The organism is Tolypothrix campylonemoides VB511288_2, from assembly GCF_045999855.1.
Classification (GTDB): Bacteria; Cyanobacteriota; Cyanobacteriia; order Cyanobacteriales; family Nostocaceae; genus Scytonema; species Scytonema bouteillei_A.
The window spans coordinates 173,014-230,684 of sequence record NZ_JBFPMW010000011.1 but is presented as its reverse complement, the minus strand read 5'-3'; the positions used below and the strand labels follow the sequence as shown (position 1 = coordinate 230,684).

Genomic DNA, 57,671 nt, shown 5'->3' with positions numbered 1-57,671 from the left:
AAAGCTCGCAATACTCGGTAAAGTGAATTGCTGTGGGTTTCTGTTGCAACCGCCAAGGTATCGCAGTGCTGAGAGCCATCTTTGAGCAAATCTGCAATCCCCAGTTTAGCGACTACATAGATACAACGTGAAACCCAGTATGCGTATACCCATTCAATTGCAGATAATTGGAATTGTGTATTGCGAGGTGTTAATGTAGATTCTGAGAGAGTCATGTCTTGGTACTTATTTAGTAGGACTTACACAATGAAAAGAAAAAGCAACACTTCTTACGGGGTGTTTTGGCTTTCTTAATACACCCTATAACCAGTCTTAATTCTCATGTTTTAACTCTAGTTCTTTCAGCTTGATAGCATCACAAACTCTGTCTGGAAGGAACTTTGACGCAGTCAAAACAAAATGCAAAAAAGCTTGTTCTTTTGACACAAAGTAGCGAGTTTTAGGTTTCCTTGCTTCCAAAGCTTTCTGGATAATACTTGCAACTTGTTCACATAGCATTCCTTTACGATTAGATTCTATTAACTGCTCTATACAAAATTTGTAAATATCACCATACATAGTCTTGGCTTCAGGCGGCATAGTAGTTAATTTTTTACTAAGGCTTTCTTCCACTTTATCTGGTGCTGCTGAGGCGATCGCTCCTGGTTCAACTAAAATTACTTCAATTCCCCAAGGATTTAATTCCATTCTCAACGCATCAGTAAAAGCCTCCATTGCAAACTTTGAAGCACACAAAGCCGAGAAAAATGGCGAAGAAACTTTGCCAGATACGGAACCAATATTTATGATTCGACCTTTGGCTTTTCGGATCGCGGGTAAGAATGCTTGTGTAACTGCAATTTGCCCGATAACATTGACTTCAAATTGCCATCTCAATTCATCAAGCTCAATATACTCCACCGGTCCGTCTATTAATATACCTGCATTATTAACTAATCCAATCAGTCCTTCATTACCGATGGTTTGAGAAACAAGTTTTGCAGCATTTCTAATCTGTTCTGATTGTGTAACATCGATAATAATCGGTGTTAAATTACCAGATGCAACTAGCTTTAGTGATTCAGCATCTTTTTCTTTACGAACGCCAGCAAAGACGCGGTACCCTTCTTTATCTAATAACAGTGCTGTTGCTCGACCAACACCCGTAGATGCTCCTGTAATGACTACCGCACCTTTTGTTCTTTGAAGCATTTCTCTTTCCTTTTTTAATAAAAGATCAGATTTTTATATTGACTTAATTTAATTGGTTTGAATTCTGATTTTTTTAAATTCTACCCATGTTAGTAAATATGCAATAAGCATGACTAAAGTATCTGCCACCACTATTCCATAGTACACACCTCTTGTACCTAAAAATGAACTGAAAGTTAGTACAAAAGGTATTAAAAAAAATAAACTCTTGAGAAGAATTAACAAAACTGCTATTTTTCCATTTCCTAGTGATTGAAACAAAGTGATACTACAAATTCCAAATGGCAGTATTGGTAGTAAAAGATTGAGAAGTCGGAAATTGAGTAAATCATTAGCAGAAAACGTAACAGATGGTAGTAATAAGCCAACAAATGTTGTTGGTGATAATTGAAGATATAGCCAAATTAGGGTTAAGAAGATAGTACTACCAATTCCAAAAGTAAAATAAGCTTTCTTGAGCCTGTCATAATTTTGTGCTCCATAATTCATTCCAAGCACTGGCTGTAAAGCTTGCACAAATCCCATAATAGGAATAAGTGCTAATGCATATACTCTAAAGCTTGCTCCAGCAAAGGCGATATCATTATCTGTACCATAATGAGCTATTGATTTAAAAATTACAACTTGTTCAATTAAAGTGATGGTTTCCATCAGCAATGCTGACGATCCAACTGATAAAACTACAGGAAGTAAATTTATTGATAAAACAAGCTTTTTGGGATGAATAGGAAGAGAACTTTTTCCAAAAATAAAATAGGTAATATTCACAACACTATAAATTAACATAGCGATAACAGTGGCGAATGCCACTCCCTCAATTCCCCAATGAAAGACAATGATAAATATAGGATTTAAGATAGCATTAATCATGACAAAAATACTAGCAAAAATCATGGCTAATCTAATTTTACCTTCTGCTTTAATCAGCTGGCTGGAAGATACTGCTAGTATATAAAATACCGAGCCTAGTGAATAAATTTTAAAATATTTGCCTCCATAGGAGGCAACTTCACCAGAAGCTCCCATGAAGGAAATTAACTCTTCACTAAATTTATAGCCTAAAATTGTGATAAAAAAAGATATAATCAAACTCATCATTATTAAATTGCCAAATATTTTTGATTGAGTTTTGTTATCTCCTGAACCAATAGCTCGACTCAGTACCGAGGCACAACCAACTCCTATTAAGTGAGCACAACCGACAATAATAGAAGTCAGTGGTAGTGCAAGAGATATAGCTGCTAAGGCCGTTTCACCAATAAATTGACCTGCAAATAAAGCATCAAGAAACGTGTTTAAGCCTATCAATAGCATTCCCAGAATACCAGGAATGGTTAATTTCAACATGAGTTGAATTAGATTGCTATTAAGGATTTGATCTGTCACTTTTGATTGCTGATGGAGAGCCATACAAGGTGCTGTGTTCCAAATTTTAAGTCTCAAATATTGTAAATTACTATAGAATCAAACTAAACCGAACTAGAAATAAACTGCTGCGATTTTTCTAGACTCTTACGCTGACCAAGCATGACCATTTTTAAGCCACTAGCAGGGGGATAATTGGCACCCTGTGCTTTGGGTTGTTCTGGTTGTTTCTTAGCTAGTGCTAATTGATAGTGGGAAAGAATAGTTGCCAAAACTAGCTTCATTTCAAATAAAGCTAAAGCTTCCCCAGGACAGCGACGAGCACCACCACCAAAGGGCAAAAACTCATAGGGGGAGAATTGTCTTTCAAGAAAGCGCTCTGGTTGAAATAGCTTTGGTTGTGGGTATAAGTCGGAATTTTGATGTGTTAGATAAATACAGCCAAAAAGCAGTGTTCCTGGACTCAATTCATAGCCCATCAGTTCCACTGGAGATTCTACCCTTCGTGGAAATGTGACTATTTGCGTCGGGTAAATTCGCAGGGCTTCATGACAAACAGCACTGAGATAAGGAAGCTCGACAATCCTTAGCGGATCTGAGGATTCACCAAGGCTATCAAGTTCTTTAAGCAAGCGATCGCGAACTGTAGGTAGACTGTGAATCCAATACAATGCCCAAGTGATTGCAGTTGCTGACGCATCTCGACCTCCAAATAGCAATGAGGGTAAAAGGTCACGCACATCTTCATTCGTCATTCGTTGACCTGTTTCATCGCAGGCAAAGATTAATTCGGAAAGAACATCAGTGCTTTCAGTATATAAAGATGTACTATTGCTTGCCTGTAGATGGCGGCGTTCGTTGATTTCAGCATAAAGCAGTTGGTCAAATTGCCGCCATAAGTAAAGAAAGTATCCCCACGGACTCCAGCGACCTAAATCCTGTTGTAGGAAGCGGAAAGATAGAGATGTTTCAACTAAAGCAGACCTAGCATAATTCATTAAAGTTGGAAGCAGTTGCCTGAATTGTTCGTAACGCTCTCCCGTTTGCAAACCAAGTAAAGTGTCTAATATGACCTGTACGGTAATTGTTTGCATAGTAGGGTAGCTTAAAAAGGCTTTACCAGCTTGATACTGGCTCATAACTGTGTCTGTAATGGCACAGATTCGCTGACCGTAGACTTGTATCCGGTTACCATGAAGGGGAGGCATTAAGAGTTTGCGCCGATGTCTGTGGCGCAAGCCATCAAGTAAAAGTAACCCGTTATTCCCTACCAGTGGAGCGGCTCCCTGGTTTAACTCTCCAGCTGCTACGATCTCTGTACTTGTAAAAATCTGCTTCATTCCTTGCGAATTGCCAACAAACACTATAGGTGTAGAACCAGACACGATGGTGAAAATGTCACCGTAGCGTTTACTAAGAGTATCCATCCAGGCAAGGGGGTTAGCTGCAAATTGCATTCTTAGCAACCAAGCGGGAGTTTTTGGTCCTTGAGGTAGTTTCATCATATTTTGAGTGGATGATTCTTGAGTAGTTAATTTGTTAGTATTTTTAATTTAATGCATTACATTTTTGACCTTCTTGTGGAATGGTCGTTGTACCTATTCTTTTTTCTTGATATTGAAGTTGACTTAGCACCTTCATCTTTACTCCACTAGCGGGATAACACATCAAACCTTCAAATCTTGGTTGTTCTGGTCGTTTATTAACGAGTGCTAAATGGTATCGTGAAAGAATTGTTGCCAAGACTAGCTTCATTTCAAATAGAGCAAAAGTTGCACCAATACAACTACGAACACCTCCACCAAACGGCAAAAACTCATATGTCGAAAATTGTCTTTCAAGAAAGCGTTCTGGCTGAAATTGTTTTGGCTGCGGGTATAACTCCTCACGCTGATGCGTCAGATAAATACAGCCAAAGAGTAGAGTTCCTGGACTTAACTCATAGCCCATCAACTCAACTGGTGATTCTACTCTTCGTGGAAATGTAAACAACTGAGTTGGGTAAATTCGTAGAGCTTCTTGACAGACAGCACTCAGGTAAGGCAGTTCAATTATGCTCATTGGATCTGGGCATTCACCAAGGCTATCAAGTTCTTTAAGCAATTGGTCGCGGACTTTAGGTAAACGATGAATCCAGTACAGTAACCAAGCGATCGCTACTCCTGATGCATCTTGAGCAGCAAATAGCGGCGAGAGCAATAAATCTCGCACCTCTTCATTTGCGATTGGCTCACCCGCTTCATTATGGGCGGAGATTAATTCAGATAATATGTCAGTCTCCTCTTGTTGTAGAGATGCGTCACAGCGGCGTTCTTTAACTTCAGCGTCGAGATGTTGGTAAATTTCTTGCCGTAGGTAAAGAAGGTATCCCCACGGGCTCCAATGACCTAAATCTTTTTGCAAGAAGGGCAACCCAAAGCAGATTTGCATCAAAGGCGAACGCATGTGGTGGAGTACAGCAGGAAGAAAGTGCTGAAGTTTGGTAAAGCGTTCACCCTTATGTAAACCCAGTACCACCTGCATACTTATTTGTAGGGTAATAGATTCGATAGTTGGGTAGGCTAAGAAAGATTTACCTATAGGATACTGAGCGATCGCTTTTTCTGTAAGGTCACAAATTTGCTGTGCGTAGGCTTGCATGCGAGCACCATGGAAAGCTGGCATCAACAGCTTACGTCGATGTTTGTGGCGGGAGCCATCAAGCTGAAGTATTCCTTGTTGCCCTGTCATCAAAACCATATCTCGATTTAACTCACCAGGGGCTTTAATATCTTTTGTATTAGTAAAAATTTGCTTAATTCCTTCTGGATGACTCACGAATACTGCGGGTGTAGAACCAAACATTATCGTGAAAATGTCCCCATAGCGCTTACTAAGAGCATCGAGATGGTTAAGGGGATCGAGCGCCATTCTAATAAGGTGAAACGAGAGGGGATGTTTTTCTACTTCTGGTATTTGCATCAGTCTTTTTTAACGATAAAGCGGAGAGAATACAAAGAGAGGACAAGGAATAATTTTTTTATGCTTTTTGTTTTGCCTTATCAAGACAAATTTTTAATTGATTAGCTAATTCTTGAACGTGCGGTTCATTAAACATTGAAAAATGATTGCCTGGAACTTCTATCATGTTGATAGGTTGAGTAGAGTATCTGCCCCAACCTAACAAAGGATCGTTAGTATGAAACTCTAGACTTTGAAAATCGTGAACAATTTCCTCCCGAGCTTTTAATAAAGTAATCTCTTGAGGGTAAACCTGAGGAACATAATTCCTCATTGCTTGGATATGAGCTTTGAAAAGTTTATAACTACGAAAATGTTGTTCAATTTCTGTATTGCTTATATCAAGATTAGTCTTTCTCATTAAGAGATGGAATTGCTTCTCCAACGGCCATTGAACAAGTTCATCATAGGAAATTGAAAAATCTATACCAAACCAGTTTTTTACAGATTCAGCAAGCCGGAGTAACAATTTAGCATCATCATCTGTTGTTGGCTGAATGGCGCTTTCTGGCAGAATAGTATCAATCACAACAAGTAAATTGACCGTTTCTCCTTGCTTTTGTAGTTGTTGTGCCATTTCAAAAGCTATCATACCTCCGTAACACCAACCTCCTAAAAGATAGGGAGAATGCGGTTGTACAGCACGAATTTCATTGAGATAGTAAGCTGCTATTTCCTCTACGGAAATAATTTCAGGATCTTGTTGGCTTGGTCTTTGTTCTAAAGCATAGAATGGCTGCTCTATACCGAGTTTTTTTGCTAAATTTAGGTAGTTATTGATTTCTCCCCCTGCAGCATGTACGCAAAATAAAGGAAGATTGGAGCCGCAAGGTTGAATGGCTACCATTGGAGAACTTGAAATTACATGGGTTTCTTGGTTAATAATTTTCGCTAGCTTCTCAATTGTCGTATTTTCAAAAAGAGCAGACAGTGCTAGGTTTTTCCCAAAACGCTCATTAATTTGAGCGATTAAGCGTATAGCTAAAAAAGAGTGCCCTCCTAAATCAAAAAAGTTATTCGTAACTCCAATTGGGCTAATGCTCAGAAGATTTTCCCAAATTTTTGCAAGAGCTAATTCGGTAAAATTTCGAGGAGCTACAAAAGATTGAGTAGAGGTCAATGAAATGGCATTATCTGTTGGTAGAGCTTGCTTGTCTACTTTCCCATTTGGCGTTAGCGGTATCGCATCTAATACCACAAAGCTAGATGGTATCATATGCTTTGGCAGTCTCTGTTGTAAATATGGCAAGAGATCTGACGCTAAGTTTTCTTTCTTTTGCACCAAATAAGCAATGAGATGTCGATCGCCTTGAGCATCATTGCGGACAATAACAACAGCTTCTCGAACGTCAGGATGCTGCGCGATCGCTATTGCAATTTCTCCCAATTCTACCCGGAAACCACGAATTTTGACTTGGTCGTCATAGCGACCTAAATACTCAAGCTCGCCATTGTTAAGGTAGCGTACTAAATCACCAGTTTTATAAAGCTTAGTTCCTAGTACGAAGGGGTTATCAATAAACTTTTCTTGGGTTAGTTTAGCACGGTTCAAATAACTCTTTGCTAAACCATCTCCGCCAATGTACAATTCTCCAACAGCACCTTTTGGTACAAGCTGTAAATAGCGATTTAGTACATAAGCTTGTGTATTATCAATAGGATGACCAATGGGAACGCTTGTCGAGCGCTCTGGCAACAATGTTGTATCGTAGTAAGTGACATTAGCAGAAACCTCAGATGAACCATAAAGGTTAATCAGTTTTGCGTGTGGCATTAACTTACGAAAAGTTTGCGCCAAACTAAGAGAAAGCGCCTCACCACTTGTTATCCAAAGTCTTAAATGTGATAAATTCTTCGTAAGATGACCGTAAGTATCTAAAAAGATTTGCAGCAAAGAAGGAACAAGTATGACTCGTGTAATATTATGATTAGCAAGAGTTTCTAGGAAAAGTTGAGGATCTTTGACAACCCCATCAGGAATAATCACAGTCGGAATTCCCCGTAGTAAAGGAGCAAAAATCTCCCATACCGAGTCTACAAAACTAATGGCTGTTTTTTGACAGCAAACTTCCGCGTCCATAAAAGGATAGGTTTTCCACAGCCAGTGTAACCCATTCACTGTACCTTTATGAGTACCGAGAACACCTTTAGGAGTTCCGGTAGAGCCAGAAGTGTAAATCACATAGGCGAGGTTCTCCCCAGTCGATGTATGTTTGGGATTTTCCTGGCTTTCTTGTTTGATTGTTTCCCAATCAGTGTCTAAACAAATAATAGATATTTGTTCTTTGTCATTGGTCATTTGTTCAAAGCGATTAACGAATGATTTCTGACTAATGACCAATGAGACTTGAGAATCACTCAGCATAAAGCTAAGACGCTCAAGCGGATAATTGATATCAAGCGGTAGGTAAGCACCGCCAGCTTTAAGAATGGCTAAAAGCGCCACAACCATTTCTATTGAGCGTTCCAGACAAATGGCAACAAGGGTTCCTGTCGTAACTCCCAAATTTTTTAAATAATGAGCCAGTTGATTAGCTTTATAATTAAGCCGATCGTAAGTAATTGTTTCTGACAGACTCATGAAAGCCAAAGCATCAGGAGAGCAGCTGACTTGCTCCTCAAATAATTGATGTAAAGAAACATGGCGAGGATAGTCTGCGCGAGTATTGTTCCACTCTACTAATAATTGTTCCTGCTCTTGAACAGTGAGTAGTGGTAACTCGGAAATTTGCTGATTGGGGTTAGCAACAATGCTTTCTAGTAAAGTTTGGAAATGGCTGATAAAGAGGTTAATTGTTGTGGCATCAAACAAGTGAGTGCTGTATTCTAAAAACCCTGTTAATCCTTTTTGGGATTCAGACATTGATACAAAAATATCAAATTGAGATGTACCGCTATCAACTTCCAAAGCACGTAAGGTTAAACCAGGAACTTCATGAACGGGCATTGGTGTATTATGCAGGACAAACATAACTTGAAACAGAGGGTTCCGGCTTAAGTCACGCTCGGGTTGCAATTGTTCTACCAATTTCTCGAAAGGCAAATCCTGATGTGCATAAGCATTAAGAGTCACCTCTCGCACTCGGCTCAGAAGCTCTCGAAAGCTGGGATTACCGCTCAGGTCATTACGCAGTACTAAAGTATTGACAAATAAGCCAACTAGTCCTTCTAATTCAGCTCGGTTACGGTTGGCAATTGAAGAACCTACCAAAATATCTTCTCGATCGGTGTAGCGGTAAAGCAATATATTAAAAGCCGCTAGCAAAGTCATAAATAAAGTCGCTTCTTCCCGCTGGCTTAACTTATTCAGTGCCGCAGTTAAGGTTTGGGAGAACGTAAAATATTGCTTTGCACCTATAAAAGTCGCTACAGTGGGCCGCGGACGATCTACAGGTAACTGTAATACAGGCAATTCACCGCTGAGTTGTTGTTTCCAGTAATTAAGTTGGGTTTGGAGCAATTTACCTTGTAGGCGATGGCGCTGCCAAACGGTAAAATCTCGGTACTGGATAGGAAGTTCAGACAGAGGAGAAGACTGACCTGTCGAGAAAGCAGCATACAACGTTGCTAACTCACGTGCAAATACACCCATAGACCATCCATCTGTAATAATATGATGCATGGTTAAAAGCAAAACGTGCTCTGTCTCCCTTAAACGAACCAAAGTTGCTCTGACTAAAACTTCAGTGGCTAAATTAAAGGGCTTTTTTGCTTCCTCAGTTGCAAGTTGCTGAATTATGGGTTCCCAATCTTTGTTCGATAAATGCTCAAGGTTGATGAGCGGTAGCTCCCAGGTTAATTTGGATGTAACCACTTGCATTGGTTGTTCATCCACTATGATAAAAATTGTGCGCCAAGCTTCATGTCGCCTGAGAATTTCGTTGAGACTTTGCTGAAGTGCCTCCACATTAAGCGAGCCTTCTAAATGAAGGACGCTCGGAATATTATAGAAGGGGCTTCCCTGATAAAGTTGGTCAATAAACCACAACCGTTGCTGAGAAAAAGATAAGGGAACAGGGTTGGAATGCAGACACTTAGGAATAGCGTCTGTTTTGAAATTCCCTGCTTTCCACTTGTCTAAAAGAGCTTTTTTAGTAGGTGATAAATTAGAGTATTGCTTATCCATTTCTAATGACTAATAGCGAATGGCTAATGGCTAATGGCTAATTGTTAATTTATACTAGCTAAAATAACAGCAACTTCCTCTTCAGATAATTCATCAATCTTTTTCAAAAGAAGTTGTTCAATCATTTCTGCTTGCTTAGCTACAGTCAATCCTTCCAGTAAAAGGTCACGGAGTGGTAATTCCACAGGAAATATTGCTTGTAACCGTGAAGCTAATTGAGTGGCAATGAGAGAATTTCCTCCTAATTCAAAGAAGTTGTCATAAAGACTAACTTGCTCAATTCCTAAAACCTGTTGCCACATATGGGTAATTTGTTTTTCTAAGTTGCTTGTTGGAGGAGCATAAGAATTACTATAGTTTGGACTTAAATAATGTGAGGATATTTTTTTTTGATGGGAATCTTTTATATCATCTGATAAAGGTTCTATTTGAAAGCTATGGTTGCTCTTCGCATTTAAATTTATTTTAGAATCAACAACCAATTTTTCCTTATTATATGATGGCAACTTCCCGTCAATCCAATAACGCTGGCGTTCAAAGGGGTAAGTAGGTAAGGGAAGACGATGGCGTCTTTCATAATTGTAAAATCCTGACCAATCTATCTGTATACCTGCCATGCTAAGACGACCTAATGTATTCAGCATAAAAGCAACATCTGATTGTTGTTCTTTAGGATGGCGTAAAGAATTAAGTACTAATTGTTTAGCATCTATTTCTAAGTGCTGTTTAGCAAATGTGCTTAATGTTCGCCCTGGACCAACTTCTAGTAAAATTCCTTCTGGTTGTTTTAACAACTCAAGAATTCCAGAAGAAAATCTTACCGTCTGATGTAGATGTTGGCTCCAATAACTTGGGTTGGTTGCTTCATCTTTCTTAATCCAAGTACCAGTCACGTTAGAAATGAAGGGAATTTGAGGTGGTTTTAAGCTAACTTGTTTAACTGCAAGAGTGAAGGATTCCAACACGTCTGACATCATGTGAGAATGGAAGGCATGAGAGGTGTGTAAACGACGACAATCTACGCCTTTGGAAGTTAAATAGTTCTGTAACACCTCTATAGCTTCTGTTCTTCCTGAAACTACACATGAGGAAGGACTGTTAATTGCTGCTAGTTGTAGAGATGTTGTATGTAACATCTCTACACCTAACAAAGATTGCACATCTTTTTCAGACAGTGCAACAGCAAGCATACTTCCTGAAGGCAGTTCCTGCATCATTTGACCTCTCGCTGTCACCAGAGTTAACGCATCTTCTAAAGAAAACACTCCAGCTAAAGTAGCGGCTACATATTCACCAATGCTATGACCAATCATTGCTGTAGGAGACACACCCCACTCCATCCATAACTTGGCAAGGGCGTATTCAATAACAAACAGAGCAGGTTGAGTTATTGCTGTCTGTTGTAGAGAGGCGATACATTGCGTTTCTACATTGGTCTGTTGTTCATTTGGATAAAGTATCTGACGTATATCAAGACCAAGGAGAGGTTTAAGAATATCTGCACATATATCAATTTGTTTGTAGAATGTTGGCTCAACTTCATAAAGTTCCTGCGCCATGTTCGCATACTGCGATCCCTGCCCAGGAAACATAAAGACGATTGGGTGGTGGCTGGGCTTTTGGTAGTAGGTGAATACTCGTTGCGGATCTAAAGAGGTGAGTGTGTTAATTGCATCTTGTAAATCAGAACAAACCACCATCCGTTGATGCTCGAAAGTCCGACGACCAACTTGGAGGGTGTGAGCAACATCAGCAAGGTTAATATCTGAATTTTGTTGAAGATAATAAGCTAAGTTGACTGTGGCGTACTCCAAAGCGGAAGAAGTTTTAGCTGAAAGTAACAACAACTGCCAAGGACGTGATGGAGAAGTGATAGATCGCGATGCCACTGGTGCTTCTTCGAGAATAACGTGAGCATTAGTTCCTCCAATACCAAAAGAACTGACACCAGCGCGGCGAGGGGTGCTTTTGCTCTTCCATTCCGACAACGCAGTATTAACGTAGAAGGGGCTGTTAGCAAAGTCAATTTGAGGATTGGGTTGATCAAAATTTAAACTAGGAGGTATTTGTTTGTGTTTTAGGGCTTGGACAGTCTTGATTAAACCAGTAATACCAGCAGCTGTGTTTAGGTGCCCAATATTGGTCTTTACAGAACCAATTGCACAAAATCCTTTTTTACTGCTGTTAGAACGAAAAGCTTGTGTCAGAGCGGTAATTTCAATCGGATCTCCCAAAGTTGTTCCCGTACCATGAGTTTCAATATAGGAAATGGATTCGGGTTCAACTCCAGCCAAAACAAGCGCCTCTAAAATCACTTCTCTTTGACCATCTACACTAGGAGCTGTGTAACCAACCTTTAAAGAACCATCATTATTGATAGCGGAACTTTTGATAACCGCATGAATAAAATCACCATCCGCGATCGCTTCCTCTAACCGTTTCAAGACCACTACACCCAACCCGTTACCAAATATAGTTCCTCCGGCTTTTGCGTCAAAGGCTCGACAGTGACCATCAGACGACAGAATTCCCCCTTGCTCGTAATAGTAGCCCGTGCTTTGTGGCACTATTATTGAAACACCACCTGCGATCGCAATATCACTTTCTCCATTTAATAAACTTTGGCATGCAAAATGAACAGCGACCAACGATGTAGAACAAGTTGTTTGAACATTAACACTTGGTCCTGTTAAATTTAACTTATAAGAAATTTGTGTTGTTAAGTGGTCTTTCTCATTTCCAAGAAAAATTTGAAATGCTTCTACTGGTTTGAGCGATAACCAATTAGGATATAGGTTGGAAAATATGTTTGAAAATAAGTAAGAACTTAAATTTGCACCAGCGAAAAGACCAATTTTACCAGTGTAAGTTTGAGAATTATAGCCAGCGCTTTCTAGAGCTTCCCAAACGCATTCCATCAAGAGGCGATGTTGTGGGTCCATTATTTCGGCTTCTTTAGGAGTAAATCCGAAAAATGACGCATCAAATAACTCTATATCTTCCAAGACACTGCCTGCTTTCACATAACTAGGATCGGTTAGAACAACTGGATCGACTCCTGTAGATGCTAGTTCATCATGAGTGAAAAAAGAAATTGATTCCACACCGTCTCGCAGATTTTGCCAAAAAATATCAACATTTTTTGCTCCTGGAAAACGACCTGACATACCGATGATAGCTATTTCATCTTTATTCTCAAAGCTATTAAATTCATTTGACTCATTCATCAGCATAAATTTTTATTTGATTTAACCAGAGAATTTCTAAGCACATTTTGAGTTTAAAGCACCGTTACATTAATCAAAATGGAGACAAACGACCCAGTTTTTCCAAAGGTGCAAAGCTGAATAAGCTTTTACGCTTTTAATTTACACAGTAGGGCTGGCAATACTTCTCGGTTAAGCATTTTTTTCCTCCCCTGCACAAAAGTGCTTGTCTCACTCGACAATTTTCTCAGCCCTTGCTGTATTGGTAGAGGCAGACGGGAACGCTCTCCTCACAAGAGTTAGGTTTATTAAGGTTGTGCAAGTTAAATAATTGTTAGCTTGTCTTGTTGACCTACAGACTAAATATTGTTAGTCTTTATAAAAAAACTGGGTTCCATAGGATTAATGTACTGAGTTTCTAGAGCTTACGAGCAACATATGCCATCCTTAAGTCTTCCAAGAAATGTGTTGGAAAATCTTTATCTTTTGTTAAATCATAGATCGTTACTTTTGTGAAGCCTGCTTTTTCTAGAGCAAATTGAACTTCTGCTTTAGAATAACCTTGTATTGTACAAACGCTTTCTGAACGTTGCCATTGTCCATTCAACAGTTGAAATGTAACTCGCTGGTATTGATATGATTTCCCATCAGGGGTATTGTTCGTATAACGCTCCAGCCAAGCATAATCTTCTCCAAAATCACCATCGGCTAGAGGATTTTCAATTGGACTATCACCGTCTAGTACTCTCGAGCCTTCAGTTGAGTCAAATACAAACCAACCATTTTCTAAAAGTGCTGAGTAAATATTTTGGAAAGCCTTTGTTAAATCATCAAGATTTAAAATATGATTGAAGACATTATTTGATGCAACAACCGCATTGAAAGTAGGTGGTAATTCTAAGGAGAGTATATCATCTCGCATAAATCGACCATTTGGTATCTTTTTACGAGCAAATTCCAACATCCCGTCAGATATATCGAGACCAGTGACTTGATAACCTTTGTTTATCAGCTTTCTTACTAGCTCTCCTTTCCCGCAGCCAATGTCCAAAATATAGCTTCCTAAGGGCAAATATTCTAGGAAATGTTTTCCCACAAAATTTAGCCAGATATCACTGACTTGTTCTCCTGAATACGCTACATTTACGTCATTATAAAACGAGCGAATATTCTGTTCAAGAGATGCATTTGCTGAAGACATAAAGATTCCTCCATTTCTCAACAATTATCACGTCATTTTTTTGCTCTTTTTTAAAGAAATTGAAATTGCAACTTCAAAGCAATTTCAATCTGCTCGTTCAAAACGATATCGATATCATCTTCAGTAGTTAATGGATTTGCAATGACCGCACGTAAAGCAATTACAGGAATTTTTTTGTCAAATTCCGAAATTATTTTTGTGGTTCGAGAGATAAAAGTATGACCTGTTTGACGTTGATTTTTTTGAAGATTCTCATTGAATTCATTAATCAGTAAGTTATCAATTTCTGTTAATTGTTTTTTTGCAACTAGCCCTCTCAATGGCTCTGGAATATAGCGATAAATGAGCAAGTTAGTATCAGGTTCTGCTAGCAATTCAAATTCAGGCATTGACCGGATACGGTCTGCCATATATTGTGTTTTTCTAATACCTTCATCAATTAAAAATTCATAACCTTGGCTTCCAATCAAGTTTAGTCCAGCATGTAAGAATAAAGCCATACCTGGTCGAGAACCTTCTAAAGCGCGTTTACCTAAATCGAAGGAGCCTTTACGCATTGTATAACTTGCTTGTTTTTCGATCGCTTTCGCCAAGTGTGGGTCACGCAGAAAAAGCATACCAATACCCATTGGTAGATAGAGCTGTTTGTGTCCATCAATGGTCACTGAATCAGCTCGTTCGATACCAGCAAGTTTATGTCCGTGTTGTTTGGAAAAAATGAGCGGTCCGCCCCAGGCAGCATCTACGTGAAAATGAATATTGTTTTGTTGTGCAATCTCTGCGATATCAGAAAGTGCGTCCACTCCACCAGAATCCGTCGTTCCTGCAATACCGACGATAGCAATAATATACTGGTTTTGCAGACGACACTGTGCAACAGCTTGGCGTAACGCAGATATATCTACTCTCCCTTCACGGTTAGCGGGAATTTTAACCAAACCACGGGTACCGATACCCAATAAATCAGCGGCTTTATCAAAAGAGTAATGCATCAACTCAGAACCAATGATGACGGCTCCTTTGTAGCCATAAAAATCTAGGGCGGCAGTTAAACCTTCTGTTTCTACGCCAAGAAAGCCATCCTTCGGCCCCAAAAAAGCATTGCGAGCACACCAAAGCGCTGTAATATTAGCCGTTGTACCGCCAGAAACTAAAATTCCCAGTGTACTCTCGCTGTTTTGAGCGTGCTGAGCATAAAAGCGATCGCCAAATTGGTAAATCAGTCGGTGCATCATTGCTAAAGCCTGACGTTCATAGAAGCTTAGAGCTTTAGCTGTTTCTATTTTGACGGAATTTTGGTTCATTGCCGTCATGAGTTTAGCCAGAGGTTGCACAAAATAGGGAAGTGCAGAGGTCATGTGACCAATAAACTTTGGTGAAGATGTTTGTACTGAATGAGAAACAACATTATTAGCTAAGTATTCAAAATAACTATCAAAATTAGAGGGTTCGATAGGGACATTACTGTCAGCAAACTTTTCCACTAAAGAATCGATGTCAATGTCAGTACTAGTATTATTGACCTCTAAAAAATTTTCAGCTAAAGTTGCAACCCGCACATCCATCTTTTTTCCTATAGATGTTGCATGACTCAATGGAGTAAACATTTGCATGACTTTTTCTTCAATTCCATACTTTAATGCTGACTCAACCTCAAGACAGTAATTTGGTGTGGTTTCTTTTTTACTTAATGTCATTTTGCAATCCCTATCCTTTTTGCTTTCTGGCTGCTCGATGCTTTTGTCCGATTTGTTTTCGGCGCTGTATCGAATCTGTTATAATTTCAGCTTTTTGAGAAGGTTGTAGAAAAGATGTTTGTTTGCGTGAATTATGAGTTAAATAGTTGGCTAGGTGACTTATAGTTGGATATTGGAACATTTCAACTAAGGAAAAATCTTGTTGAAATATTTGTTGTAGCTTGCTATGAACCTGAACTAAGAGCAATGAGTGACCCCCAAGCTCAAAGAAATTATCATGGATACCAACTTCCTCAATGAGAAGTATTTCTTGCCAAATCCTGGCAATGGTTTGTTCTAGCTCTGTTTGTGGTAACTGATAAACTGATTCCAATTCAGGACGTGTACGAGCGGGAATTGGTAGCGCTTGGTAATTAATTTTGCCATTGGGCAAGAGTGGTAAAGCCTCCAGCATTACAAAGGCCGCTGGCACCATATAATCGGGTAGTTTCTCTTTTAGCCAGCAATGAAGTTCAGTGACAGTGGTTGTCTGTTGTGGATAAGGAATGACATAGGCTAATAACTGCTGTTCATTAGATTCATCGTCCTTGCAAACAACCACGCTTTGCTGTACTGCTGAATGTTGACTCAAAATTGCTTCAATCTCTCCAAGTTCAATACGGAAGCCACGAAGCTTGACTTGATGGTCAATGCGCCCCAGAAATTCAAGATGGCCATCAGGGAGGTAGCGAACCAAGTCCCCAGTTTTGTATAGACCTGCACTTGATTTTGAATTTTGAATTTGGGATTTTGGATGACTCATCTGACTCAAATCCCCCAATCTAAGATCTAAAATCGGCAATCCAAAATCGTTTGAGATAAATTTTTCTGAGGTCATCTCAGGTCGATTTAAATAACCTCTCGCCAGTCCTGCACCACCAATATACAACTCACCTGGCACTCCAATGGGAACACGCTGTAAATGCTTATCTAACACATAAATTTGCGTATTAGCTATGGGACGACCTATTGCAACTCGCGAAGGAGCGTTATCTTGAGGGGTGATATTGTAGCAAGTGACATCAGCAGAAACTTCTGAGGAACCATAAAGATTCAAAAGGATGCTTTCTGGCATACTCTGCCGAAATTTTTGCAATAAGTCAATTGAGAGCGCTTCTCCACTAACCACCCAAAACTTTAACTTGGGTAATTTTTTTTGCAAATCGTTTTCAGTATTCAATAGCAAACGCAGTAGCGAAGGGACAAGAACTAACCGCGTCACGTGGTTACTTGCCAGGGCTTCTATAAATTTTTGCGGATTCTTAACTAAAGCATCGGAAATAATAACTGTCCGCACCCCTTGCAATAAAGGTCCAAAAATTTCCCAAACTGAATCCACAAAGTTTAAGGATGTCTTCTGGCAACAAACTTCTGTTTCTGCAAACGGATAAGTTTGCCACATCCAGTAAAACCGATTTACAGCACCTCGATGGAGACCGAGGACTCCTTTGGGTGTTCCAGTAGAACCAGAGGTGTAAATGACATAAGCCAAATTGTCAGATGTCGTGTTACATATTGGGTTCTGTTGACTTTCTTGAGCAATAGTGTGCCAGTCTGTATCTAAACAAACCACTTGTGCGTTATGCTGGGGAAGTTTTGTTTTGTTTCGTTGTTGAGTGAGTAACACTGGCACTTGTGCATCTGATAGCATGAAGGCTAAGCGCTGTTGTGGATATGTCGGATCTAAAGGTAAATAAGCACCTCCAGCCTTGAGAATTCCTAACAGCCCAACAACCATGTCGAGCGATCGCTCTACGCTTATGCCTACCAATATCTCTGGTCCTACACCCAACTTGTGCAAATAGTGTGCTAGTTGATTTGCACGCCGATCGAGCTCCGTATATGTCAGTTGTTGATCTGCAAAGGCTACAGCAACCGCATTGGGTGTACGCTCTACTTGAGCCTCAAATAACTGATGAATGCATTGCTGCAGTGGATACTCAGTTTGTGTTTCATTCCACTTCAAAAACTGTGTCTTTTCGGCTTCAGTCAATAGAGGTAGCTCCCAAAGGTGCTGCTCTGGATTATTAACAATTCCAAAAAGAAACGTCTGTAAATGCCCAGCCATCCTGTGTATAGTTTCCGCTTCAAACAGATCGGTATTATATTCGAAAGTCCCAACTAGTCCTGAAGCAGTCTCTTCCATGGACAAGGTCAAATCAAACTTTGCTGTACCACTGTTATTTTCAAGAAGACTCAAGTTTAAACCCAATAACTCTATCTCTGACACTGGTGCATTTTGAAGGATGAACATCACCTGAAATAGAGGTGCGTGGCTTAGCGATCGCTGCGGTTGCAACTCTTCTATCAGCACATCAAACGGTAAATCTTGATGGGAGTAAGCTTGTAATGCTACCTCTCGCACCTGGCTTAACAACTCTTTGAAGGTAAAATGGCTGTCAAAACGAGTCCGAAACACTAAGGTATTAACAAAACAACCAATGAGCCGTTCTATCTCAGAGCGGTTGCGGTTGGCAATAGGAGAACCAACTACAATATCTTCACTTCCTGTATAACGATGCAGCAATATTTTAAAAGCTGCTAGCAAAGTCATAAATAAAGTGCATCCTTCTTGCTGACTCAAAGTCTTGAGTGCAGTAGATTGCTCTTGAGAAATTTGAAAAGAACAAGTAGCACCCCGGAAAGTTTGAATAGCAGGTCGTTTGCGATCGGTAGGTAATTCCAGCACTGTTGGCATTCCATCTAATTGTTGCCGCCAGTAAGTAAGCTGGGACTCTCGTGTCTTTCCTACAAGCCATCGCCTTTGCCAAGCGGCAAAGTCTGCATACTGAATCGGTAGGTCAACAAGAGGTGACGCTTGCCCCGTACAAAAGGTTTGATAAAGTACAGAAAGTTCGTGTAACAGTACACTTATTGACCAACCATCAGAGGCAATATGGTGCATGGTAAATACCGCTACGTGCTCTTGTGCTCCAAGGCGCAGCAATTTCACGCGAATCATTAAGTCAGTTGTTAGGTCAAAGGGCTGTTGTGCCTCAGCAAGTGCCAATTGTTTGACTTTAGCTTTTTGTTGATCTGAAGTTAATTCACTCAAATCAATCACTGGCAATGACAATCTTGTTGCTGATAAAATGACTTGTATGGGTCGTCCTTCAACTGTTTTAAAGGTAGTTCGCAAGACTTCGTGGCGACGTAAAATTTCGTTAAGGCTCTGCTCAAGGGCATTTTGATTTAGCTCTCCTTGCAAGCAGATAGCGGCTGACATATTGTAGAAAGAGCTATTAGGTTGTAGCTGAGCCAGGAACCACAAACGTTGTTGGGAAAAGGACAGAACTAACTCTCCGTTCCTTGGAATGTTTTCAATAGGAGAACTTCCCAATCCTAACCCCGCCTTAGTGCTCTTCTCAATGTCTGGTGCTAACTCAGCTATTGTTGGCTGCTCAAACAAGCGACGCAGAGGAAACTCTATCTCAAAGATTTGTCGTACCTTAGAAATAACACGGGTCGCCAGTAGAGAATGGCCTCCCAATTCAAAGAAGTTATCGTAGATGCTGACTTTCGTAACACCAAGAACTTCTATCCAAATACCAGCTAACATCTCTTGAATGGGAGTAGAAGGAGAGACAAAATTGCGATCGCACTGAAGCTGTATCAGATCGGGTGCGGGTAGCGCTCGGCGATCTACCTTACCGCTAGGAGCTAATGGTAGAGTTCTTAGCATTACAAAAGCTGACGGCACCATATGTTGTGGTAACCTTTCTTTTAAGAGGTTCCGGAGTTGTGACACTAGTTCGCTACTGATTGGCGATTTTTGATTTGATAGTGCTTCATCCACATTGTCATGTGGCTGCTGAACCTCAAATTCTGGAACTATATATGCCACCAAACGCTTTTCGCTAGGCCGATCTTCTCTAACAATAACTACACTTTCCCTCACCGCCGAATGCTGATGCAAAAGTGCTTCAATTTCTCCAAGTTCGACGCGGAAGCCTCGAATTTTTACCTGGTTGTCTATACGCTCTAGAAATTCGATATTCCCGTCAGGGAGCCACCTTCCTAAATCTCCAGTTTTATAAAGTAAATCTTGATTATTTTCTGGCAATTTTTGTTTGGTATTTGGAAAGGGATTAGGAACAAAACTTAATTTAGTTTTTGCTTCATTTTTCCAATACCCATTCCCTACGCCGATACCGGATACACAAATTTCTCCAGGAAATCCTATCGGTACTAATTGCATTTGGCAATCGAGAATATAGAGATTTAAGTTAGTTAACGGCTTACCAATAGGAACAGTCCGTAGGTTTTCTGGTAAAGCTTTATCGGCTATAAACTGTGTAATATCATCAGCAGCCTCGGTGGGACCGTAAGCATTAGCTATCTTGATTGAAGGATATATACTCAACCACTGATTAACTCGCTGTACCGATATTGATTCTCCGGATACCATCATCCACTTCAACTCTGGTAACAATCGTCGCTCTTCAGGTAATTGGGAAATATAGCTTAGCAATCCTCCAAATACTGCTGGTACTAGTTCAACAACTGTTATACTTTGCTCTTTAAGAACTTCAAATAATTTTTCAGGAACAAAACTTGTTTCTGTGTCAACGATAACTGTTTTACCACCAATAAGGAGTGGAGCTAAAAATTGCCAGACAGAAATATCAGTAGAAGAAGGAGCGCTTTGTAAGAAACAAAAATCTTCTGTTAATTCTAGTTCATCAAATTGTGCATATATATGGTTAATAGCCCCATCATGCCGAACGATAGTACCTTTGGGCAATCCAGTTGAACCAGATGTATATAGCATATAAGCTGGAGCAGTTCCTACATGGCTCCTTTCTGGATTCTTTTTAGAACAATTCTTGAAATCGAGAGAATTGTAGATTTTAACATCACTCAGGCTGAAGAATTCTTTGTGCGTAGGTGGAGCGTCCAAACAAATTAAGCATTTTAGGTGCGAACAATTCTCTAGTAAGCTTTGCAAAATCTTTAAACAGGAAGAGTCTGTTAAAATAATTTGCACTTCGCTGTTGGATACCATGTATTTGATTCTATCCGCCGGATAGTTACTATCAATAGGTACATAAGCTCCACCAGCCTTATGAATCGCAAGTATACCGAGCAAAAAATTGATGTCTCGCTCTTTGAAAATCCCTACAAACTCTCCTTCCTCAATTCCTAAATTTTGCAAAAATGTGGCTAATTGATTAACGTTTTCATTTAGCTCTTGATATGTTAAATGAAGTTCTTTATAAACAACTGCAATCCTACTAGGATTTTGTTCTACTTGATTTTCAAATAATTTGTCAATCGTCTGCTCCAAGGGATATTTTTTGACCTTTTTATTAAATTTTTCCAATAACTGTTGTCTATCAACTTGTCTTAAAAATGCAATATCAGATAATGGTATTTTAAAAGAAGTGTTTATAACACTTTCAAGAACATTGTTATAAGTGTTTATAAAAGACTTAAGAATCTCTTCGTGAAAAATATTACAATTGTAATATATTTTACCATTTATCTGGTTCCCAGTTAATCTAAACGAAATTGTCAAATCATTATTTAGATTTATTATATGGTTTTTGAGGTGTATATTTTCTAATAAAACTACTATATCAAAAATCGGACAACGATTTTGATTTTGTGGTAATTTTAATAACTTTACTAATTCATTAAAAGGATAATTTTGATGAGTATAAGCACTTAATATTGTCTCTTTGGCTTGTAAGAGAAATTCTTGAAATGTCAGTTGATTTATTATGTTAAAACGTAGGGGAACAATGGTATTTGAACAGGTATCACTTCCCTTAAATTGATAAATAGGAGAACCAATAATCACATCACGGTTATTAGTGTATTTTTGCATCAATATACTCAGTACGGATACAAGAACTATGTATATAGATAAGTCAGAGCGATTTGTAAACTGAATAAGAGCTTCAGATAAATCAGTAGATAATTCAAAACTTATCGAATTATGCTTACCTTCATAGGTTATTGGTCTAACATAATCTAGAATCAAATTTGTCTCTGGTAATTCTCCAAATAATTGATTTAACCAATAAATTTTGTCAGAAAAGATTTCTTCAGGAGCTAATGTATTTTTACTTTGATTAGCCAACATCATCTATCACCCTTTAGTACAGATTACTCAATTTATTTTTCTAAAAAATCGTGAAAAGCTTGCTCTAAGATAGAGCATCCTTTTTCTAAAATAGACATTTCAATATTCAAAGGTGGCAAAATTTTTAGTACAGTGTTATCTCTACCAACTTTTTCAATTATTAAACCTAGTTCAAAACAACGTGAAGCTATCTTTTTTGCCAAATCTATTTTACCAAAACGAGCGATATCAATACCCCAAATTAAGCCAAGTCCACGTATCTCTATTTTTTCATTTATGGATGCTATTTTCTCAAGGAGAAAATTCTTCAAAAAAGCTTCTTTAACTTTAATTTCCTGCTCAAGATTAGTAATTTCTTTATACTCTAGAGCAGCAGTTCCACCGACAAAAGCTAGTTGATTGCCTCTGAAAGTGCCAGTATGCTCTCCTGGTTGCCAAATATCGAATTCTGGTTTAATTAACAGAAGTGACATGGGAAAACCGTAACCACTGATAGATTTTGAAAGCACTACCATATCGGGAACAATGTTAGCTCTTTCAAATGAAAAAAATGGTCCTGTTCGACTACAGCCTACTTGAATATCATCACAGATTAATAAAATCTCATGTTTATCGCACAATTGTCTGAGATTTTGCATCCATGCTATTGGTGCTACAATAACTCCACCTTCAGCTTGTACTGTTTCAAATATAATTGCTGCTGGTTTTTCAATCCCGGAATTAGGATCGGTAAGGACTGATTCCATATACTCTATAGTATCAAAATTTGACATGAAACCATAAGGGTAAGGCATAAACGTTATATTATTTGATGTGCCAAATGAACCCGCTCGAATTTCAAGATTTCCGCTTATGGATAAGCTACCTAATGTCATCCCATGATAGGCTCCCATAAATGAGAATATGCCTGTTCTCTTTTTTATTTTTCTTGCCAATTTTAAGGCAGCTTCAACGGCATTGGTTCCAGTAGGTCCGCAAAACTGAAGTCGATAATCCAAATTTTTAGGTTGGAGAACTGTTTCCTTAAATTTAATTAAAAACTTTTCTTTTGCAGATGTATATAAATCTAAACCATGTGCAACTCCGTCAGCGTCTAGATAAGATATCACTTTTTGTTTTATATAATCATTGTTATGCCCATAATTTAAAGCACCTGCTCCTGCTAGAAAATCAATGTAAGCTTTGCCTGATTCTGAATAAATTAAAGAACCTTTAGCTCGATGGAATAAATCTGGAAAGTTTCGGCAATAACTTCTAACATTTGATTCTTGTTTTTCAAAAATATTCATGTTTTTTGACCTTTTTCTTAATTTACTTGAAATTACACCCATGCTCCCAAGGGAGAACTCTCGCAAATCACTGCCTCGTCTTAACGATTTGCAATCGGTAATTTTCTGGCAAAAAGAGAGTCATGTGGAGAAAAATTAAATGTCACTTGTTCTTCTAACATAGAATTCATGTATTGCTCTCGTTCTGTTAGCCAAGACAAATCTTTGAGGATAACGTTAGGATGAGCCGCTATATTTTGCAGTAATATCTCGAAATGCTTTAATATGCCAGTAATAGTTGCAGTATCAAAACGGTGGAAATCATAATTGATCCCAATGCGTAACTCTGAACCTGGATATCCAATTAAATTCAGAGGGTAATTAGTCTTGTAAAGGTTGAGTGGATGAGAAAAATCAATAATTTGATTTTGCTCTCCTGAATCTCTTAATATCTTATCAATTGGTTGATTCTCAAACACAAATATACTGTCAAACAAAGAGAAACCTCGTTGCACTTCACTCCATCGTTGAATATCAACTAGAGAAGTGTATTCATACTGACGAATCTCTACCAGTTGTTCCTGAAACTGTTTAAGCCAAGGTAATAAATATTGTTCTGCATCTACTTTGACCCTTACTGGTAGTGTGTTGACTAACATACCAAGCATTGACTCTGAGCCTTCTAAATCTACTGGACGACCAGAAACAGTACACCCATAGACAACCTCATTTTGACAAGTGTAGCGACTGAGAAGTAAAACCCAGGCTCCCTGAACGAGTACGTTAATAGTGAGGTGATGCTGTTTTGCTAAAGATTGTAGTTTTGCAGTGGTCGTTTCGGATAGTTTAACCAGTAGCTCATCGTATCTTTCTTCTAGGCTGAGTAAGTTGCTGTCATCTAGATTGGTAAGGGGAGTAGGTGCTTTTACTCCTTTCAGCATTTGCCGCCAGAATTCCTCTGCTTGTGATGAATCCTGCTTCCCCAACCAAGTAATGTAGTCTCGAAAACGGCTACCAGGTACTAAAGGTACATCTTGCCCTCGACAAAATGCTGTGTACAGCTCCATAACTTCTTTCAGCACTAACGGATAGGACCACCCATCCAAAATAATCATGTGTAAACTCCAAATGAATTTGTAAGAGCGGTCGTTGAGACGAATTAAAGTCACGCGCATAAGAGGTGCTTGAGAAAAATCAAAACCTCGTTCGCGATCGTGTTTTAAAAAAGAGTTTAAGCGCTTGTGCTGTTCAAATGAATCTATTCCTCTCCAGTCTTGCTGCTCTAGAGGTACTTTTGCATATTGGTATACAACTTGTAGAGGTTTGTCTATATCTTGCCAATAGAAACTAGTACGCAAAATTGTGTGTCGGTCCATAACATGCTGCCAAGCACGTTCAAAAGAGACAATGTCTATATTTCCGTGCCAAGTAAAGCCTAGTTGGACAAAATAGAGCACTAAGTCAGAAGAAGACAAACTGTGGACTAGAATCCCATGCTGTATTGGCGATAATTCGTAGATATCTTGAATATTTTCTGTTGTCATATTATTTTCTACTGTTTTTTCTGATTAAGTTTTGCTAAAAACCGATCGAGTTCTTTTTGGCTTAAGTGTGCTTCTGGAAAATCAGAAGTTGTAAACCCTTTGGCTTCAGAAGATTGGCAATGATCCTTGCTTGATAGCAACGCTTGAACACTCGTTATGGTTTCTTGTGCTGCCGGAATTTCCTGCTTGAGAACTGCTACACTTGCTAACTGAGCAATTGTTTGATGCTGAAATAGCTGTTTAGTCGTTAGCTTTAAACTGGCCTGGTTAGCTTTGGCAATAATCTGAATAGCGACAATGGAATCCCCACCCAACTTAAAGAAGTTATCATAAATACCCACTTGCTCTATACCGAGAAATTCAGCCCAAAGTTGAGCCAGCTTGGCTTCAACAGGAGTACGAGGCAGTACAAAGGCTTTATCTAATTCAGGTCTGCTTGTATCGGGTGCTGGTAGCGAGCGGCGATCTATTTTGCCATTAGGTGTCAAAGGGAGTGCCTCTAACATCATAAAAGCTGTTGGCACCATGTAATTTGGCAAGTTCGACTCCAAGAAACGCCGCAGCTCGGTTATTGTCACTGTCTGCTTGGGCTGCGAAACTACGTAAGCGACCAAACGCTCTCTTTCTGGTTCATCTGAGCGAACCACAACCACACTTTCTTGCGCGGCTGGGTATTGATTGATCAGCGCTTCAATCTCTCCGAGTTCGATGCGAAAACCCCTAAGTTTTACCTGATGGTCAATTCGACTAATGTACTTAATCGTACCATCTGATTGATAACAAACTAAATCACCAGTCTTATACAAACGGGATTTTGGATTGTTGTTAAAAGGGTTTGGGATAAACTTCTCAAATGTGAGTTTTGGTTGGTTAAAATAACCACGAGCTAGACCAACACCGCCAATATGCAATTCACCAGGAACACCCACAGGCACTGGTTGTAAATAAGTATCTAAAATATAAAATTCTGTATTGGCAATCGGGCGACCAATAGAGACAATGTTATTTGTGTGCTCTATCCTCGTGTTATTCTCTACTTTTTTGACAGCTGACCAAATAGTAGTTTCTGTAGGACCGTATAAGTTCCACAGTTCAGTGCTTCGTTCGAGTAATTGATTGGCAAGAATTTGGTCAAGAGCTTCACCACCACAAAGGATTTTTAACTGCTGGCTCCCAGTCCAGCCTGCAGCAATCAGCATCCGCCAAGTGGTTGGTGTAGCTTGCATTACCGTGGCGTTAGAAGAAATAAGCTGTTCTAACAATTGCGATCCATCAGTAGCAACTTCGCGGCTAACTATAACAAGACGAGCACCTACGATCGCTGGTAAGTATAGTTCTAGGGCTGCAATATCAAATGATAAGGTGGTGACTGATAAGAAAGTATCTTCTTTTGTCAGCCCTGGATTGCGGCGCATTGCACTTAAGAAGTTAGTTAAGGCATTATGGGGAATTTGTACTCCTTTTGGTTGACCGGTAGAACCGGAGGTGTAAATTATGTAGGCGAGGTTTTCGCCGTTAGCTCGGTTAATAGGATTGCGATCGCTTTGTTTGGCAATCTCTTCCCAGTCAGCATCTAGACAGACCACCTGGGCTTGATGTTCTGGCAAAACTGTCACCAACTTTTTCTGAGTCAGCAGCACTGATATTTGTGAATCTGCCAACATGAATGCCAACCGTTGTTGTGGATACGCCGGATCTAGAGGGACATAAGCCCCACCTGCTTTTAGGATTCCTAACAGTCCTACTAACATATCCGGAGAGCGTTCCACACAAATTCCTATCAAGGTCTCTGGGCTAACTCCCAACTTTTGCAAATGATGTGCTAATTGATTAGCACGGGTGTTCAACTCCCTGTAAGAGAGTTTTTGGTCTTCAAACACGACCGCCACAGAATCGGGTGTTTGCTCAACCTGAGCTTCAAATATTTGATGAATACATACATTTTGAGGATATTCATTTAAAGTGTCATTCCACTCTACCAACAACTGAGAGCGTTCAGTTTCAGTTAATAAAGGCAATTCCCAAAGGCGATGGTCTTGATTGACCGCAATCGCTGAGAGTAATGTCTGCAAATGCCCTGCCATTCGTTCAATAGTGGCAGCATCAAACAAATCAGTGCTGTACTCAAAGTTTGCACGCAGTCCTTCTTCAGTTTCTTTGATCGACAAGGTTAAATCAAACTTTGCTGTTGCAGTTGGCATTTCTAAGAAACTGAGAGTCAGCCCAGGAAGTTTGAGTTCTTCTCTCGGTGCATTTTCCAAAACAAACAAAACTTGAAATAATGGTGTATGAGATAAATCTCGTTTTGGTTGTAATTGTGCTACCAGCAATTCAAAGGGTATATCTTGATAATTGTATGCTTCCCAAGCTACTTGGCGCACTCGCCTCAACAACTCTCGAAATGAAGGATTACCTGATAAATCAGTACGCAGAACTAAAGAGTTAACAAAATAACCAATAAGTTTTTCTAAATCGCGGCTGTGACGGTTAGCGATGGTAGTACCGACACATATATCTTCCTGATAAGTGTAACGATAAAGAAGTGTTTTAAACGCCGCTAGCAAAGTCATAAACAGAGTCGTCCCCTCTTGCTGACTGAGCTTTTTAAGCTTCTCAGTCACATCTGTCCCTATTTTTAGGGTAGTGGTGGCTCCTCGAAAAGTTTGAACAGGTGGTCGTGGGCGATCGCTCGGTAATTGTAAAACAGGAAGATGACCGCCAAGCTTTTGCTTCCAGTAAGTCAGTTGTTCCTCAAACACCGATCCACGCACCCATTGTTGCTGCCAGTTGGCAAAATCAGCATACTGAATGGACAGATCCTTTAGGGGTGAAGGCTGATTTTTGGAGAAAGCCTCGTAGAGTGTGCCTAGTTCCTGGATAATAATTTTACTCGACCAAGCGTCTGAGATGGTGTGATGTATAGCGAATAACAACACGTGCTTTGTTTCGGCTATTTTAAATAGCGTAACTCGAAGTAATGAACCTTCTGATAAGTTGAAGGAATGCTGAGATTCAGCAATAGATGACTGGTGAATTGTTTCCCACTGCTTGGTTTCCGCCAAATCCATCAAATCTACGACTGACAGCGTGAAATTGGGGTTAGAAGCGATCTCCAAAACAGCTTGACCATCTTCATTTTTAAATGAAGTCCGTAAAACTTCGTGACGCCGTACTATTTCTATAAGCGCTTGTTCTAAAACAGCTGTATTCAGCGATCCTTTCAAATGAATACCAAATAATTGGTTGTAAGCAGCGCTAGCACCCTCTAATTGGTCTATAAACCATATTCCCTGTTGACCAAAAGACAAGAGCAGATCTTTATCTCGCGGAACTGGTTGAATTTCTACTGAAGTTGGACTGGCAACATAATGACCTTGATTGAGAAATTTAAGTATTTCTGCTTTGCGTTCAGTTATTTGAGCTTGTAGCTCTGGCGTGAGTACTTCTTGAGGGGCATTACAGCGTAAACGCTCACCATTTGACCAAAGCCTAATGTCTAAGTTAGTTAAATAGGACAAAAACTCTTGAATAGATTTCATAACTCAATTTCCACTCGGTTAGTTAATGCCTTGTCGATAGGAGCTTGTAGTTTTTGAGATGTTATGGTTATCTCCTCAATGGACTTTGCTAAGCTAGATAGAATTGGTGTTTGCAGGAAATTTTGCATGGGTATATTTAGGTGTAATCTTTCATTTACCCGTGAGACAACTTGGGTAACTTGCAGAGAATCTCCCCCTAGTTCAAAAAAATTATCGTTAATACTCACTTTCTCTATTCGCAAGACTTCTTGCCAAATACTGGCAATGAGTTTTTCTGTTTCTGTTTGAGGCATTACATAAGCAGCTTTCACTTGCGATCGCAATCCTTTTAACCCAGGTAAAGCAAGACGATCTACTTTGCCATTAGCTGTCAGTGGTAAAGCATCTAACAGTACAAATTCAGCAGGCAACATATATTCAGGTAGTTTTTCCTGTAGGAAATTACGCAACTGTCTAGGTTGAAAACGTTGCACCGTTGATGGTGCTTGAGCAATGAATACATCAAACCCAATTAAATCAGCAACAGAATCGGGCTCGTTCATAAAAACGCTGTTTGAAAATTCCAAAGAAGCTAATATTCTCTGCCATTGTGCTTTTGACAGCACTGGATGTTCCGGTCTTAGCTCTCGATCCTCAAACCGTTCAAACCCTTGCTGTAGACCCATGTTCAAATCAAAGGAGCGATGAAATTTTGTTTTTTCAATTGCAAGGAGTAAACCATTTGGAGCTAACAAGGAGCGAATATTCTTCAGGGTTTGCTCTATAAACTGAGTGTTATGAATAACAGTTGCAGCAATAACAATATCAAAGGAATGTGGCTCAAAACCTTGCTCAATAGGGTTTTTCTCAAGATCTAAAATGTCATAGCTAACAAAAGGATAGTTGGTAAAATTTTCTTGACCTTGTTGGAGAAAGAATTGAGAAATATCAGTAAACACATAAGTTGTTTGGCTTGGCGGTAACAATGGCAGTAAATGTTCTGTAGTAGAACCATAACCGCCTCCAACTTCCAGGATTCGCAGTTGTTTTCCTGACTCTATATTTTGTACTATTGCCGCCATGATTTCACTAGCGATCGCATTGCAATCAGCAAACATTATTTTGTATATATCCCGAGTTTTTTCGGAAACATAAATTTCTGCCGAGTGGATTTTTTCAGTAATAATGTTTGCTAAGTTATCAAAAGGAGCATCAGGTATCAAATCCATCCAAGTTTTAGTGAAACCATGATTTATCTGAATTTCTTTTGAAAGCTTTTGAAATGCAGAAATTGGTAATTCAACAACACTGGTAAAGACTTTTCCCTCCTGCTTCAACCATCCTTCTTGAACCAGCACCTGCAAAGCTCGATTTAACCATTTTTTGTAGCGTGGAGCAATATGACATCGAGACATTAAATCATCTACGTCATACTTCTCTCCAGGTGAGTGATAAACACCAAGCTTTCTGAGCGCCCGACACACTGAAATAGTGTATAGATAATTTTGGTGTTCCCATATTGCCGCAAAAGTTTGGATATCTACATCCCAAAAACTATTTTTTGCTTGTTGAAGTCCTGCTTTTACCAGAGATGGCCAGAGGATCTGAGATTTGAAAGTATCAGCACTTTCCGTTTCTAAGAAGCTTAATGCTTTGTCTTGCTTGGGAACCACATAAGCTACTAGATACTGATTTTGCTGTGACTCTCCCGCCGCAGCAACTATTGCATCTTTCAGATCTGGGTGCTGTTTTAAAGCTGCTTCAATTTCTCCTGTTTCGATGCGGTATCCCCTTAGTTTGATTTGGAAATCTACACGTCCCAAAAATTCAATGTTGCCATCAGGTAAATAACGACCGAGGTCACCAGTACGGTAAATGCGTTCCTTTGTGCGGGGATGAGTGATAAAATTGACAGCAGTTTTTTCTTCATCCTGCCAATAGCCCTTGGCAACCTGCATACCAGTACAGTACATTTGACCGGGAACCCAAACAGGGCAATCTTCTAAAGCTTCATTCAAAACATAGTATTTTGTATTCGCCATCGGTTTGCCATAAGGAATACTCTTCCAGTTTGGATTGACCTCCGCAATTAAATAACCGATATTCCAAATAGTTGTTTCTGTTGGACCACCAATACTGAGTACTTGTACTTCTGGTATTAAAGCTTGAAGACGGTTAGGCAAGGAAATTGGGAGCCAATCTCCACCTAGAATTGCCAAACGCAAACTTACTGGTAATGTCACAGAGTGGTTCTCTGCGTATTCCACCAACATCTTCATCACTGGGGGTACTGAGTTCCATAGCGTCACTTTTTCCTGCACCATCAACTTAACCCAGTGAGCCGGATCTTTGACAGCAGAAGCATCAGGCATCACAATCACACCACCAGCACAAAGTAGACCGAATATGTCATAAACAGACAGATCGTGACTCAAAGCGGTTACAGCCAGGATGCGGTCTTGAGAAGTAATATTAAACCGCTTGTTGGTATGGATAACTACGTTAACCACGTTGCGGTGAGTAATCATTACTCCTTTCGGTAAACCAGTAGAACCAGAGGTGTAAATTACATAAGCTAAATCATCAGGCGTTTGCGCTGGTTGGAGTGGCTGGCTGTTTTCGTTGGCAAATGCTTCTGTATCTATGCACAAACGTTGTATATCCAATGGCCATTCCAGCTTTTCGTTCAAACAAGATTGAGTCAGAACAATCTTGACTTGACTATTTTCTAAAAGATATTTTCTGCGTTGCTGTGGCAATCCCGGCTCGATGGGAACATAAGCTGCACCAGCAGCCAAAATTCCCATTACAGCGACAATTTGCTCCCATCCTTTCTCCATAACTACACCTACCAACTGGTTGGGTGCAGCCCCAAGTTTCCGCAATCGATGACCAACTTGATTGGCAAGTGTGTATAGCTCTTTGTAAGTCAGAGTTCGCTCGGATGAAATAACGGCAGGTTCCACTCTTCGCTTTTGGACTTGTGCTGCAAATAAAGTATGCAGCAGTTCATCGGGAGTTGGTGTGGTCGTTGCATTAACGGCTTCCCGTTGCGCTAATTGGGCAGGAGGAATGAGTTGTCGAGTTGTCTCAGTCCAAGCTAATTCAGAAGTTGCCAGTTGTTTGAGGAAACGACAATAAGCCTCAAACATATCACAGATCAAACCTTCTGGAAAAAGTTCTTCAACTACATCCCAGTTGAAAGTCAATACTCCCTTATCCTCCCAAACTTGAATATCCATCCAAGCCTGGGAAGCTTGGCTAATGCCATAGACTAACTCTCCAAAATGACTAAATGTCAAGGTTTCCTGACCAAGCAAACCAAAACCAAGAGTGCTAGTAAATACGATTGGCATCGCGCTAGGTGCCGTACCTCGCCTGCGTGCTAATTCCCGCGTCACGCGTACACCACTGATGTAACGGTGTTCTAAATCGTGCCACAGCTGTTGCTGTAGGCGCTTTGAGCGGTCAATAAACGGTTCCGGAATAGAATTCTCGACAGCGAGTAAGGTGACAGAAGTGAAATCTCCCAAAATGTCATGGACTTGAGGATGCAAAGGTAGACGATTAAATAAGGCTAGATTGATAGTAAACCGAGAGCTTTTGCACCAAAGTGTTAAAACTTCAGCAAAGGCGGCTAGTAAAACTCCAGAGGCTGTTAAACCAGCTCGAGCAGTACGTTGTTGCAACTGTTGCCATTCATCTCGCTCCAATCGCCCTTCGTAACGCCTATTTCTATGGTGTTTGAGTTCTTTGGGATTTTTGGCAAGAGGTAAGTCTGGAGCAGGGGGTAAGTTATCTAAGCGATTCAACCAGTACTCTTGCGATCGCCTGTACAATTCTGTAGTTTCCAATTCTTGCAGAGCAAGAACATAATCCCGGAATGAAAGTTCTAAAGGTAGGAATGTAAAATTGGGATTTTGGTAAAGTTGAAACCACTCATCAAATAGACGAAACAGACTCCAAGCATCAAAAATTTGTAAATCGTAACTGACGTGTAATCGGATACGCTCTTCATCTAAACACGTTGCTCTAAACTCAAATAAAGGCCACTTGTCAGCTGGTAGTACTTGGTAAGCCATTCGCTCGCGAATCATCTCAATCTCAGAGGTGATAAATTCTTCATCCTGACCCTTAAGATCCAAGACCTGAATTTGATAGAAAGGCACCTGTTTGAGAACTTGCTGTTGACCATCTGGTAACACCACAGCCCTAAGCATATCATGACGCTCAATTAATTTTTGCAGTGCCCAGTTTAATCGTTCTAAGTCTAAACCTTTGCATTCAATCTCGTAATAACCATGATTGGCAACACTACCTAGCTCTAGAACTCCACTACGCCCCACCCAAAAGGCGTGCTGCATATCAGTGAGTGGGAAAGGTTCATAACGCCGATCTGGCGCTGGCACAATTGTTGGGAGAGAAGCAGAACTGGTACTGATACTATTTTGGCGTAACAATACCAAAAGCTCTGCTTTATGTTCAGTCAAAGCGTTACGGAGTTCTGAGGTTATTACCCCCTTTGGTGCATCAATATTTAGTAAATCTCCATCTGCAAAAAGTTTTACACCTTTATTGGAGAGGGTTGTTAAAAGTAAGTTTAGTTCCATATAATTTATGCATTGTTAACTCAAAACGACGAATAGAGACGGATAAATTCCATAATTTTTAAAATTATTTGTCCTTTTTATTGAATTTTCGCCTTAATAGTTTATTCACAAACAAAGCTAAAAACTCAATTTTTCCCTTTCTGTATTCATGTCGAATGTGGCATCTGATAAAACTAAGTTTGTTAGAGTTAATTGGTTGAGCAATAGTTGCACTAATTGAGTGACAGTGTTGTCACCAAAAAATTTCTCCATTGGCACTCGTACCCCTAACCTAGACTCAATTCGACTCCTCACTTCAAAAGCCATCAACGAATCCAGCATTGAAGCAAGATACATATCCGAATTCAGTTTAGTAACTGGAATCTGTAGCGAACTTGCTAATTCTCCTATGACATAAGTCTCTAACACGCGTTGACGCTCTGCTGGTTCCATCGCTAAGAGTTTGTCTGTGGAGAAATTGTCTTTTTCCTTATGGTTTGTTTCTATGAACTGAATCCCCAATTCATTTCTTCCTGCTTGAAAACTGGGTTGTAGTGCTACACGATCCAAGCACTTAAGTTGTACGTTGATAACTTCCGCTACGAGTTGTCCTGCTAAGTCAAACAGGCTAACATCACCAGCGATAATTTCATTGCGAGCACAATTCTTTTTACCAGAATGTAATCTTGCTTTAGCCCAGAATGTTCGAGTGCTAGCATAACCATAAAATTGGAAGCTTTCAAAGCCTACAATAACGTAAGTATCAGAAGTTTCTGGGGCAAAGCTAGCCGATAAAAGCTGAAAACATGCATCTATCGCGTCTAGAGGAAGATAATATTGACTATTTGCTTCTTCTGACAATCCAGTCACTACTTTACCAATAACCTCTCCCTCTTGCAACCAAATTTGCTCAAGTGACTGACAGCTAAGACCTAAGTTCATTCCTCGCTCTGCCATCATTTCGTAGAACTGAGAACCAGAAAATGGTTTTTGAGATTGTGCCTCAATGTCTGTAAAAGAAAATGGTTTTTGAGTCAGTACTGTGCTATCTTGTTGCTCAAAGCGTAACACTCCCGTACTGTGCATTGTCCAATCTGTCCGTTTATTTGCCTCATCTGATATCAAACTGAAAATTTGGAAAGAAATTTTTCCAGAAACCTCATCAGGACAAAGTATTAACTGCACAGTACAAATATCTTTCTTGGAAAAGACAAGCGCTTGGGGTATAAACACATCTTCTAAAATGTAAGTTCTTTGTCCAAACGCCTCTGCTGCTGCTGCTAAAACCATCTCCAGATAAATGACAAGATTTACCACTGGCACACCTTGAAGCCCATGATCTTTTACAAGTGGTAGTAAATCAATGCTAAACTGGGACTCAAATTGAACTTGCTTAAGAGGCGATCGCAATTGTCTTCCTAACAAAGGATGAGCAATTTTTGATGAACCAATTATTACCTCTTGATACTTCTGCTCGGAAGCATTCTTCCAAAATCTTTGTCGCTCGAAGGGATAAGTAGGTAATGACAGCCGACGCCAATTATAATCTTTATCAAAATTAACCCAATTTACATCTATACCTTCTGTATACAGACTTCCCAGGCTCTGTAACAACACCTGCCAGTCTTCTTGTCCTTTCATTAAAGAAGGTAACCAGAGAGCAGCCTTTTCAGGCAAGCATGGGGTGCCTATTTCTATGAAAGTGGAATGCGGTCCAATCTCCACGAACACGTTATAACCTTGCTCGTGTAACATTTGCAAGCTAGCTTTTAAATTGGCAGGTTCATCAATAGGGCGACACCAGTATTGAGATCTGGTCACGTCTTCCGCTTTAAGAAATTGTCCAGTTACGTTTGACGCTAAATCTATTTTTGGAGACGAGTATACAACCTCTGCGGCTATTTGAGCGAAGGAATCGAGAATTGGTTCTTTCAAAGGGGTGTGAAAGGCATGGGTAATCAGTTTTAAACCATCTTCTACGCTGAAAACTCCTGCGACACAACCTGCTACATACTTGCCTACACCGTGACCCATCACCGCATCTGGTTGTATCCCCCAAGATAACCATAATTGTGCTAGAGAGTATTCTAAAGCAAATAAAGCTGCTTGAGTGTACGTTGTTCGATCCAAAAGCGAGGTCACACCTGGTGGGGGATAGAGCACAGAGAGTAGTGGTTGCTCGAGATATGGGCGTAGCAATTGGTCACAGTATTTTAAGGCATGACGGAATACAGGCTGGGTCTCGTAAAGTTGACGGCCCATATCAATGTAGTGGCTCCCTTGACCTGCGAACAAGAATGCCACTTTTGCTTTTTTGGTAAGTGCTGTTTGAGAAGTGCTTAACCCCTGTAAATGTTGACCGCAGGCAAAAGCAGCAAGTTGTTGGCGTATCTGTTCTAAGGAAGTGGTGACAATTGCCATTCTGTAGGCGAAATGCGCTCTTCCAGTATTAGCAGTGAAACAAATATCCCCCAAACAAAAGTCGCGCTCTCCTGCAAAGTACAACTCATACCGAGAAGCCAATTTCTTTAATGCTGCTTCCGTTTTAGCAGATAGCGTCAGAATATGTACCGGACGTTCAATCCCTTCTTTTTTTTGGCTTGCTTGAGGTGCTTCTTCCAGTATGACATGAGCATTAGTGCCACTAAATCCAAAAGAACTCACTCCAGCTATACGTCTTTGCTGTTCTTGTGAAGTCCAAGGAGTCAGTTTTGTAGGAATTTTTAGAGAAGTCTTTTCTAAAGAAATCAGAGGGTTAAGTTGGTTTAAGTGTAAGTGAGGTGGAATTTCTTGATGTTGCATAGCCAGCACTACTTTAATTAAACCAGCTACTCCCGCTGCCGCTTCCAAATGGCCAATGTTCGTTTTTACCGAACCAATCATCAGGGGTTGTTCTTCTGGCTGTCTTTGACCGAGTACCGCCCCTAGCGCCTTTACCTCAATAGGATCACCTAAAGAAGTTCCTGTACCGTGAGTTTCTACATAACTCACTTGACTGGGTTCAACTTTTGCATTGTCCAATGCGGAGCGAATCAGAGAATTTTGAGCTAGTCCATTAGGAACTGTAAGCCCACTACTTCGACCATCTTGATTAACTGCTGAACCCCGAATGAGAGCTAATATATTATCGCGGTCAGCAATAGCATCACTGAGACGTTTGAGTACGACTATCCCGCAACCTTCACCCCGTCCGTAGCCATCAGCACTGGCATCAAAAGTTTTGCAGCGACCATCAGGAGATAGCGCTTGCATCATAGACATGGAGATATTTGTCTGTGGTGACAATATCAGTTGCACCCCACCAGCTAGAGCGAGGTGGCACTCTCCATTACGCAAACTTTGGCATGCAAGATGGACTGCAACCAAGGAAGACGAGCAAGCTGTATCCACGGATAGGGCAGGACCAGAGAGCCCTAAAAAATAGGATAAGCGACCAGCCGCTATGCTCAAAGCATTACCTGTAGCGCTATAAACATCAATATCAGTAAAACTACTAAGTTGTTCATAGTCACGAGCACTAATTCCTATAAATACACCGCTTTGACTGCCAATTAGTTTGTCCGATGCAATCCCAGCATTCTCTAAAGCTGAATAACTGACCTCTAGTAATAACCGTTGTTGGGGGTCCATGCTCACCGCTTCACGCGGTGAAATAGCAAAGAATTCAGCGTCAAATTCATCTACCTTATCTAAAAATCCACCCCTGCGAGTGTATGACTTACCAGGAGTTTTGGGATTTGGATCGTAGTAAGCGTCTATATTCCAACGGTTTGTTGGTATCTCCCTAGTAGCATCCACTCCATTACGTAACAGTTGCCAGAAAGGTTCTGGTTCATTGGCATTACCAGGAAATTGGCAACCTATACCAATGATGGCAATTGGTTCGGTCCGCGATCTCTCTAGCGTATCTAGTTGAGAACGCATCTCCTTAATAGCAAAAACTGCACGTTGTAATGGCGAGAGATGGTTACTATCTTCTGAAGGGTTGTTCATAGCATTTTAGATTTTAAATTTTGGATTGTGGTAATCCTTAGTTGTGTTTCTTGCCAACGTTTTTATTTCTAAATCAATCAATGCAGTCAATTCGTCTTCGGATAGCTGTTTGATTTCTGTTAATAATTCATTTTGATCGTAAGTATTTTTCTGTTCTTGGGTGGTAGAATGCAACAGCGAATCCGAGGAGAAAATTTCACTCATTAAATACTCAGCAAGAGCTTCTATGGTTGAATATTCAAAGGTTAATGTTGGACTTAGAAAAATTCCCAAGCTAGATTGGAGAAGGTTTTTTAACTCTAGAATCATTAAAGAATCGAGTCCCAGTTCAAAAAAACCAACTTGCACCTCTGGTAAATAGGAAGGTTCAAAGCCAGAAACGATCGCAACTTCTTTTTGAATGTGAGCAATCAAAATATTTTTCCGTTTGTTGGGAGGAGTATCATTTAAAATTTGCAAAAGTTTAGGCTTCTGAAATTCCGCTTGCGATTTTTCTACTGTCTTCGATTGTATTGCTTCAGCTATTTTCATCAAAAATGATGATTTAAAGTTATCTGGGAATAGCTGAAGAAACTTAGACCAATCTACCGATAATACGCTAATTTGAGTACAAGCTTGCTTAAGCAGGTGTCCTAAAACTTGCACTCCTTGCTGGGGTGGAATGAAACTTACACCAGCCTCTTTCCATCGCTGCTGGTCGCGACCATTCATAGACGCTGCCATACCAACTTCATCCCAAGAACTCCAGTTAATAGTTAAAGCTGGTAGTTCTCGTAACTGGCGGTAATGAGCCAAGGCATCTAAAAAGGCATTGCCCACAGCGTAGGAACCTTGACCGAGTGAACCGTGTACAGACGCTGCCGAGGAAAAGTTAACAAAAAAGTCTAAAGCAATATCTTGCGTTTGGATGTGTAAGTTCCAAGCACCTGCCACTTTTGGAGCCATGACCTGAGCAAAACGCTTCCAGTTTTGCTTAGTCAGCACACCGTCATCTAAAACGCCTGCTGCGTGAATAATACCACATAAAGGTGGCAAGTTAACTTTAATATCAGTTAAAACTCTTTGCACCTCAGTTTCCTGAGATATGTCAGCTTGAGCAACTACAATTTTTGCTCCCAACTGCTGCAATTTGCTCAGTTCCTGACTAACTTGTTCTGTAGCAACGCTGCGACCTACTAATACTAAATGCCGCACACCTTGCTCTAATAGCCATTGCGCCACTTTGAGTCCCAAACCACCAAGACCACCAGTAATTAGGTAGGTACTATCGGTGCGAAATTTGAGAGGTTTGAGCTTTCTTTTTTGACTTGCACTCGGTACTAGGCGAGCAACAAACCGCTTTCCATAACGCCAACAGACTTGAGACTCACCTTTTGGTTGGCAAAGTTCCTCTAACAAAGTGACTGCTGTCTCTTCCGGAGAACTCGAAACTATGTCTACCAATGCTGCCGACATTTCCGGATGTTCTAGGGCAATTGTTCTTCCTAGTCCCCAAAGTGGTGCTTGAGCGATTGCTAAATTCTCTGTCTCTATAGGTTGAGAGCCGTGAGTGATTAACCACAGACGAGGTAAATAGGAACCCTTGACTGAGGCAAGGGCTTGTACCAAATGAAGTACGCTGCCGCAATTCCGTAATTGATCCGTGTATAAGGAATCTATGGTGGTAGTATCTGTTGGTGTACTATCTAAACTCCACAGATGCACTATTCCACGATACGACAGTTTATTGTTTTCTAATAATTCCCTCAACAACCGCTGAAAGTCTTCAGGTTGTGCTGGGTTTATTTGCAAACACCCTTGCATGGAACGCTCGTAAGTGTCTCCTGTAAACACTAGGGTACAGCTTTCTCCATGCTTTTCTAACAATGTTGCTAGTGCGGACCCTACACCATGGCACCGATCGGCAAAAATTAACCAACCGCTATGCTCAACCGATCCTTTCGTTAGTGATTCTGATGCAGAGGATGTAAGAGATTGAGGCTGCCACTCGATTTCGTAAAGCCAATTGTTGTGTTGGTCGTCCGTTTTCTGTTGCTCGATCCAATAACGCGATCGCTGAAAAGGATAATTTGGCAGTGGGTATTGGCAACGAGGATAATCTCGATCAAATCCAGACCAGTCTACCTCAATACCACTAGTATATAACGCTCCCAAACTTTGAAGTAACTGCTGCCAATCTGAATGCCCTTTCCGCAATGAAGGTAACCAAGCTCCCGTGCCATTTGGTAAACACCTACGACCCATACCCAGTAAAATTGGATTTGGACCAATCTCTAGAAAAATTTCATACCCTTGGGCATGCAAAGTTTTCATACTCTCAGAAAATTTTACTGCCTCTCGGATATGCCGACGCCAATACCGGGCGTTAGCAACCTCAACTCCTGCAATGGGCTTTCCAGTTAAGTTGGAAATTAAATCAATTTTTGGTGATGAATACTTTACATTTGCAGCTATTTGCTCAAAGGAATCGAGAATCGGTTCCATTAAGGGGGAGTGAAAGGCGTGAGAGACATTTAAGCGTTGAGTGTGGATACCTTGAGCTTCCAGTTTTGCCACCACAGCCTCAAGCACTTTGCTGTCTCCGGAAATCACAATCTCCCTTGGGCTGTTAAGCGCTGCGATCGCAACCTTTTCTTCGTAAATGTCGATACCTACAGTGGGCGTTGCCAATGCTTCTCTCACCCTTGACTCTTCAGTAAAAATCGCAATCATTTCACCACCTTTTGGTAACGATTGCATCATCTTTCCCCGATAAGCAATCAGTTTTAGCCCATCTTCTAGACTAAAAACTCCTGCTACACAAGCTGCAACATACTCACCCAAACTATGACCCATCACCGCATCTGGTTGTATCCCCCAAGACAGCCATAATTGCGCCAATGCATATTCTAAAGCAAATAAAGCTGGTTGGGTATAAGCTGTTTCATTTAATGACGAGGTTGCGTTTGATGGAGGAAAAAGTACTGACAATAAAGATTGGTCCAAGTAAGGGCGTAATAGTTCGTCACAGTGTTCTAAAGCTTGGCGGAATATCGGTTGAGTGTCATAGAGTTGGCGTCCCATACCGATGTACTGACTGCCTTGACCGCTAAATAAAAATGCAATTTTTGCTTTTTTGCTGGGGGTTCTTAGAGTACTGCGTAATTCCTGCGGTTGTTTTTCGTGAATAAAAGCAGTTAGTTGCTGGCGCAGTTGTTGTAAGGTATCGGCGACGATTGCCAAACGGTAGTTAAAATGCGATCGACCGGTATTTGCTGTGAAACAGATGTCTCCCAAAGACTCACTACAACAGGTTGCTAAGTACTGCTCATAACGAGAAGCTAACTCCTTTAATGCTGTTTCCGTTTTAGCTGAGAGAGTCAAAATGTGCAATGGACGTTTGTTGCCTTCTTTCTTTTGATTTTTTGTAGGTGCTTCCTCCAGGATTGCATGAGCGTTAGTGCCACTCATGCCAAAAGAGCTTACCCCAGCAAGGCGCTGTTGCCCGTTGACTAAAGACCAAGGAGTTTGTTCTTTTGGAATGACTATGGGAAAGCTTTCCTGGGAGATAGCAGAATTAAGTTTCTTGAGATGCAGATGAGGTGGGAGTTTCTTATGCTGCATTGCAAGTACCACTTTGATGACACCAGCTACTCCAGCGGCGGCTTCCAAATGACCAATGTTTGTCTTAACTGAACCAAGTAGTATCGGCTGAGTCTTTGAACGCCCCTCAGCAAGTACTGCCCTTAAAGCCTCAACCTCAATGGGGTCTCCCAAAGCAGTTCCTGTGCCGTGAACTTCGACATAACTGATATTTGCTGGTTTTACATCAGCATTTTCTAGTGCCGCTTTAACAACTGCTTGTTGGGCTAAGCCATTAGGAACCGTCAATCCACTACTGCGACCATCATGGTTGATTGCTGTTCCTCGAATCAGGGCAAGGATATTGTTTCCATCTACTAAGGCATCAGAAAGACGTTTAAGTACTATCACTCCACAACCCTCTCCACGCCCGTAACCGTCAGCAGCCGCATCAAAAGTCTTGCAGCGACCATCGGGAGATAAAGCACGCATTTTGGATAACACAATGCTCAAGTGTTGTGACAGTATGAGGTTGACTCCGCCAGCAAGAGCTAAATTGCACTCTCTTAAACGTAAGCTTTGACAAGCTAGATGGACACCAACAAGGGAAGATGAACAAGCAGTATCGACAGCCAAACTAGGTCCTTGCAAACCCAAAAAATAAGACAACCGACCAGCCGCAACACTTGCCGTATTGCCTGTGAAGGAGTAAGCATTAGCATTCCCGCTCCCAGACATCATCAGCTGTTTGTAGTCATCATTATTAATCCCTACAAACACTCCACTACGGCTACCATTTAATTTGTCTGGTGCAATTCCTGCATTTTCTAGAGCCTCCCAACTCACTTCTAATAATAGCCGTTGCTGCGGATCGACGTTCACAGCCTCACGCGGTGGAATGGCAAAGAATTCGGCATCAAATCGATCTACTTCTGTATCCAAAAACCCACCTCGATGTGTGGATATTGTATTGAAATCTTTTAAATTAGCTTTGTCATAAGCACTTACATCCCACCGATCTGATGGCACTTCTCTAGTGGCATCTACACCGTCATATAATAACTGCCAAAATGACTCAGGATTATTAGCACCTCCAGGAAAGCGACAACCCATACCAATGATGGCAATTGGTTCAGTTTGCTTGCGCTCCATAGCGTCAAGCTTGGATTGCATTTCTTCGAGTTTGAGAAAAGCTTGTTTTAACGGCGATAACTGGGCTAAGCGATCTGAAGTGTTACCCATAAATCTTGACTTTTAAAGAGTTTGTAATTTCTGGATGAGTAATGCTTCTATTTCTTCTTCCGATATCTGTTCGAGTTTAGCGATCGTCATCTCCAACTCGTCAGCATTGTTTTTGCATGATTCAGAAGATTTTTCCACAAATTCTAAAGGAAGCACTTCTGCGGCCAAATACTGAGCTAGAGCTTCAATGGTTGGATAATTAAAGGTCACACTTGGGGACAAAGTATATTCTAAATTGGTAATTAATTGCTCTCTTAACTGAGAAACCATTAAGGAATCCATACCCATTTCAAAAAAGCCTATTTTTGGAGATGGTAGCTGTTCGGAGTCAAGCCCTAAAATTTTTGCAACCTCTGTTTGAAGATGTGCAATTAAGAAGGCTAAGCGATCTCCTTGAGGAATTTGTTCTAAGCGTTGTTGAAGTCGTGGTTCAGATTGTAATACTAAGTTGGAATTATGCGTGTCACTCAAATCAAATATCGTATTTTTATTCGTGTTAGACGAGACATCCACGCCATCAGTGCTGTGTGAACTGGCAATAGGGTGTAAGGGGTCTTTTTCCTCAACCCAATATCGTTGTTCTTGCCAAGGGTAAGAAGTTAAACGAATGTACTCTCCAACTGTTGAATAGAGTTGAGACCAGTTTACTGCTATTCCTATTGTATAAAGTTTACTAAGAGAGGTCAGCATTACACTTCGGTCATCTTGACCCCGGCGTAAGGAAGACAGTGTAGTTACTTTTTTATTTGGTAAGCACTGAATGATTGATTGGGAAAGAACTGGATGAGGACTAATCTCAAGAAAAATGTCATAACCCTCTTTTGCGATCGCTGAGATGCTTGCAGCGAATTGTACTGGCTCTATGAGGTTTCGACCCCAGTAGCGAGCATCAAAATCACCAGTTTTATATAAACTTCCCGTCACAGTTGAGAAAATGGGAATTGATGGTTCCTTTGGTTCAATGCCTTGGAGAACAGACACCAATTCATTTTCAAAAGGAACCATTTGAAAACTGTGAAAAGCACAGTTGACATTTAGCAGACGACAAAAAACATGACCTTGCAGTTCTATATCTTGCACGAGATTGGTAATAGCAACATCATCCCCAGACACTACAACTGAATTTGGACTGTTAATTGCTGCTACGGACAGGCGCTCTTCATATCCTGCCAGTAAATCCAATGCTTCTTCACACGATAGCCCAATGGCTGCCATTTTCCCCTTGCCAGTCGCTTGTTGCATCAATCGGCTGCGGTGAAAGACAATCCGTACAGCATCTGAAAGAGAAAGAATATCAGCTACGTATGCTGCTGCCACTTCTCCTAGGCTGTGACCTACCACCGCTTCGGGAACGATTCCCCAAGAACGCCACAAAGCGGCTAAGGCAATTTGAATGGTGAAAATTACTGGTTGTGCGTATGCGGTTTCATCTAAGCGAGACTCATTCTCTGGTTTTTGTAGCTCCTTCAACACCGACCAGCTTACATATTGACCAAATTCGCGATCGCATTGCTCACATACAGTTTGAAATACGGGTTCTGTAAGTAGCAATTTCCTTCCCATAGCACACCATTGTGAACCTTGACCGGAAAATACAAAAGTGACACACACATTCTGTTGCCGTACATCGATAGTTATATCCGAATTTCCTTCGGCAACAGCTTTTAAGTATTGTTGTAACTCTTTGGTTGACTGGGCGATAACCGCTAACCTATAGTCAAAATGACTTCTGTGTCGGCTGACACTATAACAAAGGTCATTAAGTGAAATTTCTGGCTGTTTGTTGATTTGTAAATATAGTCTTTTACTTAAATCTTGTAGAGCCTCTGGCGTATGAGCTGAGAGTGGAAATAGTGCTTCTGTTTTTGTTGTGTCTTGAACGTGAAATGTGGAAAATTGATTGTAAACATTGTGCCAATGAATAGATTTTCCCAGAGTATATAGCTGACCGAGAGATTGTAACATTACGTGTCGGTCATCTTTATTCCTTCTCAAGGATTCTAGCACTGTGCCTTCTTTTTCATAATGTTGTAAGGTTTGTCGAATAGCTGGTACCAGAATCGGATGTGGGCTGACCTCTAAAAAGGTATTAAAACCTTTTGCTACTAAATATTCTATAGCTTGAGAAAATAGTACTGGTTCTTTTAAAGAACGCGCCCAGTAAGACCCATTAAATTGATGATAATTTAACTGCGTACCAGTCAAGGCTGAAATCATAGGAACCACTTCCGGGTTAGTTTTGATGTCCCTAAAGACTTCCAATAGCGGCCCTTCTAAAACTTCCATTTCTGGAGTATGAACGGCAATATTTGTTTTAACTAAACGACCAAAAATATTATGACGCCGTAGATCGTCTAATACTGCTTCGAGTGCCGTTTGATTTCCTGACAACACTGTCGAAATAGGACTATTATAGATAGCTGGGTAAACACTATCTTCATAGAAAAGTGTCGCTGCTTTTGCTTTGTTCCATGGAAGCGACACAAGCGCCATTGCTCCAGAACCACTCTTCATCGCGGCATTATGGCTTTGATGATAGATAACCCGCACTGCATCAGACAGATTAAGGATACCAGCTACATGAGCGGCGGCTACTTCTCCAATGCTATGACCGACAACAACATCTGGTTCAATACCCCAGTGTTTCCACAAAGACGCTAAAGCAACTTCAATGGCAAAAATAGTCATCCACATCACATCGATTTCGTGTAGCCGAGATTTTGCTTCAGACCAGAGAGCGACTTCTTCAAGTAAAGACCAATCTACGTACTGTTGCATAAGATGGTCACACTTTTCTAGAGTCGCTCGAAATACGGGTTCAGTCTTTAGCAATTTTTTGCCCATGCCAAACCATTGAGACCCCTGTCCCGAAAACACAAAGACTACGGGGGGATTTTTAATTTGAGAGTTTTTATACAACTCTACGCAATTTGGGTTGCTGTGGGAATCAACAACTATTGCCAGTTTATGAGTACCGCGCAACTGATTGAAATCTATTAATTTCTTTAACTCGAATTCAGGAGTTTGTAATTTTGCTTTGACTTCTTGGTAGAGAGAATCGAGAGCTTCTTCAGTATCTGTTGATAAAGGAACTAGTAAAGGAAAGCGACTTTGTTGCCTTAAATCATCCATTAATTCTTGAACTACAACATGGCAATTTGTTCCCCCAAAACTAAAAGCGCTTACTCCTGCTAAAGCAGGCTCTTTTGAATATGGCCAAGTAGTTAAAAATTTTTGTACTTGCAGATGTAATTCCTCAAAGGGAATTGCCGGATTAGGTTGGTTAAAATGAAGGCTTGGAGGAATTTGGCGGTGTTTAATAGCTAGGACAACTTTGATAAGCCCAGCAATGCCAGCAGCTGCTTCTAAGTGTCCAATGTTGGTTTTAACAGAGCCTAAAATCAATGGACGCTCTGCGGTGCGATCGCAACTTAGCACTGCCCCCAAAGCTTTAGCCTCGATTGGGTCTCCCAGTTTTGTCCCAGTACCATGAACTTCAACATAATGGACTTGATTGGGATTGATCCCAGCTTGTTCGTAAGCCTCCCGCAACAAGGCTTCTTGAGCTTTGGGGTTAGGAGCGGTCAACCCATTGCTGAAGCCATCATTGTTAACTGTACTACCTCTAATAACACAGTAAATGCGATCGCCTGCAGCCAGCGCTAGGGAGAGGGGCTTAAGTACGACCAGACCTGCTCCCTCGCCTCGAACATAGCCATCAGCATTGGCATCAAAAGTTTTACATCGACCTTCAGGAGATAAGCCCCCAAACTTGGACATGACCAAAGTGCTATCGGGGTTAATCATCAAGTTAACACCCCCAGCCAGTGCAAGAGTCGATTCTCCAACTCGCAAACTTTGACAAGCCAAGTGGACAGCAACTAAAGAGGATGAACAAGCGGTATTCACTGTCATACTCGGTCCAGCGAAACCAAAAATATAGGAGATGCGATTGGCGATAATACTCAAATCTTGACCAGTAGCCGTGTGCTGAGCAATGTTTCCTGTCTGCCTTACCAAATTTGCGTAGTCAGTCCACATAGCTCCAATAAAAACACCAGTCTTGCTCCCTTTTAGGATTTCAACAGGTTGGTCAGCATCTTCTAAGGCTTCCCAAGACAGTTTTAGCATGAGACGTTGTTGGGGATCTATTTGCACTGTTTCCTTTGGGGAAATACCGAAGAACTGAGGATCGAACTTATCTATTTCGTCCAGAAAGCCACCCCAACGCGTGTTCATTTTGCCTGGAGTGGTTAAGTTAGGGCCGTACAAAACATCCTTGTCCCATCGCTCAGTTGGTACCTCATTTACAGCATCCACTCCATTCTTAAGTAATTGCCAAAAGACATCGGTGTTATTAGCACTTGGAAAGCGACAGGCAATACCGATAATTGCAATAGGTTCAGGCGGTAAATTCTTAAATTTCTGGCTATTTGTACTAACTAATAACTGGTTATCCTGAGCCTCCGCAACATAACTGGCTAAGGCTGTAATATTTGGATACTCCCAAATTAGAGTGGGAGACAACTGACACCCTAACTCAGTCGCTAAGTTGTTAATCAAACCAGTTGCTCTTACTGAATCAAGTCCACAGTCAATAAAGCGTTTCTCAAGGTTAATGTCTTGGGGAGCAATTTCTAGTAAGGAGGCTAGTTGCGAGCGCAGCCAGTCTTGAATAGTTTTTACACTCTTTCTTGTAGACCCAAAACTGACTCTCGGTAAAGTGGAACGTGAGGTTGTTTTGGATTCGCCTTCCCCTGAATTTTCGATTTTTTTGAACATTATTTGCCGCTTTGGAACAAAAAGACGCTATAGAAATGTTACTTTGAACTCGTTTTGAAACAAAGTACTTTTTCGACGCCCTAAATTCATTCAAATTAGAAATTTTCCACGCTGCTTTCCAATCAGTAACAAGCAATTGCAAGAGCAGAAGTGGAAATCTTATCGCATCCGTATTGCAAGTTATTTTCAATTACTGCTTACTTACTCTAATAGGAATCTATAGCATTTAGCAATAGAAAATTGATATATAAAACTTATAAGTAGATTATAAATTCATTAAATAAATACATAAAATAATTTTTTCTTCCTTTTGATAGATCTTAATTACGTAATAGTAGAAAATCGAGCGTTATTTGTAAGTATGTTGAATTTAATTGTAGCCAAAAGTAATTTTATGAAAATAGTTTAAGCTTTATGAAAAAAACAATACTTATAAAAACCTCTAATTATGAGGTATAGATTTTAACAAAATTGACGTTGCAGAGCATTTTAGATACTAACTGAGTTTTGATAGTAAATCCAGTTTTTGTGATAATCATTATTTTATCAGGCATTAATTTTGTAAATTTTGTTTACAATCCCATCATTCGACTTGTAAAATAGCTGCAAATAACTTTCAATAATTTGAAAAACTATCGTGTCATTAGCTAAAAATACAATGGTGCGATGGAGTGTGAGGAAAATAATGAAACAAGAGCAATTCGTTCAAAGCCTGTTGCTCACAGGCGTGTTTGTTGTATTGATAGTAATTCCTGCAAAAGGTGAAAAGTTATCAAAAACCAATGTGCGGCAATCCTTAACGTCAACTAAAACTAGTGGTGGTTCCAAACAAACATTTGATCCCTTCAAAGCACAAAAAGTTGAACCTACTCGGAAGATTCAGCAATTGAGCGAGGTACTGCTTCCAATTAAAAACGCACAAATGTTATTGCAACCATTAAAGCTCACCCAGGCGGCTTCATCAGAAGCAGTCGTGTTAGTGACGGCAGTGCGGGCAGTCCCTACGAAAAAAGGTTTAGAGGTGATTTTAGAGACTTCTAAAGGACAACAGTTACAAGTACAGAACCGCAGTTCTGGAAATAGTTTGATCGTTGATATTCCCAATGCTCAATTACGCCTACCTAGTGGGGATGAATTCCAATTCCAGTCGGAGAAACCTATTGCAGGAATTACTGAAATCAAGGTCAGCAATCAAGATGCTAGTACTATTCGAGTAGTGGTGATAGGTGAGAAGGAAATACCACAAGTTGAGTTATTTGACAGCAATGAAGGTTTGATTTTTGGATTGATGCCAACGGGATCTATAGCACAGTCACCGCAACCATCTGAAACTCAGCAACCTGAACCACAAAAGCCTCCCGGCGATATCCAACCAAAAAAGCCATCATCTACAACTGATGAATTGATCGAATTGTTGGTTACAGGTAAGCAAGATAGATATAACGTACTTGATGCTACCACTGCCACTAGAACTGATACTCCTATCCGGGACATTCCCCAATCGATTCAAATTGTTCCTAGACGAGTCATTGAAGACCAACAAGTGATTCAACTTGATGAGGCACTACGTAACGTTAGTGGCGTTGTTTCCGGTGGTTTTGATACAACTACAGAAACTCGCTACAGTATTCGTGGTTTTGAGGGAGCGCCTGTCTTAATAGATGGTTTCAGACAATACGGCTTTCCATCAACTCCAGAAACAGCAAATTTAGAGCGAGTCGAAGTACTCAAAGGACCAGCTTCGATTTTATACGGTGAGATACAACCGGGCGGTGTGATTAATGCTGTGACTAAAAAACCATTGTCAGAGCCTTTTTATGAAGCTGAATTTCAGGCTGGAAATTTTGGTTTGCTTCGACCTCGGATTGACATTTCCGGTCCGTTAACTAGAAATAATAACCTGCTCTACCGACTGAATGCGTTGTATCTTAATAGTGATGGTTTTCGAGATTTCGACCAAGAATTTAAGCGATTCTTTGTTTCGCCAGTTTTGACTTGGAATATTAGCGATCGCACAAATATAACCTTTGAGTTGCAGTATTCAGACAGTGAGAGACCATCGGACAATGGTCTGCTTGCTTTTGGTAGAGGGGTAATAGAAACTCCTCGCTCGCGCATTTTTAATGAGCCAGACGACTATATTGAGCGGAATTTCTTAAATACTGGCTACACTCTAGAACATCGTTTTAGTGACAATTGGACAATACGCAATGCCTTTCGATATATTAACCAAGAAGTTTTTTCTGATAAGCTAACAGTTCCATTTACATTTGATGCAACAACAGGTATCCTAAACAGGATTTTTGCTTTTGATGATTTTGATTCTAAAGATTACTCATTACAGACAAATATAGTAGGCAAGTTTGCTACTGGTTCGGTCAAACACACCCTGTTATTTGGTGTTGATTTAAATCGAAACAACTCTAGTGACATTATTAGAGCGGATTTCTTTAATCCATCACCCATTAATGTTTTCAATCCAGTTTACAGAAATAGTTCCAGACCTGCTTTAGTAAATCTGGCGTTAGATAGAAAATCTGAGACAAGCAGATTAGGTGTTTATTTACAAGATCAGATTGCATTACTTGACAATCTGAAGTTACTGGCGGGTTTGCGCTATGAAACCTTTGACCAAAAAGTTACAAACGAGGTTGGGCTTTTCAGTCCGACCGGTGACGATCCCACTCAAAATGCTAATGCTTGGACACCACGGCTGGGGATTGTTTATCAACCAATTCAACAGGTTTCTTTGTATGCTAGTTACTCAAAATCTTTTATTCCCAACACTGATGATTTCACAAGTAATGGCGATCCCCTTGAACCTGAACGCGGTGAGGGATATGAAGTTGGAGTCAAAGCTGAATTATTGCAAGGTAGTCTTTCTGCGACCTTAGCCTACTTTGACATTACCAAACAGAACGTTGCTACAACAGATCCAAACGCTCTTGGCTTTGGTTCAATAGCAACGGGTGAACAACAAAGCCAAGGCATTGAACTTGATATTAGTGGGGAAATTTCCCCTGGTTGGAACATTATTGCCTCTTACGCATATACTGATGCTGAAGTTACAAAAGATAACAATAGTTCGATTATTGGTAACAGGTTCTCGGGAATTCCCAAACATAGTGCTAGCCTTTGGACGACCTATCAAATACAACGTGGGAATCTGCAAGGTTTAGGCTTCGGTGTGGGATTCAATTATGTTGGAAACCGCGAAGGAGACTTAGAAAATACTTTTCGTTTAGGTAGCTACTTCTTAACTAATGCCGCCATTTTTTACCGAAGAGACAATTGGCGAGTTGCCCTAAACTTCAAAAACCTTTTCAACATTGACTACATTACTGGTTCACCTTTTAGCAGAGTTAATGGAATTTACCCTGGCGAACCATTTACCGTAATTGGCTCTATTGCTGTGCAATTGTAATTCCAATCCTTGTTTGAGAAAAATGTTAGCGCTTTTGCAATACTTTATCTCTCTTAACAAACATGAAAAGTTTTTTAAAACTTGGGTTGCTTGGTAGTTTGTATGTGTCGCAGTTCATGCCATTTTGGTTTCTTTATCAAGCACTACCAGTATTTTTACGTCAGAAGGGGCTTTCTTTACAAGCAATCAGCATCATCCCACTGCTTGCTCTCCCCATCACATTGAAATTTCTTTGGTCTCCCCTAATCGATCGCTATGGTTTCACTCGCTGGGGACACTATCGCTTCTGGATCATCTGTTTTCAACTTCTTGTTGCGTGTACTACAGCAATATGTGCTTGGGTAAATGTGGAACGCAATTTTATTGCCCTGCTCCTTTGTATGGCTTTCATGTGTTTATGTTGTGCCAGTCAAGACATTGCTACTGATGCCCTTGCTGTAGGCTTATTAAAGCCAGAGGAGCGAGGTCTAGGAAACGCGGTGCAAAGTGTAGGTGCTTCTCTTGGTTCAATCATTGGAGGAGGAGGAATGTTAATATTGCTCAATCAATGGGGGTGGGCTTCCAGTCTACTCACCTTGGCACTCATTACTGTCTTAGCACTGATACCAGTCTTTTTACATCGGGAGAAAGTAGCAACAACGGGTTTGGTTGCGTATGTAGTAGGTGATGTATTTGAAAGCCCCACAGATCGGTCACCCGTAACATCCTCTGTGTCATTTGTTGACAATGTAACATCTGTTAAATCTTCTGCTGCCATTTCTTACCTCAAAACATTCACTAGCTTCTGTAGCCGTCCTGGCATAAGGTACTGGCTACTTATTTTACTACTGTATTCAGGAGGTAGCAGCATGGCAATAACTATGTTTCGTCCTTTATTAGTAGATGTTGGGCTGTCCTTATCAGATATTGGCTGGCTGTTAGGAATTGTTGGGACTTCTGTTGGCATAATTGGTGGGATTCTTGCAGGTTTTTTCATTGCTCCCTTGGGAAGAAAGCGATCGCTGATTGTATTTAGCTCGCTATGGGCTTTTACCATGATGGCTTACTTACTTCCAGCGTTTGGCATCACCAGTATACCTGTTCTCTATTTAGTAGCTAGCACTGCTTTTTTCAGTATTGGCATCATGAACACTGCTACGTTCACTATAATGATGGATAAAAGCAGGTTAGAAACTCCTGGTACCGATTACACTGTTCAAAGTTCAGTTGGGTCTCTAGGTAGTATTGGTGCTGCATCTATCAGTGGTGTTCTTGCTGAGGCAATTGGCTATCGGGGAGTGTTTATCGTTGGCTTGGGTGTAGCGATCGCTAGTGTTTTAATGATTACCAAATTTTTCCGTACAATGGAAATATAACACGATCCGATCCCATGACCTCCACATCAGTTTTTAACTCCTGGGTAAAATTCTTCCAACCAAATTCGCAAGCCACCATGCGTTTATTTTGCTTTCCCTACGCTGGTGGTAGCTCTCTAATTTTTCGCCAATGGTCAGACAGTCTACCTTCAACTGTAGAAGTTTGCGCTGTGGAACTTCCCGGACGGGGAATGCAAATGAAGTTGGCTCCATTCACTCGACTCGAACCTTTAATTGAGGCTTTAGCTCTAGCAATTAAACCGCATTTAGACAAACCATTTGCCTTTTTTGGTCACAGTATGGGTGCCCTCGTCAGCTTTGAGCTAGCCCGTTTTCTTAGAAAAAAGAATACTTTAGAACCAGTACAGCTGTTTGTTTCTGGTCGTCGCGCTCCTCAAATTCCTGACACAAAGCCTCCGATCCACACTTTATGCGATTCTGAATTCAAAGAAGAATTACGCCGCCTCAATGGGACTCCTAAAGCCGTACTGGAAAATGCCGAATTGATGGAACTACTAGTCCCTATTGTACGAGCAGATTTTGCCGTTTTGGAAACCTATGTTTATAGTTATGAGCCACCGCTTAACTGTCCCATAACAACTTTTGGTGGATTGGAAGATACAGAAGCTAATTATGAGGAACTGGAAGCATGGCGAGAACAAACAAATTCTGCTTTCTCATTAAAGATGCTTCCAGGTGACCACTTTTTTATCAATTCAGCACAGTCTCTCTTGTTGGAAAGTCTAGCCAAGCGTTTACAGTAAGGTAGATGCGCCCCTCTCAACCAAGAAAAATTTACCTTGGTCACTAGTCACTGCTACGGCACTATCAACACGGGACACGGGGAAAGATTAATGACGCGAGTTGTCACGCTATCCTGTGACCCCTCGTCTGTTAATCCCAATCCGCGACAGCCCATGATGATTAAATCTGCTCCTACCTCATCTGCAACATCGCAGATAGTAAAAGCAGGTTTTCCTTGCCGTTCAAGAGTTTCAGCTCGAATTCCTTGTTGGGAAAACAAGGATTTGGCATTTTCCAGTAGTTGGGCTACTGTCTCTGGAGATGTCATTACACTTCCAGTAGAATCTGCAACTTCTTCAACTACACTCAGCAGCACCAAGCTACTACCATATTTTTGCACAATATTCACAACCACATCGGCTGCTTCTCGTGCTTCCCTGCTTTGGTCAATTGGAAATAAAACAGTTTTGAACATTTGGATTCACCTCCGCCCCCCTGAGTCGGTAAAATCTGGATGGGTCTACTTATCAAAACATATCAAAAAGGCAATCAGGAGGTTCGTAACGTGTCAAAGAAATCTTTGGCAAATTTGTCCGCAGCAGACTTGTCCGGTAAACGCGCCCTAGTGCGAGTTGACTTTAACGTACCTCTAGATGATGCCGGTAACATCACAGATGATACGCGCATTCGGGCAGCTCTACCAACCATTCAGGATTTGACACAGAAGGGAGCTAAGGTAATTCTAACAAGTCATTTTGGACGACCAAAGGGTGTCGATGATAAACTTCGCCTAACTCCAGTTGCCAAGCGCCTCTCTGAGTTATTGGGGCAAGAAGTTGTAAAAACCGATGACTCCATCGGCGATGATGTTACCGCTAAGGTCGCAGCATTGCAAAACGGTCAAGTTCTCTTACTAGAAAACGTCCGTTTTTACAAGGAGGAGGAACAAAATGACCCGGAATTTGCCAAAAAATTAGCTGCAAATGCAGATTTGTACGTTAATGATGCTTTTGGTACCGCACACCGCGCCCATGCTTCTACTGAAGGTGTTACAAATTACCTATCCCCCTCTGTTGCTGGTTATTTGATTGAAAAAGAATTGCAGTACCTGCAAAATGCGATCGAGAATCCCCAACGTCCTTTGGTAGCTATTATCGGTGGTTCTAAAGTTTCCAGCAAGATTGGTGTAATTGAAGCCCTCTTGGAGAAGTGTGACAAGCTGATCCTCGGTGGTGGTATGATATTCACTTTCTTTAAAGCTCGTGGTTTAAGTGTCGGTAAATCTTTGGTAGAAGAAGACAAGCTAGAACTAGCTAAGTCTTTGGAAGCTAAGGCAAAGGAAAAGGGCGTAGCTTTCTTGCTTCCTACTGATGTGGTCGTTGCAGATAAATTCGCTGCTGATGCCAACTCACAAACCGTAAGTGTGGAAAATATACCCGATGGTTGGATGGGATTGGATATTGGTCCCGACTCTGTCAAACTCTTCCAAGATGCCCTTGCTGATTGCAAAACGGTCATTTGGAATGGTCCAATGGGTGTGTTTGAATTTGATAAGTTTGCTGTTGGTACTGAGGCCGTTGCCCAGACTCTTGCCGAGATCGGTAAAACAGGCGCTATTACCATTATTGGCGGTGGTGATTCCGTAGCGGCTGTGGAAAAAGTTGGTTTAGCCGACCAAATGAGCCACATCTCCACTGGTGGGGGCGCTAGCTTGGAGTTGCTTGAAGGTAAGGTACTACCCGGTATCGCTGCCTTAGATGAAGCGTAAAATGTGATAATGGTTAGTCGTTAGTAGTTAGTGGTTAGTGGATAGTAGAAATACTACTAACTACTAACTAGTAACTACTAACTAATAACAAAAAATTATGAAATGGCTTGAATGGGCGCAAAAATTGCAAGCGATCGCTCAAATTGGTTTGACCTATTCTCAAAATCCTTACGACATCGAACGATTTAAATCAATACAGGTCATTGCAGCTGAAATTGCCGCAACTCATTCAAACGTCGAACATCCCTACATTCTTGATTTATTTACGCGTGAAGTTGGTTATGCAACTCCCAAGGTTGACGTGCGTGGATCTGTATTTCGCGACAATCAAATATTGTTAGTTAAAGAACGTGAAGACGGTCTTTGGACATTACCTGGCGGATGGGCTGATGTTGGAGAATCGCCAAGCGAAGCAGTCGTCAAAGAAATTCGTGAAGAATCAGGTTATCTTACCCGTGTTGTTAAATTGTTAGCCGTTTATGACAGAAACAAACAGGGTCATCCACCGCATCCCTGTTACGTCTACAAGCTATTTTTTCTGTGCGAACTTATCGGCGGTTCTGCATTACCAAGTATTGAAACGGAAGCAGTTGATTTTTTCCCGGAAGATGGTATTCCAGAACTTTCTCTTGGGCGCGTCACACCAGCTCAGATCGCTCGACTTTTTGAACATTACCGCAATCCAAATTTACTTACAGACTTTGATTAGCTCGGTTACGTAAGAGGAGTCACTCACAAGTTCCTCACATTTTTCCTTTAGCTTAAAAACTGAACAGCACCAAACTAAGCAAAAGTACTTAAAGTAGGTCGGCAAGAAAAAAACCAGCTTGTGTAAAAAAATTCAATCTTCGAGATTCCGTTCTCGATCGTGGTTTATTGCTAAAGCGCAACCGCGAACCAGTCACGATTGTTTATCACGGCTGACCTTAAACAACTTTTGCATGGCTTTTTTATAATTTCAGGCTCATTTTAAAAGGGTTGACTTACGCAGCTAAAGGAAAAATGAAGGAGACAGGATTATGAAAATCTATCACTTAAAAACATTTCAAGATTATGAAAACCATATCATTAACACTTTAAGCCCAAAAGGCTTCCTCTTTATTACAAATTCGACAACTGAACGAGATAAAATTCTCATAAAACAACTAGTGAATGAAGAGACGCCAAACAATTTAGGAGCTTGGTTTTCTCATGCGATCGCAACCCTACATTGTCCTCAAGAAACACTCAGTTTAGCTCAGGTTTTTCCCGAAAACGGGAATACTTGTCCCGTTTTATCAGAAGCTGAAATTATGTGTTTCTTTCAACAGCTACAAGCTAACTTCTCCCTAAGTGCAATTAAATTTAACAACACGTGGCTCAGCTATATATCCTGGTTAAATTGCGATCTGTTAACTGCAGATGAATTAATTCTTAAAGTTCAACAATTTGTAGCAGCAGCACAAACATTAAAGTACATTGCAGAAAGACAGACAACATCCTGGCTGGGAATCAACCACAGCAACGAAGAATATTTAATATTTAGTAGCTTATGCCTTGTCTTCAACGATCCGGGTCATTTTAAAGCAATCTCACCCGTTGTTGAGTCTATTAAATTTGGTAATAACTCTCTTCCAGAGTTTTTACTCTCTGGTTTAAAATTCTTGTTGACAAATATTTATAAAGGTTCACTATTCTTTGATAAAGTAGTCTATAGTTCGTTTGATAATCATATCGCTAGCTCTCAATTCATTCGAGGTGCAGGGCATTTTGGATGTTCTCTTGATGAACTTGTTCTAAAATAGCACTTGCAGCTTATCAGCTTTTTCTCAAGCAGAGCCTGGGAATACCTTCACCAGAAGACTCGTAGAGGTATAGCTACTGTATGACTGAACGTTGGGAAAAACCTCTTTCAAAGTCTGCACTAGGCGGGCGTGGAGGGTTAATTCACCTGGCGACACCGGACCTGCTTGAATAACAAAAAATCCTTTAGGGGAGAGTACCCGACGGACTTTCTCAAAGTATTCCTTGGTAAACAGTGGAAATGAAGGACCGCTCATCCAAAAATCTGCACCCACACTGCTACCTGACATACAATAACCCTCTCTACTCCTTGATAGTTATCGGTCATCAGTTATCAGTTATCAGTGAAGACTGTGTACTGTTTACTGATAACGGTGTACTATTTACTGATATGCCTAACACTCGGCAACTTGAAGAACCAAACTCTCCTCAAGTCGTTTTTGAATTTCAGGCGATAACTTCCCTCTGGGAAGCGTTAAGAGGGTATGACTGCTAGCTTGGAAAGCTTGCACTAAGTATTTGCAAGCTTTCTCCGGTTCGGCATATTCGCCGCAGGTAAAAATATCCACAGCTATATAGCCATATTCCGGCCAAGTATGTATTGAGATGTGAGACTCAGCTAAAAGTGCTAGACCAGTGACTCCATAAGGCTCGAAATGGTGAGTCACCTCAGAAAGCAAAGTAGACTTTGCCACTTTAGCTGCTTCCTCAAGAGCCTGTTTAATAAAAACAGGATTGTTAAGTAGGTGTGTTGGACAGTCATAAAGCTCTAAAATGCAGTGTCTGCCAACTGGAACCAAAGGTGTGTCCCCCACCGGGTAAGATTGCATTTCCAATTTTTAACCCTTAAAACACAGAAGACTACAAAAAATGAACCCCTGGCATTAAATACACACTTCGCTACTTTCAAGTTAGCTATTGTACTTAAGAGGCTGCTGTGCAGTTATGCACAGAACGGCCATTGTGGCATACTTAAAGTAATTTTGTGTATAGTTATTTGTTATAAAATTTTATTTTGGGATTTATATATTTGATTCATCAGGTGCGGGTGTAGGTGTCTCTATGGGTGTAGGTGTTTCTGTAGGTGTCTCTATAGGTGTAGGTGTTTCTGTAGGTGTCTCTATGGGTGTAGGTGTTTCTGTAGGTGTAGGTGTTTCTGTGGGCGTTGGAGTTGGAGGTGGGATGGGATCTTCTGTAGTTGCAGTAATGGTTAGAGCGTAATCTAAAGCGTCTCTTGAGGCTGTAGAGACAACAACAAATTCATAAAATCCGCTTTCGGTAAGTTTGAGAGATAAATTCCGTTTTTGTGAATCTTCTAAAATTTTCAGTTTGCCACTAGGTGAGTAGACAGAAAGCAAAATTTTGAGACTTGCGCTCAGTCTGACTTCCATCAGCTGCTCTTTCCGAAGGTCGGCTATAAAAACTTGACCTTCACCCGGTTTTAAAGTTCCCTTGCGTGTGGTACTTGTAGCTCCTGTTTCAAATGAAATTTTTCTGAAAGCACTTCCTGCGAGGATAGCGTTGAGTTTATCAGTTACAAATCCATGCCATACTTGCCCAATCGGTTGATTAATAAAATTCTTACCCCGTTGTTGTGGAAAGTACTTAAAGAAAACAGCATCTCCCAAATCAAATAAAGAACGGCTGCCAACATTAACTTTATTGACTTCCACTTTCCAGCGATCGCGATCGGCGGAGGTAAAACTACCCAACTGTCTGCGAGAACCAGAACTCAAGACAGAGATTTTGGATAGAGTGTCATCAGCAATTGCGTCCCAATCTGCTCTTAATTGTAAATCATTAGGAGAATCTGTCAGAGCGCGGTTGCGTAAATTCGGGTTTTTTTCCCAAAACAATTGATTGACAACATCATTTAAAAATTTGACATCGATCCCCAACTGTTGTCGGCGTTCCTCAAGTCTTGCTTTACGCTGTCGTTCTTCTGGGGGTAACTTGGGGTCGTTTGATGACAAAATTTCATCGGAAGAAGAGTTGATTAACTGAGTAACTCCCCAAAAACCTACACCAGCAGTAATGGTTAATACTGCTGCTATGACTATTATTTTCGCTGGCGTCCACCAGCTGGTGGAGGGAGAGGGAGATAAAGGAAGAGGGGGAGAGGGGGAGATAGGGGGAGGGGGAGAGGGTGGGGATGGCGGAGATACGGCTAGGGTTTGTTCCGTGCGTT

The 57,671-nt window shown here is 40.7% G+C and carries 26 protein-coding genes and 1 pseudogene (2 of these 27 only partly in view); 6 read left to right on the top strand and 21 right to left on the bottom strand.

The window, feature by feature from the left end:
- The 17 genes from AB0756_RS28380 to AB0756_RS28300 form a co-directional block, all read right to left on the bottom strand.
- Positions 1–215: the start of a methyltransferase gene (locus AB0756_RS28380; protein ID WP_038081824.1), read on the bottom strand. The gene continues 829 nt to the left of window position 1, outside the view; the window shows 215 of its 1,044 coding nt (coding positions 1–215); the start codon lies at positions 213–215; the stop codon falls past the left edge of the window.
- Between the two features lie 97 nt (positions 216–312).
- Positions 313–1,191, bottom strand: a complete 879-nt coding sequence (locus AB0756_RS28375) for an SDR family oxidoreductase (protein WP_038081826.1) — start codon at positions 1,189–1,191, stop codon at positions 313–315.
- A gap of 48 nt (positions 1,192–1,239) precedes the next feature.
- Entirely contained in the window at positions 1,240–2,601 is a 1,362-nt protein-coding gene (locus tag AB0756_RS28370) for an MATE family efflux transporter (RefSeq protein WP_050045659.1), read from the bottom strand.
- Between the two features lie 59 nt (positions 2,602–2,660).
- Positions 2,661–4,058, bottom strand: coding sequence for a cytochrome P450 (locus AB0756_RS28365; RefSeq protein WP_038081828.1), 1,398 nt, complete (start codon positions 4,056–4,058; stop codon positions 2,661–2,663).
- A gap of 46 nt (positions 4,059–4,104) precedes the next feature.
- Positions 4,105–5,517: a cytochrome P450 gene (locus AB0756_RS28360; protein ID WP_050045660.1), complete on the bottom strand. Its 1,413-nt coding sequence runs from the start codon at positions 5,515–5,517 to the stop codon at positions 4,105–4,107.
- Positions 5,518–5,575: 58 nt separating this feature from the next.
- On the bottom strand, positions 5,576–9,682 hold the full coding sequence (locus AB0756_RS28355) for a non-ribosomal peptide synthetase (protein ID WP_050045661.1): 4,107 nt from the start codon (positions 9,680–9,682) through the stop codon (positions 5,576–5,578).
- Positions 9,683–9,726: 44 nt separating this feature from the next.
- Positions 9,727–12,909: a type I polyketide synthase gene (locus tag AB0756_RS28350; protein WP_050045662.1), complete on the bottom strand. Its 3,183-nt coding sequence runs from the start codon at positions 12,907–12,909 to the stop codon at positions 9,727–9,729.
- Between the two features lie 397 nt (positions 12,910–13,306).
- A complete protein-coding gene (locus AB0756_RS28345; RefSeq protein WP_038081832.1) occupies positions 13,307–14,089 on the bottom strand; it encodes a class I SAM-dependent methyltransferase in 783 nt (260 codons plus the stop codon).
- Positions 14,090–14,139: 50 nt separating this feature from the next.
- On the bottom strand, positions 14,140–15,786 hold the full coding sequence (panP, locus tag AB0756_RS28340; protein ID WP_038081835.1) for a pyridoxal-dependent aspartate 1-decarboxylase PanP: 1,647 nt from the start codon (positions 15,784–15,786) through the stop codon (positions 14,140–14,142).
- A gap of 10 nt (positions 15,787–15,796) precedes the next feature.
- Positions 15,797–21,916, bottom strand: coding sequence for a non-ribosomal peptide synthetase (locus AB0756_RS28335; protein WP_167844655.1), 6,120 nt, complete (start codon positions 21,914–21,916; stop codon positions 15,797–15,799).
- A 29-nt stretch (positions 21,917–21,945) separates the two neighbouring features.
- Positions 21,946–23,202, bottom strand: a complete 1,257-nt coding sequence (gene ectB, locus AB0756_RS28330) for a diaminobutyrate--2-oxoglutarate transaminase (protein ID WP_038081837.1) — start codon at positions 23,200–23,202, stop codon at positions 21,946–21,948.
- An 80-nt stretch (positions 23,203–23,282) separates the two neighbouring features.
- On the bottom strand, positions 23,283–24,725 hold the full coding sequence (locus tag AB0756_RS28325) for a condensation domain-containing protein (protein ID WP_038081838.1): 1,443 nt from the start codon (positions 24,723–24,725) through the stop codon (positions 23,283–23,285).
- Positions 24,726–24,733: 8 nt separating this feature from the next.
- Complete coding sequence (locus AB0756_RS28320; protein WP_050045663.1) at positions 24,734–28,264, bottom strand: non-ribosomal peptide synthetase; 3,531 nt, start codon at positions 28,262–28,264, stop codon at positions 24,734–24,736.
- The gene (locus AB0756_RS28315) at positions 28,261–32,853 is read right to left on the bottom strand and encodes a non-ribosomal peptide synthetase (RefSeq protein ID WP_082051686.1); all 4,593 of its coding nucleotides are present in this window, start codon (positions 32,851–32,853) and stop codon (positions 28,261–28,263) included. Before AB0756_RS28315 ends, AB0756_RS28320 begins: the two co-directional genes overlap by 4 nt.
- Before the next feature lie 117 nt (positions 32,854–32,970).
- Positions 32,971–36,825 carry a type I polyketide synthase gene (locus tag AB0756_RS28310; RefSeq protein WP_050045664.1) on the bottom strand — a complete coding sequence of 1,285 codons (3,855 nt, stop codon included), beginning with the start codon at positions 36,823–36,825 and terminating at the stop codon, positions 32,971–32,973.
- Between the two features lie 6 nt (positions 36,826–36,831).
- Positions 36,832–41,628 carry a type I polyketide synthase gene (locus AB0756_RS28305; RefSeq protein WP_167844656.1) on the bottom strand — a complete coding sequence of 1,599 codons (4,797 nt, stop codon included), beginning with the start codon at positions 41,626–41,628 and terminating at the stop codon, positions 36,832–36,834.
- Positions 41,629–41,640: 12 nt separating this feature from the next.
- Positions 41,641–46,410, bottom strand: a complete 4,770-nt coding sequence (locus AB0756_RS28300; protein WP_050045667.1) for a type I polyketide synthase — start codon at positions 46,408–46,410, stop codon at positions 41,641–41,643.
- A 685-nt stretch (positions 46,411–47,095) separates the two neighbouring features.
- Between AB0756_RS28300 and AB0756_RS28295 the strand changes: the two genes are divergently transcribed.
- The 3 genes from AB0756_RS28295 (at position 47,096) to AB0756_RS28285 (ending at position 51,953) form a co-directional block, all read left to right on the top strand.
- Complete coding sequence (locus AB0756_RS28295) at positions 47,096–49,834, top strand: TonB-dependent receptor (protein ID WP_038081840.1); 2,739 nt, start codon at positions 47,096–47,098, stop codon at positions 49,832–49,834.
- 62 nt (positions 49,835–49,896) lie between these two features.
- Complete coding sequence (locus tag AB0756_RS28290; RefSeq protein ID WP_038081842.1) at positions 49,897–51,189, top strand: MFS transporter; 1,293 nt, start codon at positions 49,897–49,899, stop codon at positions 51,187–51,189.
- 14 nt (positions 51,190–51,203) lie between these two features.
- A complete protein-coding gene (locus tag AB0756_RS28285) occupies positions 51,204–51,953 on the top strand; it encodes a thioesterase II family protein (RefSeq protein WP_038081843.1) in 750 nt (249 codons plus the stop codon).
- 53 nt (positions 51,954–52,006) lie between these two features.
- On the opposite strand, the gene AB0756_RS28280 is transcribed toward AB0756_RS28285, so the two are convergent.
- Entirely contained in the window at positions 52,007–52,408 is a 402-nt protein-coding gene (locus AB0756_RS28280) for a universal stress protein (protein WP_038081844.1), read from the bottom strand.
- A gap of 90 nt (positions 52,409–52,498) precedes the next feature.
- On the opposite strand from AB0756_RS28280, the gene AB0756_RS28275 reads away from it, so the two are divergent.
- The 3 genes from AB0756_RS28275 to AB0756_RS28265 all read left to right on the top strand — a co-directional run bounded on the left by AB0756_RS28275 (position 52,499) and on the right by AB0756_RS28265 (position 55,485).
- Complete coding sequence (locus AB0756_RS28275; protein WP_038081871.1) at positions 52,499–53,701, top strand: phosphoglycerate kinase; 1,203 nt, start codon at positions 52,499–52,501, stop codon at positions 53,699–53,701.
- A 97-nt stretch (positions 53,702–53,798) separates the two neighbouring features.
- Positions 53,799–54,410 (top strand): NUDIX hydrolase, encoded by a 612-nt coding sequence (locus AB0756_RS28270; RefSeq protein ID WP_038081846.1) that lies wholly within the window; start codon positions 53,799–53,801, stop codon positions 54,408–54,410.
- Positions 54,411–54,720: 310 nt separating this feature from the next.
- Complete coding sequence (locus tag AB0756_RS28265; protein ID WP_038081847.1) at positions 54,721–55,485, top strand: hypothetical protein; 765 nt, start codon at positions 54,721–54,723, stop codon at positions 55,483–55,485.
- 60 nt (positions 55,486–55,545) lie between these two features.
- On the opposite strand, the pseudogene AB0756_RS28260 reads toward AB0756_RS28265, so the two are convergent.
- The 3 genes and pseudogenes from AB0756_RS28260 to AB0756_RS28250 form a co-directional block, all read right to left on the bottom strand.
- Positions 55,546–55,737, bottom strand: a pseudogene (locus tag AB0756_RS28260) (spermidine synthase); the annotation flags it as partial.
- A gap of 141 nt (positions 55,738–55,878) precedes the next feature.
- On the bottom strand, positions 55,879–56,313 hold the full coding sequence (speD, locus tag AB0756_RS28255; RefSeq protein WP_038081850.1) for an adenosylmethionine decarboxylase: 435 nt from the start codon (positions 56,311–56,313) through the stop codon (positions 55,879–55,881).
- A gap of 192 nt (positions 56,314–56,505) precedes the next feature.
- A protein-coding gene (locus AB0756_RS28250; protein ID WP_050045669.1) for a serine/threonine-protein kinase crosses the window boundary here: on the bottom strand, positions 56,506–57,671 show its 3' portion. 994 nt of this gene lie beyond the right edge of the window; the window shows 1,166 of its 2,160 coding nt (coding positions 995–2,160); the start codon falls outside the window, past its right edge; the stop codon is at positions 56,506–56,508.

Coding starts and splice junctions, on each gene's coding strand:
- AB0756_RS28375 (WP_038081826.1), bottom strand. CDS start 1,191: ATGCTTCAAAGAACAAAAGGTGCGGTAGTCATTACAGGAGCATCTACG.
- AB0756_RS28370 (WP_050045659.1), bottom strand. CDS start 2,601: ATGGCTCTCCATCAGCAATCAAAAGTGACAGATCAAATCCTTAATAGC.
- AB0756_RS28365 (WP_038081828.1), bottom strand. CDS start 4,058: ATGAAACTACCTCAAGGACCAAAAACTCCCGCTTGGTTGCTAAGAATG.
- AB0756_RS28360 (WP_050045660.1), bottom strand. CDS start 5,517: ATGCAAATACCAGAAGTAGAAAAACATCCCCTCTCGTTTCACCTTATT.
- AB0756_RS28355 (WP_050045661.1), bottom strand. CDS start 9,682: ATGGATAAGCAATACTCTAATTTATCACCTACTAAAAAAGCTCTTTTA.
- AB0756_RS28350 (WP_050045662.1), bottom strand. CDS start 12,909: ATGAATGAGTCAAATGAATTTAATAGCTTTGAGAATAAAGATGAAATA.
- AB0756_RS28345 (WP_038081832.1), bottom strand. CDS start 14,089: ATGTCTTCAGCAAATGCATCTCTTGAACAGAATATTCGCTCGTTTTAT.
- panP (WP_038081835.1), bottom strand. CDS start 15,786: ATGACATTAAGTAAAAAAGAAACCACACCAAATTACTGTCTTGAGGTT.
- AB0756_RS28335 (WP_167844655.1), bottom strand. CDS start 21,916: ATGATGTTGGCTAATCAAAGTAAAAATACATTAGCTCCTGAAGAAATC.
- ectB (WP_038081837.1), bottom strand. CDS start 23,202: ATGAATATTTTTGAAAAACAAGAATCAAATGTTAGAAGTTATTGCCGA.
- AB0756_RS28325 (WP_038081838.1), bottom strand. CDS start 24,725: ATGACAACAGAAAATATTCAAGATATCTACGAATTATCGCCAATACAG.
- AB0756_RS28320 (WP_050045663.1), bottom strand. CDS start 28,264: ATGAAATCTATTCAAGAGTTTTTGTCCTATTTAACTAACTTAGACATT.
- AB0756_RS28315 (WP_082051686.1), bottom strand. CDS start 32,853: ATGGAACTAAACTTACTTTTAACAACCCTCTCCAATAAAGGTGTAAAA.
- AB0756_RS28310 (WP_050045664.1), bottom strand. CDS start 36,825: ATGAACAACCCTTCAGAAGATAGTAACCATCTCTCGCCATTACAACGT.
- AB0756_RS28305 (WP_167844656.1), bottom strand. CDS start 41,628: ATGGGTAACACTTCAGATCGCTTAGCCCAGTTATCGCCGTTAAAACAA.
- AB0756_RS28300 (WP_050045667.1), bottom strand. CDS start 46,410: ATGTTCAAAAAAATCGAAAATTCAGGGGAAGGCGAATCCAAAACAACC.
- AB0756_RS28295 (WP_038081840.1), top strand. CDS start 47,096: ATGAAACAAGAGCAATTCGTTCAAAGCCTGTTGCTCACAGGCGTGTTT.
- AB0756_RS28290 (WP_038081842.1), top strand. CDS start 49,897: ATGAAAAGTTTTTTAAAACTTGGGTTGCTTGGTAGTTTGTATGTGTCG.
- AB0756_RS28285 (WP_038081843.1), top strand. CDS start 51,204: ATGACCTCCACATCAGTTTTTAACTCCTGGGTAAAATTCTTCCAACCA.
- AB0756_RS28280 (WP_038081844.1), bottom strand. CDS start 52,408: ATGTTCAAAACTGTTTTATTTCCAATTGACCAAAGCAGGGAAGCACGA.
- AB0756_RS28270 (WP_038081846.1), top strand. CDS start 53,799: ATGAAATGGCTTGAATGGGCGCAAAAATTGCAAGCGATCGCTCAAATT.
- AB0756_RS28265 (WP_038081847.1), top strand. CDS start 54,721: ATGAAAATCTATCACTTAAAAACATTTCAAGATTATGAAAACCATATC.
- speD (WP_038081850.1), bottom strand. CDS start 56,313: ATGCAATCTTACCCGGTGGGGGACACACCTTTGGTTCCAGTTGGCAGA.